Source organism: Pseudoalteromonas sp. Isolate3, from assembly GCF_022398505.1.
GTDB lineage: Bacteria > Pseudomonadota > Gammaproteobacteria > Enterobacterales > Alteromonadaceae > Pseudoalteromonas > Pseudoalteromonas apostichopi.
Window position 1 is genome coordinate 1 of the sequence record NZ_JAKEVN010000020.1, and the last position, 47,169, is coordinate 47,169.

General features: G+C 41.1%; 45 protein-coding genes and 1 tRNA gene. 36 read left to right on the forward strand and 10 right to left on the reverse strand.

The genetic code is table 11. The annotated features are described in order from the left end of the window. Window positions 1–38 precede the first annotated feature (38 nt). Both ompR and envZ read left to right on the forward strand, forming a co-directional pair. Window positions 39–758, forward strand: a complete 720-nt coding sequence (ompR, locus tag L1D46_RS06470) for a two-component system response regulator OmpR (RefSeq protein ID WP_130050343.1) — start codon at window positions 39–41, stop codon at window positions 756–758. A gap of 5 nt (window positions 759–763) precedes the next feature. Further along, entirely contained in the window at window positions 764–2,059 is a 1,296-nt protein-coding gene (gene envZ / locus L1D46_RS06475; RefSeq protein WP_054562852.1) for a two-component system sensor histidine kinase EnvZ, read from the forward strand. A gap of 321 nt (window positions 2,060–2,380) precedes the next feature. Here the strand turns inward: envZ and L1D46_RS06480 are convergent, their stop codons facing one another. Beyond that, a complete protein-coding gene (locus L1D46_RS06480) occupies window positions 2,381–3,085 on the reverse strand; it encodes a 2OG-Fe(II) oxygenase (RefSeq protein ID WP_054563475.1) in 705 nt (234 codons plus the stop codon). 36 nt (window positions 3,086–3,121) lie between these two features. Between L1D46_RS06480 and L1D46_RS06485 the strand changes: the two genes are divergently transcribed. From L1D46_RS06485 to L1D46_RS06530, 10 genes are all read left to right on the forward strand, one after another. Further along, window positions 3,122–3,520 carry a thioesterase family protein gene (locus L1D46_RS06485; RefSeq protein WP_130050344.1) on the forward strand — a complete coding sequence of 133 codons (399 nt, stop codon included), beginning with the start codon at window positions 3,122–3,124 and terminating at the stop codon, window positions 3,518–3,520. A gap of 82 nt (window positions 3,521–3,602) precedes the next feature. Beyond that, complete coding sequence (locus tag L1D46_RS06490) at window positions 3,603–4,181, forward strand: aminodeoxychorismate/anthranilate synthase component II (protein WP_239977120.1); 579 nt, start codon at window positions 3,603–3,605, stop codon at window positions 4,179–4,181. A 48-nt stretch (window positions 4,182–4,229) separates the two neighbouring features. Further along, window positions 4,230–5,390 (forward strand): HDOD domain-containing protein, encoded by a 1,161-nt coding sequence (locus tag L1D46_RS06495; RefSeq protein WP_130052232.1) that lies wholly within the window; start codon window positions 4,230–4,232, stop codon window positions 5,388–5,390. A gap of 368 nt (window positions 5,391–5,758) precedes the next feature. Continuing rightward, complete coding sequence (locus L1D46_RS06500) at window positions 5,759–6,964, forward strand: aspartate aminotransferase family protein (protein ID WP_058583979.1); 1,206 nt, start codon at window positions 5,759–5,761, stop codon at window positions 6,962–6,964. 80 nt (window positions 6,965–7,044) lie between these two features. Continuing rightward, complete coding sequence (gene astA / locus L1D46_RS06505) at window positions 7,045–8,061, forward strand: arginine N-succinyltransferase (RefSeq protein WP_130050346.1); 1,017 nt, start codon at window positions 7,045–7,047, stop codon at window positions 8,059–8,061. 18 nt (window positions 8,062–8,079) lie between these two features. Continuing rightward, window positions 8,080–9,549 carry a succinylglutamate-semialdehyde dehydrogenase gene (astD, locus tag L1D46_RS06510; RefSeq protein ID WP_239977122.1) on the forward strand — a complete coding sequence of 490 codons (1,470 nt, stop codon included), beginning with the start codon at window positions 8,080–8,082 and terminating at the stop codon, window positions 9,547–9,549. Between the two features lie 128 nt (window positions 9,550–9,677). Further along, window positions 9,678–10,025, forward strand: a complete 348-nt coding sequence (locus tag L1D46_RS06515; RefSeq protein ID WP_054563480.1) for a DUF3802 family protein — start codon at window positions 9,678–9,680, stop codon at window positions 10,023–10,025. 142 nt (window positions 10,026–10,167) lie between these two features. Beyond that, window positions 10,168–10,581 (forward strand): OsmC family protein, encoded by a 414-nt coding sequence (locus L1D46_RS06520; protein ID WP_130050348.1) that lies wholly within the window; start codon window positions 10,168–10,170, stop codon window positions 10,579–10,581. Window positions 10,582–10,668: 87 nt separating this feature from the next. Then, window positions 10,669–11,481: an adenosylmethionine decarboxylase gene (gene speD / locus L1D46_RS06525; protein ID WP_130050349.1), complete on the forward strand. Its 813-nt coding sequence runs from the start codon at window positions 10,669–10,671 to the stop codon at window positions 11,479–11,481. A 128-nt stretch (window positions 11,482–11,609) separates the two neighbouring features. Continuing rightward, the gene (locus L1D46_RS06530; protein ID WP_239977124.1) at window positions 11,610–13,118 is read left to right on the forward strand and encodes an NAD(P)H-hydrate dehydratase; all 1,509 of its coding nucleotides are present in this window, start codon (window positions 11,610–11,612) and stop codon (window positions 13,116–13,118) included. A 16-nt stretch (window positions 13,119–13,134) separates the two neighbouring features. Here the strand turns inward: L1D46_RS06530 and L1D46_RS06535 are convergent, their stop codons facing one another. Further along, window positions 13,135–13,584 (reverse strand): response regulator, encoded by a 450-nt coding sequence (locus tag L1D46_RS06535; protein WP_130050351.1) that lies wholly within the window; start codon window positions 13,582–13,584, stop codon window positions 13,135–13,137. A gap of 158 nt (window positions 13,585–13,742) precedes the next feature. Here L1D46_RS06535 and L1D46_RS06540 point away from each other — a divergent pair, with 158 nt between their 5' ends. After that, window positions 13,743–14,501 carry a LexA family transcriptional regulator gene (locus L1D46_RS06540; protein WP_130050352.1) on the forward strand — a complete coding sequence of 253 codons (759 nt, stop codon included), beginning with the start codon at window positions 13,743–13,745 and terminating at the stop codon, window positions 14,499–14,501. Between the two features lie 10 nt (window positions 14,502–14,511). Here L1D46_RS06540 and L1D46_RS06545 read toward each other — a convergent pair whose 3' ends face one another. The 5 genes from L1D46_RS06545 to L1D46_RS06565 form a co-directional block, all read right to left on the reverse strand. After that, window positions 14,512–16,854, reverse strand: coding sequence for an ATP-binding protein (locus L1D46_RS06545; protein WP_239977126.1), 2,343 nt, complete (start codon window positions 16,852–16,854; stop codon window positions 14,512–14,514). After that, the gene (locus tag L1D46_RS06550; protein WP_167658414.1) at window positions 16,851–17,483 is read right to left on the reverse strand and encodes a biliverdin-producing heme oxygenase; all 633 of its coding nucleotides are present in this window, start codon (window positions 17,481–17,483) and stop codon (window positions 16,851–16,853) included. Before L1D46_RS06550 ends, L1D46_RS06545 begins: the two co-directional genes overlap by 4 nt. Window positions 17,484–17,713: 230 nt before the next feature. Next, window positions 17,714–19,360 (reverse strand): chaperonin GroEL, encoded by a 1,647-nt coding sequence (gene groL / locus L1D46_RS06555; protein ID WP_130050370.1) that lies wholly within the window; start codon window positions 19,358–19,360, stop codon window positions 17,714–17,716. A 51-nt stretch (window positions 19,361–19,411) separates the two neighbouring features. Next, a complete protein-coding gene (locus L1D46_RS06560; RefSeq protein ID WP_063701599.1) occupies window positions 19,412–19,699 on the reverse strand; it encodes a co-chaperone GroES in 288 nt (95 codons plus the stop codon). A 143-nt stretch (window positions 19,700–19,842) separates the two neighbouring features. Further along, a complete protein-coding gene (locus tag L1D46_RS06565; protein WP_130050371.1) occupies window positions 19,843–20,319 on the reverse strand; it encodes an FxsA family protein in 477 nt (158 codons plus the stop codon). Window positions 20,320–20,481: 162 nt separating this feature from the next. Between L1D46_RS06565 and cutA the strand changes: the two genes are divergently transcribed. The 15 genes from cutA (at window position 20,482) to L1D46_RS06640 (ending at window position 36,125) form a co-directional block, all read left to right on the forward strand. Then, entirely contained in the window at window positions 20,482–20,802 is a 321-nt protein-coding gene (gene cutA, locus L1D46_RS06570) for a divalent-cation tolerance protein CutA (RefSeq protein ID WP_130050372.1), read from the forward strand. Continuing rightward, complete coding sequence (locus tag L1D46_RS06575; protein ID WP_239977128.1) at window positions 20,802–22,628, forward strand: protein-disulfide reductase DsbD; 1,827 nt, start codon at window positions 20,802–20,804, stop codon at window positions 22,626–22,628. Before cutA ends, L1D46_RS06575 begins: the two co-directional genes overlap by 1 nt. A 347-nt stretch (window positions 22,629–22,975) precedes the next feature. Continuing rightward, a complete protein-coding gene (aroQ, locus tag L1D46_RS06580) occupies window positions 22,976–23,428 on the forward strand; it encodes a type II 3-dehydroquinate dehydratase (RefSeq protein ID WP_178926330.1) in 453 nt (150 codons plus the stop codon). Between the two features lie 30 nt (window positions 23,429–23,458). Beyond that, on the forward strand, window positions 23,459–23,923 hold the full coding sequence (gene accB, locus L1D46_RS06585; protein ID WP_130050375.1) for an acetyl-CoA carboxylase biotin carboxyl carrier protein: 465 nt from the start codon (window positions 23,459–23,461) through the stop codon (window positions 23,921–23,923). 23 nt (window positions 23,924–23,946) lie between these two features. Further along, window positions 23,947–25,287 (forward strand): acetyl-CoA carboxylase biotin carboxylase subunit, encoded by a 1,341-nt coding sequence (gene accC, locus L1D46_RS06590; RefSeq protein ID WP_130050376.1) that lies wholly within the window; start codon window positions 23,947–23,949, stop codon window positions 25,285–25,287. Between the two features lie 142 nt (window positions 25,288–25,429). Further along, on the forward strand, window positions 25,430–25,897 hold the full coding sequence (gene tsaE, locus L1D46_RS06595) for a tRNA (adenosine(37)-N6)-threonylcarbamoyltransferase complex ATPase subunit type 1 TsaE (protein WP_130050377.1): 468 nt from the start codon (window positions 25,430–25,432) through the stop codon (window positions 25,895–25,897). Between the two features lie 72 nt (window positions 25,898–25,969). Further along, complete coding sequence (locus L1D46_RS06600; protein WP_233786811.1) at window positions 25,970–27,277, forward strand: N-acetylmuramoyl-L-alanine amidase; 1,308 nt, start codon at window positions 25,970–25,972, stop codon at window positions 27,275–27,277. A gap of 23 nt (window positions 27,278–27,300) precedes the next feature. Beyond that, window positions 27,301–29,139, forward strand: coding sequence for a DNA mismatch repair endonuclease MutL (gene mutL / locus L1D46_RS06605; protein WP_239977130.1), 1,839 nt, complete (start codon window positions 27,301–27,303; stop codon window positions 29,137–29,139). A 15-nt stretch (window positions 29,140–29,154) separates the two neighbouring features. Then, window positions 29,155–30,072: a tRNA (adenosine(37)-N6)-dimethylallyltransferase MiaA gene (miaA, locus tag L1D46_RS06610; protein WP_167658409.1), complete on the forward strand. Its 918-nt coding sequence runs from the start codon at window positions 29,155–29,157 to the stop codon at window positions 30,070–30,072. 80 nt (window positions 30,073–30,152) lie between these two features. Beyond that, window positions 30,153–30,416 carry an RNA chaperone Hfq gene (hfq, locus tag L1D46_RS06615; RefSeq protein ID WP_130050381.1) on the forward strand — a complete coding sequence of 88 codons (264 nt, stop codon included), beginning with the start codon at window positions 30,153–30,155 and terminating at the stop codon, window positions 30,414–30,416. A gap of 17 nt (window positions 30,417–30,433) precedes the next feature. Further along, on the forward strand, window positions 30,434–31,723 hold the full coding sequence (gene hflX / locus L1D46_RS06620) for a ribosome rescue GTPase HflX (RefSeq protein WP_130050382.1): 1,290 nt from the start codon (window positions 30,434–30,436) through the stop codon (window positions 31,721–31,723). A 91-nt stretch (window positions 31,724–31,814) separates the two neighbouring features. Beyond that, window positions 31,815–32,981: an FtsH protease activity modulator HflK gene (gene hflK, locus L1D46_RS06625; protein WP_130050383.1), complete on the forward strand. Its 1,167-nt coding sequence runs from the start codon at window positions 31,815–31,817 to the stop codon at window positions 32,979–32,981. A 5-nt stretch (window positions 32,982–32,986) separates the two neighbouring features. Next, entirely contained in the window at window positions 32,987–33,865 is an 879-nt protein-coding gene (gene hflC / locus L1D46_RS06630; RefSeq protein ID WP_130050384.1) for a protease modulator HflC, read from the forward strand. Window positions 33,866–34,090: 225 nt separating this feature from the next. After that, window positions 34,091–35,404 carry an adenylosuccinate synthase gene (locus tag L1D46_RS06635; protein ID WP_130050385.1) on the forward strand — a complete coding sequence of 438 codons (1,314 nt, stop codon included), beginning with the start codon at window positions 34,091–34,093 and terminating at the stop codon, window positions 35,402–35,404. Window positions 35,405–35,516: 112 nt separating this feature from the next. Then, window positions 35,517–36,125, forward strand: coding sequence for a tetratricopeptide repeat protein (locus tag L1D46_RS06640; protein WP_239977132.1), 609 nt, complete (start codon window positions 35,517–35,519; stop codon window positions 36,123–36,125). Window positions 36,126–36,328: 203 nt separating this feature from the next. On the opposite strand, the gene L1D46_RS06645 is transcribed toward L1D46_RS06640, so the two are convergent. After that, a complete protein-coding gene (locus L1D46_RS06645) occupies window positions 36,329–38,188 on the reverse strand; it encodes a sodium:proton antiporter (protein WP_167658408.1) in 1,860 nt (619 codons plus the stop codon). A gap of 918 nt (window positions 38,189–39,106) precedes the next feature. Between L1D46_RS06645 and proB the strand changes: the two genes are divergently transcribed. Beyond that, a complete protein-coding gene (gene proB, locus L1D46_RS06650; protein ID WP_167658407.1) occupies window positions 39,107–40,213 on the forward strand; it encodes a glutamate 5-kinase in 1,107 nt (368 codons plus the stop codon). After that, entirely contained in the window at window positions 40,210–41,457 is a 1,248-nt protein-coding gene (locus L1D46_RS06655; protein ID WP_130050389.1) for a glutamate-5-semialdehyde dehydrogenase, read from the forward strand. Before proB ends, L1D46_RS06655 begins: the two co-directional genes overlap by 4 nt. 171 nt (window positions 41,458–41,628) lie before the next feature. On the opposite strand, the gene L1D46_RS06660 is transcribed toward L1D46_RS06655, so the two are convergent. Next, a tRNA-Ala gene (locus L1D46_RS06660) sits at window positions 41,629–41,704 on the reverse strand. A 166-nt stretch (window positions 41,705–41,870) separates the two neighbouring features. Between L1D46_RS06660 and L1D46_RS06665 the strand changes: the two genes are divergently transcribed. Continuing rightward, window positions 41,871–42,257, forward strand: a complete 387-nt coding sequence (locus L1D46_RS06665; RefSeq protein WP_130050390.1) for a hypothetical protein — start codon at window positions 41,871–41,873, stop codon at window positions 42,255–42,257. After that, window positions 42,258–42,758: a prolyl-tRNA synthetase associated domain-containing protein gene (locus tag L1D46_RS06670; RefSeq protein ID WP_130050391.1), complete on the forward strand. Its 501-nt coding sequence runs from the start codon at window positions 42,258–42,260 to the stop codon at window positions 42,756–42,758. Here L1D46_RS06670 and L1D46_RS06675 read toward each other — a convergent pair. Then, the gene (locus L1D46_RS06675; RefSeq protein WP_130050392.1) at window positions 42,725–43,861 is read right to left on the reverse strand and encodes an MFS transporter; all 1,137 of its coding nucleotides are present in this window, start codon (window positions 43,859–43,861) and stop codon (window positions 42,725–42,727) included. The genes L1D46_RS06670 and L1D46_RS06675 overlap by 34 nt on opposite strands. Before the next feature lie 232 nt (window positions 43,862–44,093). Between L1D46_RS06675 and L1D46_RS06680 the strand changes: the two genes are divergently transcribed. From L1D46_RS06680 to L1D46_RS06695, 4 genes are all read left to right on the forward strand, one after another. Continuing rightward, window positions 44,094–44,633, forward strand: coding sequence for a DUF2058 domain-containing protein (locus L1D46_RS06680; protein ID WP_239977134.1), 540 nt, complete (start codon window positions 44,094–44,096; stop codon window positions 44,631–44,633). A 103-nt stretch (window positions 44,634–44,736) separates the two neighbouring features. Continuing rightward, window positions 44,737–45,060: a c-type cytochrome gene (locus tag L1D46_RS06685; RefSeq protein ID WP_130050394.1), complete on the forward strand. Its 324-nt coding sequence runs from the start codon at window positions 44,737–44,739 to the stop codon at window positions 45,058–45,060. Window positions 45,061–45,188: 128 nt separating this feature from the next. Further along, entirely contained in the window at window positions 45,189–45,956 is a 768-nt protein-coding gene (locus L1D46_RS06690; RefSeq protein WP_130050395.1) for a class II aldolase/adducin family protein, read from the forward strand. Window positions 45,957–45,965: 9 nt separating this feature from the next. Beyond that, window positions 45,966–47,141, forward strand: a complete 1,176-nt coding sequence (locus L1D46_RS06695; protein ID WP_167658405.1) for a mandelate racemase/muconate lactonizing enzyme family protein — start codon at window positions 45,966–45,968, stop codon at window positions 47,139–47,141. Window positions 47,142–47,169: the final 28 nt, after the last annotated feature.

Below are 47,169 nucleotides of genomic sequence, written 5' to 3' on the forward strand. Positions count from 1 at the left end.
ATATTAATAAGTAACATATTACAAAAAGAATGAAAGTTATGGGACACGAAACGACAAAAGTATTGGTTGTTGATGACGATATGCGCTTACGCAGTTTGCTAGAGCGTTATCTTGTAGAACAAGGCTTTATTGTTCGCACAGCAGCAAATTCAGAGCAGATGGATCGCTTGCTGGAGCGTGAAAATTTCCACTTGATTGTATTAGATTTAATGTTACCAGGTGAAGATGGGTTATCAATTTGCCGTCGTTTACGTCAAAAAGAAAATGACATTCCAATTGTAATGCTTACAGCCAAAGGCGATGAAGTTGACCGCATAATCGGTTTAGAGCTAGGTGCTGATGATTACATTCCTAAACCATTCAACCCGCGTGAACTGTTAGCGCGCATTAAAGCAATTTTACGTCGTCGCGCTAAAGAAGTGCCGGGGGCTCCTGCTGCTGAAGAAAACGAAATTAGCTTTGGCGACTTCACGCTAAACCTTGCGACCCGCGAAATGAGCCATGGTGACAAAACAATGTCGTTAACCAGTGGTGAGTTTGCAGTATTAAAAGCATTGGTAACTCATCCTCGTGAACCACTTAGTCGCGATAAACTGATGAACTTAGCGCGTGGTCGTGATTATAGTGCGCTTGAGCGCAGTATCGATGTTCAGGTTTCACGATTACGCCGTATGATTGAAGTCGATGCGGCTAATCCGCGTTATATACAAACAGTATGGGGCTTAGGCTACGTATTTGTGCCAGACGGTGAAAAATAATAGTAATGGGCATGTTTCCACGTAGTGCGTTTGGACAAACAGTATTTTTGGTTGCGGCCTTGCTGTTAATCAATCAAATTGTCTCTTATATCACGGTCAGTTTTTATGTTGTTAAACCAACTATAGAACAAGTAAACCTGATCCTATCTAAACAGGTGAAAACCGTGTTTATTGAATGGGAAGAGGGGGTTGAGGTAAGTAAGGAAGCCTCTGACAAGTTTTTTGAGATCACTGGCATTGAAGTCATGACCCAGCGCCAAGCAATGAGTGAAGGCTTGGCTGAAACTCGTGAATACTCGATGCTATCGCGAAGCATGTCGAAAGAGCTTAACGGCTCTGCACGGGTGCGTATTAGCCAAACAGATCCTCTTGTTTATTGGGTTGAAGCACCGCAAGCACCAGGCTACTGGGTGCGTGTGCCGCTCACTGGGTTGCAAGAAAACAACCTAAAGTTCTTAACCTTTTATCTATCAAGTATTGGTTTTTTAAGTGTTCTCGGTGGCTGGTTGTTTGCCCGCCATCTAAATAGACCTTTAAAAGCGCTGCAACAAGCGGCTGTTAAAGTGGGAGTGGGCGACTTTTCTACCAAATTAGAAGAGCAAGGCTCTACTGAAGTCATTGAAGTAACCCGTGCATTTAACCAAATGTCACGGGGTATTGCTGCGCTTGAGAATGACCGTCGATTATTAATGGCAGGCGTTTCTCATGATTTGCGTACGCCGCTTACACGGATTCGTTTAGCGACTGAAATGATGTCGGATGATGAAGATTACCTTCGTGAAGGGATCATTCATGATATTGAAGATATGAACGCCATTATCGACCAATTCATTGAATATTTACGTCACCACAAGCGCGAAGAACTTGAGCTAGAAGACTTAAATGCGATCGTTTCTGAAGTCGTTGAGGCTGAGCAAAAACATCACCGTACTATTACCTTTAAAGAGAATCCAAGCTTAAGCGAAGTGCCAGTAAGTATGGTGGCGATAAAGCGTGTTGTTACTAATATGATTGAAAATGCAATTCGCTATTCAGATGGTGATATAGAGGTCGAAACCCGCGTGAGCAGTAATAAAAAGTTTGCCATGGTAGTAGTTAATGATCACGGCCCGGGGATCCCCGAAAGTGAACTTGAAACTGTATTTGAACCGTTTAAACAAGGTGATGCCGCTCGCGGTAGTGAAGGCAGTGGCTTAGGTCTTGCGATAATTAAACGTATTGTCGATATGCACGGCGGTCGAGTGCAGCTACTTAATCGCCCAGAAGGTGGCCTCAGCGCACAAATCTATTTGCCGTTTTAAAAGTATTTAGCTGTAAGCCTTGAAAGGTGCTGAAGCAATGATGAAATTTAAAGAAAGTAACAAGATAACTATTAAGATAGTTAGCCAGTTTAAAGCCATTTGAATGAGAACAGCTAGTTCATAAAGTGCAAAATGCATGAAATCGGCAATTAAAATTTTATTTTCATAAATTTAGTAGTTACAGAAATTTCCAAGTGAACATAGCCATTACTTGTGCTCTCATTTATCAAAGCAAACAAAAAGCGCGGCATCAAATGCCGCGCTCTTTTAATTTAAAGCTTAAAACTTACAGCTTTTAGCTTAGATTATTATTGCTTACCGTCAGGATTGTGGTTGTCCATAAATTTGTTCTGCGCGGTTGAATAAAACCCACGACGTTAAAATATACTTATCATTTGAAATAGGCTTATTACCACGGTGAGTGTGGGTAAAGTAGCCCGGTGCTACGACCATAGAGCCCTGTTTGGGTGATATTTTTCGTTGTTGATAGTAAAATTCAGTTTCCCCACCTTCCTCTACATCATTTAAATAAAACATAAATAACAGCACGCGATGTAGGGCCTCGTTATGGCCAGCTTGCGGGTATACCTCGCTATGCCAATAAGGGTAGCCACCTTTATTGATATCGTATTTTTGTGCTTGAATTGGACCCATGCGGAAAATTTGCTGCACTAATAGTGGCAACTGTGGTTTACCGACTTCTTCAAAATTGTCTTGTGTTAGGTCAACAGGTTTGCCCGTTTGCGGATGGTAAACCTTTAAACCAAAGGCACCAATCATCATAAAAATATGCTCTTCAAGGTATTTGAAGACGTAACCCGCGGTCGTTTGTTGAATATGCTTTAGTTGCTCAGCGTATTCAGGGTGGTTATTAAGGTATAAATCGCGACTGTCTTTTTTCGCTAGATCGACACCACCTGAGGTAATGCCTTGTTTTAAATGCGGGCTTTGTTCAAATACCGTGATAAAGTTGTCGCAAAATTCTTTGCTGAGGGCGTTTTCGTATACGCGAATAAAGTCCGTCATGAGCTACCTTTAGTTTATATTTTTTATAGGGTTACTATGTTTACTGAAACTATCACACCACGCTTTAGCGAAACAGATGTGCTAGGGCACATCAACAATACCGTACTCCCTGTATGGTTTGAAGCCGCCCGAGCGCCTATTTTCAGGTTTTTTACGCCCGATTTAAACCCTTATGAGTGGAAACTGATCATTGCCAAGGTTGAAGTAAGCTTTGTGGGTGAGTTGTTTTATGGTCACGATGTTACAGTGAAAACCAGTGTTGAGCATGTCGGTTCTAGTTCATTTGTACTTCGCCAAGAAGCTTGGCAGCAAGATAATTGCTGTGCAGTTGGTAAAACGGTATTAGTTCGTTATGACTTTGCAAATAAATGCTCGAAAAAACTTGATGAGCAAGAAAGAGCTGCCCTTACAGCGCATTTAATCGCTGAGAAATAAACCATTTTTTGCCGACATTTATGAGTGCTTGGGGTAAAATGCGCCTTCATTATTTTGACTGAGTAATTTTGGGTTACACGCAATGCTGTTAATGATCGACAATTATGATTCGTTTACATACAACCTAGTGCAATATTTTCAGCGCTTAGACCAAGATGTATTAGTTAAACGAAACGATGAGATTAGCATTGCTGAAATTAAACAGCTTAACCCAGAGCATATCGTACTTTCACCCGGGCCATGTTCACCAAATGAAGCAGGTATTTCTCTGCAAGTGGTTGAACAATTAAAAGGGCAGTTGCCAATTCTTGGTATTTGCTTAGGGCACCAAACTATTGCTCAGGCTCTAGGTGCTGATGTTATTCGTGCCAAGCAAGTGATGCATGGGAAAACCTCGTTAGTTAAGCATACCAATAAAGGTGTGTTTAGCGGTTTGGCCAACCCGCTGACGGTATGCCGATACCACTCTTTAGTGGTGGATAAACAAAGCCTGCCTAGTGACTTCACTATTACCGCATGGACAGAACAAAATTCTGATTTTGATGAAATTATGGGGATCATGCATAATGATTTAGCACTTGAAGGAGTACAATTTCATCCCGAAGCAATTTTGACCCAACAAGGGCTTGAATTACTTGCTAACTTTTTAACTCGCTTCTAACCTTAGGCTAGTGAATTAACAAATATGAACGACAATACGCCTGTGCAAATGACCGAAGAAACCCGACAACAAAGGACTGCGATGGTGCTTAATGAGCGCGCACACGATCTTTTGCTTGGTCACAGTTTTGCACAGCGTCAAATTGGCTTTATTCATACCTTAGAAATTGATTATGGCGAGTCAATGGAGCAGCGTACTCTATTAGAAGTAGAGGTCGCTGCCGAGAAAAAGCGTCAAAAGAGCAGTACAGCTCACCATAAATACCGTGCTCAGGCGAGTAAACAGTTACACCAAGTAATTGAAGCCGCCATGCAAAAGCAGCTTGAAGATATTGATTCAGTTATCCACGAAACTATCGGTATCCAAGACAGTGTACCTGCTATTCTAGATATTCTAGCTGTGCGTTCAGCCTCAGTGGGTCGACTAGAGCCATTAGTTAAAGACTTAAGTTGGTTAGGTCGTGAGCTCGTTGCGTTTGTGAATTTACCTTTTTATCGAAAACAACGTAATAAACACACTTCAGTTCAAGTTGATAATCCATTATTAGCGCTGCGTTACATAGGCTTAGACAATTTAAAGTTTGTGGTGCCAACCTTTGCGGTACGCCATTGGATGCCACACAGCACAGAGCCATTTCCACTACTAAAACGTCGACTTCGTGATAACTCAATGGCATGTGCCATTGCAGCTCAAGAGCTTGCTAAGCTAAATGGTGTAAATGAGGTGCACGCCTTTACCTTAGGTATGCTACTCGATGTGGGTAAAATAGCGCTAGTACGTATATACCTTCGTATTTTCGAATTAGTTTGGCAGCGTCAAGTAACGAAAGCCCGTGATGAGCAAAAGAAAGACTTACACACTGCTTTATTAGAACTAAAACCTGATCCATTATTTTTAAGCACCTTGCTAAATAAGCAGTCGATGAAGGTAACAGCGACCGTGATTGAGCAAATGGACTTTAGATATTTGCCATTTAATGCGGTAATGCAGCAATTAACTACACCCTTAGCTAAAAACGATGAATATTTGCCACTTACTAAGGTGATTTTAAAAGCTCGTTGTTACGCGCAGTATTTAAGTTTAAATGAGCATCAATTGGTCGAAAATGACGAAACTGAACGTTGGTTTACGCACTTCGATTTCACCAAGGAAGAGCTTAATCAGCTAGCAAAATGCAATTTTGATCGCTTTCATATTCAAATTAATTAAAAAAATTGTTAATTTTTTTGCGACTATTCATTCATTGTTTATCAATCTGCAGCGACAAATTTTTTGTCATTAGCCTGTGCTTGGCTCACTAGCCGTACGCCTTTTTATAGTAATTAGACCAAAAAACAGCCTTCAAATAGTTATTCACTATCCATGAAAAAATATCTCAAGCCCTTTATTTTAAGGGCTACATGAAAGTTTTCTAAGAGACAGGACGAAAATTTTCTGGAATAATGGATGAATGAAAATTGAACCAAAGAGTTATTTTGGTGATTTTGCGCTAAGCTCAATCGGCTAAGTAAAATGGCTTGGTTTGGCTTTAGAGCGCCACCTTGCTCTGTGTGTGCTTACAATTAAGAGGATATAAAATGACAGTCAATCGCGAATTATTTGATCAAGTAATGGTTCCTAACTATGCACCATCAAGTGTTATTCCAGTTCGAGGCGAAGGGTCTCGCGTATGGGACCAAGAAGGTCGCGAATTTATCGATTTTGCTGGTGGTATTGCTGTTAACTGTCTTGGTCATTGTCACCCAGCTCTTGTAAGTGCATTAAAAGAACAAGGCGAAAAAATTTGGCACTTATCAAATGTAATGACTAATGAGCCAGCTCTTCGCTTAGCTAAAAAGCTAACTGACGCAACATTCGCAGAAAAAGTGTATTTTGCTAACTCTGGTGCAGAAGCAAACGAAGCAGCACTTAAACTAGCACGCCGTTTTGCACTTGATAACTTTGGTGAGCAAAAGTCACAAATTATCTCATTTAACAAAGGTTTCCACGGCCGTACATTCTTTACTGTAACGGTAGGCGGTCAAGCTGCATACTCTGATGGTTTCGGTCCTAAACCGGGTGATATCGTTCACTGTGACTACAACGATTTAGCGGCATTTGAAGCGCTTATCTCAGACAGCACGTGTGCGGTAATGATGGAGCCTCTGCAAGGTGAAGGCGGTATCATTTCTCCAACAGCTGAGTTTGTTGAAGGTGTTCGTGAGTTATGTACTAAGCATAATGCACTACTAATCTTTGATGAAGTACAAACAGGTGTTGGTCGTACGGGTGAGCTTTATGCTTATCAAGGTCTAAATGTAACGCCAGATATCTTAACGACTGCAAAAGCGTTAGGTGGTGGTTTCCCTATCGGTGCGATGATCACCACAACTGATATTGCTAAGCACTTAAAAGTAGGTACTCATGGCTCTACTTACGGTGGTAACCCACTAGCATGTGCAGTAGCAGAAGCAGCATTCGACACTGTTAATACGCCAGAAGTACTTAATGGCGTTAAAGAAAAATCAGCGTTATTCCGTGAGTTACTAACTGCGATTAACGAAAAGTACAATGTATTCACTGAAATCCGTGGCGAAGGCCTATTAATTGGTGCTGTAGTAACAGAGCAGTTCAAAGGTCGTGCAAAAGAGTTTTTAGTGGCTGGTACTGCAGAAGGCGTTATGTCTTTAGTTGCTGGCGCTGATGTTGTTCGTTTCACTCCATCACTTGTAATTCCAGAAGCTGATATCCGCGAAGGTATGGCACGTTTCGAAAAAGCAGTTGCAAAAGTTGTTAACGGCTAAGCGAAACTGTCATTTCAGGGCAAGCTAGGCTTGCCCACATTTCTTAATTTACCGTTATTTATAAGGGAGCAAGCGGACTTATGATGATCCTTCGCCCAATCCAGCAAAGCGATTACCAAGCGTTAGTAAAGATTGCTGATGAGTCAGGCCATGGCTTTACGTCTTTGCCTAATAATGAAGAGTTATTACAAAAGAAAATTGATCATTCTGTCAGCTCATTTGCTAAAGCAGCCCAGCAGCCAGGTGATGAAGGTTACTTGTTTGTTCTTGAAGATAGCGAAACGGGAGAAGTCGTAGGGACTTCGGGTATTGAAGCCGCCGTTGGTTTAGATGATGCTTTTTATCATTATCATTTAAGCAAAGTGATTCATTCATCTCGGACGCTAGACGTGTATAAAGCCGTTGATATTTTAACCCTGTGTAATGATTACACCGGTGCAACAGAGCTGTGCACATTATTCTTAAAAGATGGCTACCGTAAAAACAATAACGGTAAATTGCTTTCAAAAGCGCGCTTTATGTTTATTAATCAACATAGAGAGCGTTTTGCAGACACCGTAATTGCTGAAATGCGTGGTGTGTCAGACGAAAGCGGCGAAAGCCCATTTTGGCAATGGCTAGAAGAGCACTTTTTCTCAATGGACTTTCCAACGGCAGATTACTTGACGGGTATTGGCCAGAAAGTATTCATTGCTGAGTTAATGCCTAAATACCCAATTTACGTTAACTTACTGAGCAAAGATGCACAAGCTGTGATTGGTCAAGTACATGACAACACACGCCCTGCGATTGAACTATTAAAGAGCGAAGGTTTTACCTTTAATGGTTATGTAGACATTTTTGATGCAGGCCCAACTGTTGAAGCAAAAGTAGATAACATTGCTACAGTAAGAAATGCCCACACGGTTAAAGTTGAAATAGGTGAAAGCCAAGGCGACACCACGGTATTGTTAGCAAATGATAAAATTGCTGATTTTAGAGCAACCGTGACTCAAGTTAGCCTATCATGCGATGCCGAGAGCATCACAATCTCAAGTGAATTAGCAAAAGCACTTCACTTAGAAGCGGGTGATTCAGTATCACTAGCAGAACTATAGAATTCAGGAGACATATTAATGACTCATGCAGCGCAATTTATTAATGGTCAATGGCAAGCAGGCCTTGGTCATACTTTTCAATCTGTAAACCCAGCAAATAATGATGTTATCTGGCAAGCAAATACTGCCACAGCTGAACAAGTAGACGGCGCAATCGCTGCTGCACGCGAAGCGTTTTACAGCTGGGCTGATAAAACATTTGCAGAGCGCTTAGCGATTGTAAAAACATTCGCAGAAACACTTAAAGAGCACAGTGAAGAATTAGCGATTGCTATCGCACAAGAAACGGGTAAACCACTTTGGGAAACACGCACTGAGGCAGGTGCTATGGTGGGTAAAATTGCTATCTCTGAAAAAGCATTTTTAGAGCGTACAGGTGATGTTGAAAACCCAATGCCACAAGGTCGTGCGATGATCCGCCATAAGCCTCATGGTGTTGTAGCTGTGTTTGGCCCTTACAACTTCCCTGGTCACTTACCAAATGGTCACATTGTGCCAGCATTATTAGCAGGCAACACTGTGGTATTTAAACCATCAGAGTTAACGCCAGCGGTTGCTGAATTAACTTTAAAGTTATGGGAAAAAGCTGGTCTTCCTGCGGGTGTAATTAACCTTGTGCAAGGTGAAGTTGAAACCGGTAAAGCGCTTGCTGCGCATAAAGGTATCGACGGGTTATTCTTTACTGGCTCTTCGCGTACTGGCCATATTTTACATGAACAGTTTGCTGGTCAGCCGGGTAAAATCCTCGCGTTAGAAATGGGTGGTAATAACCCGCTTATCGTTACTGATGTTGCTGACACTAAAGCGGCTATCCACGATATTATTCAATCAGCGTTTATCTCTACAGGTCAACGTTGTACCTGTGCGCGTAAGTTATTCTTACCTGCAGGCGAGCAAGGTAATGCAATCTTAGCGGGTCTTATTAAAGCAACTAAAGCAATCAAAGTAGGTGACTACGACGCTGAAGAGCAGCCTTTCATGGGCTCAATGATTTCTGCTGCGGCAGCATCTGGTATGGTTAAAGCGCAACAGCAGCTTGTTGAGCTTGGCGCAGAAGTGCTTGTTGAGCTTACGCACAAAGAAAATACCGGTTTTGTAACACCAGGTATTTTAGAGTGTACAAATGTAGCTAACTTCCCAGACGAAGAGCACTTTGGACCCCTCCTTAAAGTATTCCGTTTTACCGATTTTGATGCCGCTATTGATAAAGCTAATGATACTAGCTTTGGCTTATCAGCTGGTTTGTTAAGTGACAGCGCAGCAGATTACGACCATTTCTTACGTCGTATTCGTGCGGGTATCGTAAACTGGAACAGGCCTATCACAGGTGCATCAAGTGCAGCTCCATTTGGTGGTATTGGAGCATCGGGTAACCACAGAGCAAGCGCATATTATGCCGCTGACTATTGTGCATACCCCGTAGCTTCGGTTGAGCTTGAAAAAGTAGCGATGCCAGCGACATTAAGTCCAGGCTTAAAATTCGATTAGTAATCGTAAATAACTATAAAAAGCAGCTTTGGCTGCTTTTTTTGTATGAGATGCGTGGCAAAGGTAGCAATTAAAAGCGCTTTCTGCTTAAATCTAAAGAGGTAGTTTTTTATTAGGTGTGAAGTCGTATGGTTTTAGATAGGCAAGGGTATGATGATCTTGTCATGTATCTCACTCAAAATTTAGCGCTTTTTGAGAAGCCGGGTCAAATTAAACCAGGAGCTCCAACAGTGTTAGAGCTGATTGAAGACGTGATAGCAGAAAACGTCATGTTACTTTGCGAACAACACACAGAGCTTAATACCGAACAACGCAGCCAAATTGTCCGTGAAGTCGACGGTATCGTATACGACTTACAAGAAGTGCTAAGTAGCGTTACAAATCACACAGTAACCGTTGAACAACATGCCTTTATTGACGAATTTGCCGGATTAGTGAAAAACTTATTCGATAGCGCTGTTGTAGAAAGCGCCTAATTTATAAATAACTACAAAATTCTAGTCTTTCAGCGAGTAGCTTGAAATAAGCTACTCGCTTTCATATAGCTTACCTTTTATCCCTTGCATCTGTGAGTGACTTGCTTACAATCAAACAAAATAACTTTAAGAGATAAAACACATGCAAGCGAATGTAAAATGGGTAGATGGCGATACGTTTATTGGCCTTTCAAATTCAGGTCATAATGTAGTTTTTGATGCAGGTAGTGATAGCGCAGCGCCAAGCCCAATGGAAATGGTCTTAATGTCAGCTGGGTGCTGCTCATCTGTTGATGTTGTTAGTATTTTAAAAAAAGCAAAACAATCATTTTCTGATGTGCAAGTTAAGCTAACAGCAGAGCGTGCTGAGTCAGCTCCTCGCGTGTTTACCAAGATTAATCTACACTTTGTGGTCACTGGTGATAATGTTTCAGAAAAGCACCTTGCTCGTGCCGTTCAATTATCTGCTGAAAAGTATTGCTCTGTAGCCTTAATGCTTGATAAGACAGTAGAAATTACGCATAGTCATGAAGTTGTGCAAGAACAGGTAAAATAACGCTTTTTCCGAGCAGAAAATTCGTATAAAATCCGCGAACTTTTATTTCTGCTGGTGCAGGTTCACTCGTTTTAAGGTTGGTTTAGCATGAATAAACCCTTCGATAAAATTAAGCTTCATGGCTTTAATAACTTAACTAAGAGCTTAAGCTTTAGTATTTACGATATTTGTTACGCAAAGACTGAACAACAGCGTAAGGAATATATCGAATATATCGACGAACAGTACAGTGCTGATCGCCTGACCGATATTTTAGGTGAAGTTGTGGATATTATTGGCGCAAACATTCTAAATGTTTCTCGCCAAGATTATGATCCGCAAGGCGCTAGCGTGACAATCTTGATCTCAGAAGAGCCAATTGAACAGCAAACGACGTATGAAGTTGATGAAGCGCCGGGCCCTCTTCCTGAAACAGTTGTAGCGCACTTAGATAAGAGCCACATCTGTGTTCATACATATCCAGAAGCACACCCTGATGATGGTATTTGTACGTTCCGTGCTGATATCGAAGTATCAACATGTGGCATAATTTCGCCATTAAAAGCGTTAAACTTCTTAATTCACAGCCTTGAGTCTGATGTTGTAACCATTGACTACCGTGTACGTGGTTTTACGCGTGACGTAGATGGTGTTAAACACTATATCGATCACGCGATTAACTCAATTCAGAACTACATGACTGAAGATACTAAAGAAGCGTACCAAATGATGGACGTGAATGTGTATCAAGAGAACTTGTTCCATACTAAGATGATGTTAAAAGAAACTGACCTGAATACTTATTTATTCGGTGTTTCTACAGCGGATTTATCTGAAGAAGAAGAAGAAGTTATCTACTCAAAGCTGACTCGCGAGATGCAAGAAATCTTCTACGGCCGTAACTTGCCAGATACAGAGTAAGTAACTACGAGTTTTAAAGAAACGGCGCGTAATGTAAGTTACGCGCCGTTTTTTATTCCTTAAAGCTGCTCATTGACTACATTAGCCTGTACTTATATGCTGGTTAAAAGGCCAATTTAAGGATAGACATGTCAGTTGTGCTCTCGCAGTCTGTATTTTTAGCAGAACAAGTTCGTGAAAATGAAGGCCCAGCAGCTAAGCGCTCTGGTGTAACTTTATATGAGCTTATGGAGCGAGCAGGGCTGGCTACTTATCAGCAAGCTATCAGCTATTTTCCTAAAGCAAGTACATTCGTTGTATTAGCTGGCGTTGGTAACAATGCGGGTGATGGCTATGTTGTTGCCCGCTTAGCTAAACAAGCGGGTAAGCAGGTTACAGTTATTGCTGGCTTACAAGATAAACCTCTCAAAGGTGATGCGCTGAGTGCTCAGCAAGCTTGGCTCAATGCTGGGGGAGCAATAACAACGGATGTTAGCGCTATTGAACAAGCAGATATCATCATTGATGGTTTGCTCGGTACAGGTATTCAAAGCGAGGTGCGCGAACCTTTCTCAGAGTTGATTAAAGCCGCTAATGAAAGTCAAAAGCCGATTGTTGCCATTGATTTACCATCAGGCATTCATGCAGACACAGGTGTAATACAGGGGATCGCAATAAAAGCGGCACTCACTGTTACCTTTGTGGGTATTAAACAAGGTTTAGTGACAGGGCAAGGACGAGCACATGCAGGTAATCTTGAGTTTACTGACTTAGGTATTGGAGATACCTTTTTAAAACTGACAGCACCCACTGCTGAGCTTATCAATTATCAAAGTCAATCACCGCTCTCTCGACGTGATAATAACAGTCATAAAACTAACCATGGTAAGTTGCTATGTATTGGTGGTAACGCAGGGACAGCGGGTGCAATTCGTTTGACCGCCGAAGCCGCTCTTCGGACTGGCGCAGGTATGGTGAAGGTTTATACTCACAGCAGTTCTATTTTGCCAGTCAGTATTGGCCGACCAGAATTAATGGTGACTGATACAAACTTAATTAGTGCATTAGAATGGGCAAGTTGTATCACCATCGGCCCTGGGCTTGGACAAGACACTTGGTCAGAAACAACATTTGAAACTGTCATGCAGTATTGTTTCACTAATAATAAACCTCTGGTGATTGATGCTGATGCACTTAACTTAATGGCTCAGCATGCTTCGTCATTCCCATTAGTTAATACAGTTATAACACCACACCCCGGTGAGGCTGCAAGGTTACTCAATTGTCACGCAAGCGATATTGAAGAAAATCGCTTTCATGCGGTAAAGCAGCTCGCACATAGCTATACCACTACTTGTGTACTAAAAGGTGCTGGTAGTTTAATTGCTGACACTAACCAAACATGGGTGTGTACAGATGGAAATCCTGCACTTGCGGTTGGCGGCAGTGGCGATGTTTTAACAGGCATCATAGCGGCCCTGATCGCACAGGGGCTTACTCCTCAGCAAGCAGCTTGCTTAGGCGTAACCTTACATGCAAAAGCTGGTGATATTGCCGCAGAGTGTGAAGGCGAAAGAGGCATGTTACCGAGTGATTTGTTTGTCGTTGTAAGGAAGCTGATAAAAGAATTGGCAAGCAGTGCTGACTTGAGCAGGTAAGGCTAAATATTTCGCCTTAGTCTAAGACTATCCTAGCTTGAACAAGCCAATATTGAGTTAGCATTTTCATTGAATCAACTAAATCATAATAGCTAGAAGGCTTGGTCATAAAGGCGTTAGTACCTAAGCTATAACATTGCTTAATATCAACTTCTGAATCAGAAGTCGTAAAAATTATGATGGGAATATGGCGGTAACGCTCCGATTTTTTTAGTTCGACTAACGCTTCTTTTCCACCCTTTCGTGGCATGTTTAGGTCTAATAAAATAAGGCTTGGTAGAATTTTATTTTTATCGAGTGACTCAAGTAATTGCATGCCGTCATCAACAAATTGAATTTTATTTTCATCGACATTATTTTCAACCAGGGCATCACGGATGAGTTCTTGATCATCGAGGTCATCATCCGCAACTAAAATATAGCTCACAGAGCGTAACTTTTTGATAAATAATTTGTCGTTAAACATTAGCAACTCCTGATTAGCTTATCTTTTTCACGTAGATACTTATAAATAAAACAACAAATTAAATAATTAGTTAATCGAATAGTATATACTTTAGTTAAGTAGGTGTTATATTAACTTGCTTATACCCATAATACAAACATAAGTTTATTAATAACCCAATGACAGTAAATCTTACTAGTACTAATAGAGTGGTAGCTCTTCGCGAAAGTTTGAACCTTTCTCAACAAGAGTTTGCCGATAAAATAGGTATAACTCAGGGGGCTCTATCACAACTGGAGGCTGGCAAGTCGACCCTATCTCTCAGTACTATTATTAAAATCAGCAAAGTGTTTAATGTAGATTGTAACTGGCTTATTTTTGGTATAGAAGGATTTGATGACTCGAGTTTCCAGAGTTATCAAAAAGCCTTAGAGACTTCATTTATTCCACTTGTCAATGAAGAAGCTCAAGCTGGTTATATAGAACAGTGTAGTGATGAAGACTATATTAAAACTCTGGATGTTTATAAAATTCCGGGGTTTGAAAATGGCAATTATCGACTATTCGAAGTTGAAGGCGATAGCATGATGCCAACTATCCGCCCCAGAGAAACGCTGATCACTGAGCAAGTCAAGGATATTAATCAGTTAGAGAATGGTTCAGTTTGTGTTGCTGTCACTAAAGATGGCATTGTCGCAAAACGCCTCTTTAGCCACAAGACAGACCCCGTCAGTTACTTATTTAAGAGTGATAACCCTGAGTACAAAACATATTCAATTCAGGGAAGTGATATCTTAGAAATCTGGCATGTAAAAGCAAAAATAAGTTCTATAACCGATCAAGACTCACATATGCAAAGTCAGCGTTTTGAGTCTATTGAAAATGAAATTAGACAACTTAAAGAGCATATTAATAGAGTTTTACCGCCACAATCGTAGCGGTAAAATACTAAAGCTGACTTAGTTTTATTTCTCTTAGTGGTAAGGTGACGTAAAACTGAGAGCCTTCATTGATATTTGCTTCTGCTGTAATTGTCCCATGGTGTCGTTCGACTATTTTCTTACAAATAGCTAAGCCTAACCCTGTTCCTTCGTATGCTTGTTTAGAGTGAACCCGTTCAAAAAGGTTAAATATTCTGTCTTTAAACTCGCTATTAAAACCTATTCCGTTATCAATGACAGCGATAACAAGATGCTCGTCTGTTCGCTCAACTGACTTAATCCCTATAATGGGTGCTTGATGTGGGTGACTAAATTTAAGCGCATTGAGAATTAAGTTTTGAAACAAACGCTGGATTTGTCGTTTGTCGCCATAGATTTCACCAATGTCTTCTATGTGAAACACCGCGTCCTTGTCAGCGATAATTAACTCAAGATCATCAAGAATATCATGAAAAACATCTGATGCTGAAAAGTGACGAAACTCTTCGCCTTTTCGATTGATTCTAGAAAAACTCAATACTCCTTTGATAAGTTTTTGCATTCTTTCGGCAGAATCCATCATACGAGAGATATAAGAAGCGTTTCTTTCTCCAATCTGTTCTTTAGAGTTTTGCAGGCGATCGCCGAACATTTGTATTTTTCGTAAGGGTTCTTGTAAATCATGAGACGCAACAAAAGCAAACCGTTCTAACTCTTGGTTAGACTCTTCAGATTTTCTAAGTGCGATTTCAAGGTCAAGCTCGGCTTGTTGTCGAGTGAGTATTTCCGCTTTTAAAGCGACAGTTCGCTCATTAACTTTAGTTTCTAATAAGTTGTTTAACTTTTTAAGGCGCTCAGATTTTTCAATAACATGATTAACCAAATGATTGCGAAACTTTATAGCGCAAGATATTTCGTTTGCCTTCCAAGGTGAGCATTTATTACGTACATTCTCTTGCCATAAACGAAATGAGCTACGAGGCATAAGGCGGTGACTACCGTCGTCAAGAAATTCGATTATCTTTTCAGGTTTCCCACCCCAATTTTTTGTTTCAATCACCTCTTTACGAAACCACATAATAAATAGGTTTTCATTAGTAGAAACAGGCATAGCAAGTACGCCGCTTGCAATATTAGCAAACTTACTAAATTCAGCATTTTCATTAGACAAGTGATGGTTATGATACAGCAGTTCATCTTCTAAGTGGTTGCTTTTCAACCACTCAAATAAATGATAAATATCATCATTTGCGGGTACATCCCCGAAACTTTCAATATCTTTTTCTAGCCGCCATGCAACACCATCAGCACTTAGCATGCTAAGTAAAGCAGGAACTTGTTTGCGTAAGCCATCAATGAAAAAGACTTCTTCAGACATATGCTCTGCTATCTCTGCACTGATGGCGGTGGCTTTAGCTTCTTGAATCGCTTCGATTGATTGTGTTTTGAGGGAAATTATATATGAGAGCATCAACCCCATATACTGTGCAACTTGTCGTGCCTCAAAAGGGACGACATGGCTTGAATAGTGGTGACAAGCAATTAACCCCCATAATTTACCAGCAATAATAATACTGATAGACATTGATGCTTTAACACCCATATTGCGTAAATATTGGCAATGAATGGGGGAGACACTTCTGGTTATACACGTGCTTAAATCTACAGGCTTGTCTTGTGGGTAGATAGGTGATACTTCAGCATCCACATCTGCAAGTAACCTTATAGGATTACGCAAATATAAAGCGCGTGCTTGCTTTGGAATATCTGACTCAGGAAAATGCTGGTGTAGAAATGAGTTTAACTCATCTTTTTTGGCTTCTGCTACGACTTGACCATTATATTCATGGTCAAACTGATAGAGCATAACGCGATCAAAACCTGTTAAGTTCCGAACTTCTTCTACTGCTGTGTCGAATGATGAGTTTAGCTCTTTTTTGTCAGCTATTAGGTGAAGAGATTGCTTCATCAAGTAATTCATGGGGTCAATACTTGAGTGCTCTTTCTTTATATCAAACTCAAGTTCAATGAGTAAGTATTCATCGTTACGAGAAATAACACCTTTAATAGAGGTCTCAGGCGATTTACCTTTTAACTCAATCTTGAGTGGGTTAATGGCATGAAAGTCCTTTTGGGCTTTATTTTCCTCTATGATATTAGATGTATTCGCTTCAAAGAAATTAGTTATATGTGAGCCTACTAAGCGATCCTTTTGTGTATTTAAAAGCAATAAAATATTTTCGCTGAAATAGCATATTTTGAGTGTTTCAGGGTCAACAACTAGTAAGTACCCATGCGGTTGTATAGAGCCTGGAATATGAATAGGTTCTTTATGGCAATTGTCTAATGAGACTTTAAATGTATTGCTCAATTTATATCTCCAAGCGCTTGAGAGATTAAGCTAAATGCCTTATTTGCTCCCAATAAAATGTCATCTGCTGAGTTTGGGTTGTCGTTATGATACTGCTTTAGTGCGTGGATAAATTGAGCCCACTTTTGATTCCTAAGTTCACCATAACTATAAAAAAAACGGATCCCTTCAAGCTCATTTATCCAATTATGCTTTTTAAGCGCTTTAAATATGTGACCTCCACCCATGGTGGCTCCCTCCATTACATACATCATTCCAAATGCATGTGATACGTTGCAGATATTTTTTAAATCATCGTGTTTATATAATTTAACAGGTGGAGCGTGTTGAGATGTTTGCAAATAAGCAATATCTTGATTTAACCAGCTTAGCTTGCTGCGGCCAACAAGTAGATGTTTTGTGGCACCATAGGTTGATATAGCATCCTCCATAATAGAATAGCTACTATGCATTGCGATTAAAATTTCTAAATACGATTGTTGGGTCATATTTTTATCGAATAATACTGCACCTAGTTGTTTTTCCACACGAGAGTGAAGGAAGTCGGTACTATTTTTTATAAAAGTATGAATATTATTTTGATCGCTATTGCAAGTTATTACAGTGGCGTTTGATAAAGCTGAACCCATTGTTATCCTGAACGTATTTGGAGCATTCTAGTAGTATTCGCACCAGTATATACTTAGGTACAAGTATGTAAAATACAAAATTAAGGGTGATTAGGAAAAGGCAACTATTTATTGCGGGTTCAAATGACTTGTAAAGTTAGAAGGTCTTTGTTTATTTACAGAGCAAGTAAATGAATGCAAAAAACCCAGCCGGAGCTGGGTTTTTTAAGCAAAGTGCTTGGGAGGGATGATTACATCATTCCGCCCATACCACCCATGCCGCCCATGCCGCCCATATCTGGAGCAGCTGGCTCATCTTTCGGGATTTCAGCAACCATTGCTTCAGTTGTGATCATTAGACCTGCGATTGAAGCTGCGTACTGAAGTGCAGAACGCGTTACTTTCGTTGGGTCTAAGATACCCATTTCGATCATGTCGTTGTACTCGCCTGATGCTGCGTTGTAACCGTAGTTACCTTCACCGCCTTTTACTGAGTTAACAACAACTGATGCTTCGTCACCAGCGTTCGTTACGATTTGACGAAGTGGTGCTTCCATTGCACGTAGTGCAACTTTAATACCGTGGCTTTGGTCTTCGTTGTCGCCAGCAAGTTCAACAAGTTTGCTTGCTACGCGAACTAGTGCAACACCACCACCTGGTACAACACCTTCTTCAACCGCTGCGCGAGTTGCGTGTAGTGCATCTTCAACGCGGTCTTTTTTCTCTTTCATTTCGATTTCAGTTGCTGCGCCAACTTTGATTACTGCAACACCGCCAGCTAGTTTAGCCATACGCTCTTGTAGTTTCTCTTTATCGTAGTCAGACGTCGCTTCTTCGATTTGTGCTTTGATTTGTGCAACACGACCATTGATGCCGTCTTCTTCGCCTGCACCGTCGATGATTGTTGTATCATCTTTAGTGATTACAACGCGCTTCGCTGTACCCAGGTCTTCGATAGTTGCTTTTTCTAGCTCTAAACCGATTTCTTCAGAAATTACTGTACCACCTGTTAATACAGCGATGTCTTGAAGCATTGCTTTACGACGGTCGCCAAAACCAGGGGCTTTAACTGCAGACACTTTAACGATGCCGCGCATGTTGTTCACTACTAGTGTTGCAAGTGCTTCACCTTCAAGGTCTTCAGCAATGATAAGTAGTGGCTTGCTTGCTTTAGCAACTGCTTCTAGTGTAGGTAGTAGCTCACGGATGTTAGATACTTTTTTGTCTACAAGTAGAATGAATGGGTTGTCTAGCTCTACAGCGCCTTTTTCAGCGTTGTTGATGAAGTATGGAGAAAGGTAACCGCGGTCAAACTGCATACCTTCAACTACGTCTAGCTCGTTTTCTAATGACTGACCTTCTTCAACAGTGATAACGCCTGAGTCACGGCCTACTTTTTCCATTGCTTGTGCAATGATGTCACCGATTTCTTTATCAGAGTTAGCAGAAATAGTACCTACTTGTGCAATTGCTTTAGTGTCTGCACATGGAACAGAAAGTGCTTTAAGCTCTTCAACTGCTGCAGTAACTGCTTTGTCGATACCGCGCTTAAGGTCCATTGGGTTCATACCCGCTGCAACTGCTTTTAAGCCTTCGTTTACGATAGATTGCGCTAATACTGTTGCAGTTGTTGTACCGTCACCTGCAGCGTCATTCGCTTTAGACGCTACTTCTTTAACCATTTGTGCGCCCATGTTTTCGAACTTGTCTTCAAGCTCGATCTCTTTAGCTACAGATACACCGTCTTTAGTGATCACTGGAGCGCCGAATGATTTGTCTAATACAACGTTACGGCCTTTAGGACCTAAAGTTACTTTTACTGCGTTTGCTAAAATGTTTACGCCAGTTAGCATTTTGCCACGTGCGTCACCTGCAAAAAGTACTTCTTTTGCTGCCATGATTTAATTCCTCTTAAATTCTGTAAACGGGTTGCTAAACGAAAAGTAGGATTAGCCTACAATGCCTAGAATGTTATCTTCACGCATGATCAGGTACTCTTGACCTTCGATCTTTTCAACTTTTTCAACATAAGAGCCGAACAGCACAGTGTCACCGGCTTTAACTTCTAACGCTCTTACTTCACCGTTGTCTAAAACACGGCCATTACCAACAGCGATAACTTCTCCGCGAGTTGATTTTTCAGCTGCAGAGCCAGTTAATACAATACCGCCAGCAGACTTAGTTTCTTCTTCTAGACGCTTAACGATGACGCGATCATGTAAAGGACGAATGTTCATTTATTTAGTTCTCCTAACAGTTTCTGAACAGTACAGAAAAAATCTTGTGTTATTGCAGGGGAGTGCTTAGCCACCCGCTGCGTTTCATTGCATTCATTAATGGGGGTGGCTTAAAAAAATCCAAGTACAAAAATTAAAAAATTTTAATCTTTTCGCTCAAATTCACCATCAATAGTTGTCGGTTGGTGGTTTGGCTCTTCGTGAGTTGTTGTTTTACTGTGATATTGGAAGTGTGCAGAGCCTTGATTTGTCTGCGAACTCATGCGCACAGTGGCTTGACTGGCAAGGCCTGCAGCTAGCTTGTTTCGTATTGCTGGGGTGAGTAATAAAAAGCCAAAAAAGTCAGTCATAATCCCCGGAGTCATCAATAAAACACCGGCGATAATCACACATAAACCCGTAAACAATTCTTTGGCAGGCATTTGCCCTTGTGCCATTTGTAACTGCACGTTTTGAATCGCACCTATACCTTGTTGCTTAACTAATTTTGCACCGACAATCGCGGTTACAATCACAAGCGCTATGGTGGCAAAGCCACCGATCACTTCACTCACTTGAATGAGTAATGCAATCTCCACAATCGGCACTAAAATAAATAACAAAAACAAAAATCTAAACATAAGGCTCTCTAAAAAATGTCATTCTCTTTCGAGTCAGTGAAATATAAATAGGGGTGAGCAGGTCATTTTTCAAGGTGGAACCTAGGATCGCCTTGCTCGCTACACATTATAGTTACTATCGGCTACTATGGTGCGACTCACGTAATCAAACAAAGGTTCCTTATGACTACGCATTTTCGACTTATTTTTACTACTTGTGCAAATGAGGATGAAGCCCGTCAGTTGGCACAACATCTAGTTAAAGAAAAGCTAGCGGCTTGTGTGAACATTATGCCTACAATTGAATCTATCTACATGTGGGAAGGCGAGATAACTCAAGCTATAGAAAGTAAGTTACTGATCAAAACTAAGTCAGAAAAAATGAATGAAGTGATCCAAACTATCAAGAAATTGCATAGTTATGAGATACCAGAAATTCAGGTCGTTGATGTTGCTACAGGCAATTTAGCCTATTTTAATTGGATGGATGAGGTACTTAATTAATGCGATCGTTCCTTTTATTACTTTGTGCACTGTGGCTTGTGCCGGCAAGTGCAAGTAATAACAATTTACTTGGAAATCTACTGCAGCCCGCAGAGCAAACATTTCTGCCGGTTGAACAGGCCTTTGTTTTTGATTTTGACCAGCAAGGCAAAACCTTATTTATTGGCTGGGATATTGCGCCTGATTATTACCTTTATAAAAAGAAAGTCGAAATAATCGCTAAAGGCGCTGATATTGAAATACCTGATCTTGGTAAAGGGCAAATTATAGAAGATGAGTTTTTTGGTAAGACAGAGGTCTTCTTTGACTCGTTAAGTGTGGTTACTAAGGTCAGTAATGTCACTGAAGGGGCGGTTGTTAAAATTCGTTTTCAAGGCTGTGCCGAGGCGGGGTTATGTTATCCGCCAGAAGTTAGGACCATTCCGTTATCTGTGATTGCAGGTGAGCGAGTATCAGAGACTGCAGATGCGGGGAACGCATTAGCAGCATTAACACAAGCAGCTGATACAAATGAAGCGTCATCAGCGCCTTCTCAAGAAGCATCAAAACCAGCTGGTGAGCAGTCATATACCGATAAACTGGCATCGCAAGGCTTATTGACGAATCTTGTTATTTTCTTTTTAGTCGGTGTTGGTCTTGCTTTTACACCTTGTGTATTTCCAATGTTTCCAATTTTATCGAGTCTTATCGCGGGACAGCAGAATTTATCGACCAAAAAAGCGTTTTCGCTGTCGTTCGTTTACGTACAAGGTATGGCCGTTACGTATGCAGCACTGGGCTTAGTGGTTGCATCATTAGGTGGTCAAGTCCAAGGATATTTGCAGCATCCAACGGTGCTAATCAGCTTTAGTATTTTGTTTGTATTGCTGGCAATGTCGATGTTTGGCTGGTATGAAATCAAATTACCTAGTGGCATGATGAATAAGCTCACTCAGGTTAGTAACCAGCAAAAAGGCGGCAACTATGTTGGCGTATTTATGATGGGTGTACTGTCTGGTTTGATAGCTTCACCTTGTACAACCGCGCCGTTGTCTGCTGCTTTACTCTACGTGGCGCAAAGTGGTGACTACCTAGTGGGTGGTTTAACACTCTATGTACTAAGTTTAGGCATGGGCTTACCACTGTTATTATTGGGTACTTCTGGTGGTAAATTACTGCCAAAAGCCGGTGGTTGGATGGAGCAAGTAAAAACCTTATTCGGTTTTATCATGCTGGTTGTGCCACTTATTCTGCTTGAACGTATTGTTGATATCGAATTCATCTGGTTGATGGCTGGTTTATTAGCACTTGCAACAGCGCTGTATTTACACCACTGGCAAAGTGCGCAATCGCAGGGCAAGCTAAAAACAGCATTGTGGTTTGCTGCAACATTACTTGTTGTGACAGGGGCTAGTTTAACGAAAAATTATTTCTGGCCTAGTAAAGCGGTGGTTGCTGAAGCTGCCGTACAAACACATCGTTTTAAACACGTTGCTAATTTAAGTGAATTGAAAGAAGAAATTGCTGCCGCAAGTAGCGAAGGGCGTTTAGTGATGGTCGATTTATACGCTGATTGGTGTGTTGCGTGTAAAGAGTTTGAACACTACACCTTTCCTGACGCTAAGGTGCAAGAGCAGTTTGCTCACTTTGAGTTAATCCAAATTGATTTAACCGAAAGTGATGCAAAAACTATTGAATTAATGGAAGAGTACACGGTATTCGGTTTACCGAGTATTTTGTTCTTTGATACCCAAGGTAATGAGCTTTTAGATCAACGTGTAACTGGGTTTTTAAACGCGAAAGACTTTACTGAACATTTAGCAAAAGTAAGAAATACTGCCAAATAAACGCAAACGTGCAGGAAAATAGCAAAACGCCACTCATTAGAGTGGCGTTTTTGTTTCTAGCTAAGAAAAATGCTTTTATTAGCTAAAAATCAGCGCTTTTTCTTGTAAATGTTCAATTACACAACAAGCAAAGACAGTGATTAACTTACTTGAGTGCCTTGTCATGCCTGCATTTGCCGTAAGTAGGTAGTGATTAGACCAGTATTTTGCTGCTATTTACGTCGAAATATCTATAATAGGTGGTTAACGTGAGAAATAGTTGCTATTTTACATCAGCACGCTTAGGTTAAGCGTGGGTTTATGATGAATATGGTTAAACTGCTTACTTATAGGATATATCGCGTATTATGGCTGCAAAATTCAAACTTTTAGTTCTAAATGGGCCAAATTTAAACATGCTTGGCAAGCGTGAACCAGAAAAGTACGGCACTCAATCTCTTGATGAGATTATAGCTGAACTTAGTCAGGTTGCTGCAGGTCTCAATGTTGATTTAACGCATTTCCAAAGTAACAGTGAAGCTGCATTAATAGAGCGCATTCACGATGCATGGCAAGAGGTTGATGCAATTATTATTAACCCTGCTGCATTTACGCATACAAGCGTAGCCTTACGGGATGCATTACTCAGTGTAAACATTCCCTTTTACGAGGTGCATTTAACTAATGTGCATGCTCGCGAAGCATTCCGTCATCATTCGTATTTTTCGGATGTGGCACAAGGCGTCATTATTGGATTAGGAGCAATGGGTTATAAGGTGGCACTAGAAGCTGCAGTTAACCAATTGCAAAACACACATTAATTTTTAAATAACTAACAGGCGGGTCGTTCAATGGATATTCGCAAGATCAAAAAACTTATCGAACTAGTAGAAGAATCTGGTATTGCTGAATTAGAAATCACTGAAGGTGAAGAGTCAGTACGCATCAATCGTAACAACATGGCTGCAGCACCTGCAATGCAATATGCTCCACAACAGTTTGCAGCACCTGCGCCTGCAGCGGCGCCAGCTCCAGTAGCAGATGCTCCAGCAGCAGAAGCGGCTGCTCCAGCTGCACCGACTGGTCACCAAGTTAAATCACCTATGGTTGGTTCATTCTACTCAGCGGCTTCTCCAGAAGCAGCACCTTATGTAGAAGTAGGTTCTAAAGTAAATGTTGGCGACACGTTATGTATCGTTGAAGCAATGAAAATGATGAACCAAATCGAATCTGATAAAGCAGGCACAGTAAAAGCTATCTTAGTTGAAAATGGCGAGCCAGTAGAATTCGATCAACCTTTATTCATCATTGAATAATAGCGCAACAAAAGGCCAACTCTATGTTAGATAAAGTAGTCATTGCAAACCGAGGTGAAATTGCACTTCGCGTACTGCGCGCCTGCAAAGAGCTTGGGATCAAAACTGTTGCTGTGCATTCAACGGCAGACCGTGATCTTAAGCACGTGTTACTGGCAGATGAAACAATTTGTATTGGTAAACCATCAGCGACTGAAAGTTACTTAGATATTCCGCGCATTATTGCAGCGGCAGAAGTAACAGACGCAGTTGCTATCCACCCAGGTTATGGTTTCCTTTCTGAAAATGCAGACTTTGCTGATCAAGTTGAGCAAAGTGGCTTTGTGTTTATCGGTCCTAAAGGCGACACGATTCGCTTAATGGGTGATAAAGTTTCTGCAATCGAAGCGATGCGTAAAGCAGGTGTACCTTGTGTACCTGGTTCAGATGGTCCATTAACGGCAGACAGCGAACGCAACATTCAAATCGCAAAACGTATTGGTTACCCTGTAATTATTAAAGCAGCAGGCGGCGGCGGCGGTCGTGGTATGCGTGTTGTTCGCAGCGAAAAAGAACTAATCGATTCAATCGCTCTTACTCAGCAAGAAGCAAAGCAGTTCTTCGGTAATGGTATGGTTTACATGGAAAAATTCCTTGAAAACCCACGTCATATCGAAGTTCAAGTACTTGCTGACGGTCAAGGCAATGCAGTTCACTTAGGTGAGCGTGATTGTTCAATGCAACGTCGTCACCAAAAAGTTGTTGAAGAAGCGCCAGCGCCAGGTATCACAGCTGAAATGCGTAAGTTCATCGGTGACCGTTGTACTCGTGCATGTATCGAAATTGGTTATCGTGGTGCAGGTACGTTCGAGTTCTTATACGAAAACGGCGAGTTCTATTTCATCGAAATGAATACTCGTATTCAGGTTGAGCACCCAGTAACAGAAATGGTAACTGGCGTTGACTTAATCAAAGAACAGCTAAAAATTGCAGCTGGCCAGCCATTATCATTCACACAAGAAGATGTGGTTATTCGTGGTCATGCAATTGAGTGCCGTATTAATGCTGAAGACCCAGAAACCTTTATTCCATCACCAGGTAAAATCACGCGATTCCACCCTGCTGGCGGTTTAGGTATTCGTTGGGACAGTCATATCTATGCAGATTACACCGTACCACCTCATTACGATTCAATGATTGGTAAGCTGATCTGTTATGGTGAAAACCGTGATGTAGCCATTGCTCGTTCACGCAATGCGTTAAACGAATTAGTGATTGACGGTATCAAGACCAACACACCACTACACAAGAAAATCTTGGCAGATGAGAACTTCCAAAACGGTGGTACAAACATCCACTACCTTGAGAAGAAGCTAGGTCTGTAAACAAAATTCTGTTTAAGCTAAAAAGCCGGCAACTTTGCCGGCTTTTTTTTGTCAAATTAGGCATAAGAGCGGCTCTCGCCTTACAAAAATATTCTGGTATGATTAATAAAGTAATGTGTTTTTAGTTTTTCATGAGGTAATAATGACCGACAGTGTTGGTTTTCCACTCGCTGATGAAGCGGCAACGGTTAATATGGGTAAGCAACTTGCAGCCTTAATGGAGCAAGGAGCAGTCATCTATTTACATGGTGACTTAGGTGCCGGTAAAACGACATTAACCCGTGGTATCGTGCAAGGTTTCGGTCATCAAGGTAAGGTTAAGAGTCCAACTTATACACTGGTCGAGCCTTACCAATTAACTAAAGCTGATGTCTATCACTTTGATTTATATCGCTTAGGTGATCCTGAAGAACTTGAATATATGGGTATTCGTGACTATTTTTCACCACAGGCTATTTGTGTTGTGGAATGGCCCGAAAAAGGCGGCGAATTTATTCCAACACCGGATCTTGATATCACCCTGCGCTATGAAGGCGAGGCGCGTGCTATTTTAATTAACAGCTTAACCGACCGTGGTCAGGCAATTGTTCAGCAACTTAAGAGCGCGTAAGAATAAACATATAAAAATAAAGGTGTATTAGTAAAAATGGCTCGTTGTACATTTAAACTATTAACTATATTGATGTTTTTGTTTGTGAGCCAAGTTGCGCTTGCACAAAATACGATTAATAGCGTACGTGTGTGGCCCTCACCTGACAGCACTCGTGTGGTCTTTGACTTAAACGATAAGCCAGATTTTAGCTACTTCATGTTGAAGAACCCAGCTCGTTTAGTGATTGACTTAAAAAATACCGACAAACTAGATAGCTTGCCTGCTATTCCTAAAAAGCATCAGATTGTTTCAAAACTGCGTTATTCAAAACCAAAAGATAGCAAGAGTGTGCGTTTTGTTTTTGAACTAGCTCGTGCCAGTAAACCAGTTGTGTTTGCTTTATTACCGACCGATCCATATAAACACCGTTTAGTGGTTGACCTTGTGGATAAAACGCCGAAGGCAGAACCAGTTGCTTCAACCAATACCAGTGTTAAAAAGCGTGAGCTTCATCAAGAACGCGATATCGTCATTGCGATTGACGCAGGCCATGGTGGTGAAGACCCGGGCTCAATTGGTCCGTCGGGCACGTATGAAAAAGATATCACGCTGCAAATAGCGAAGCGCCTGGAGCGAATGATAGATGCTGAAAAAGGCATGATTTCGCGCATGGTTCGCCGTAGTGACTACTTTGTCAATTTAAACACCCGTACTAGCATTGCTCGAAAGAAAAAAGCAGACTTCTTTGTGTCGATTCATGCTGACGCATTTACCAGCCCGCAGCCAAACGGCGCTTCTGTCTGGGTGCTATCACTGCGCCGCGCTAATTCTGAAATTGGTAAATGGATTGAGGATAAAGAAAAACACTCAGAGCTTTTAGGTGGTGCTGCTGGGGTGTTAAAAGATACTGCTAGCGAAAAATATTTAGCACAAGCACTGCTAGATATGTCAATGGATCACTCAATGAAAACAGGTTTTAGTGTTGCGGAAGAAGTGGTTAGCGAATTAAGAAAAGTTGCTAAAATGCATAAGAAGCGTCCACAAGCGGCGAGTCTTGCAGTATTAAAATCACCGGATATTCCGTCTATTTTGGTAGAAACAGGGTTTATTTCGAACCCGCGCGAAGAGCGAATGCTAAAAACGGCGCAGCATCAGGAGCGTTTAGCAAAAGCAATTTTCACTTCGATTAAAAATTACTATATGCAAAACCCGCCAGATGACTCGTTATTTGCTAAGTTAAAAGCGCAGTTTCCGACTAAACATAAAGTACGTCCCGGTGAGTCGTTAAGTATTTTGGCAAGCAGATACAACACCTCTGTTAGTAAGCTAAAAACGGCCAACAAGTTAAAATCGAATACCTTGTTTATTGGTCAAGAGCTTGATATTCCTCAAAGCTAGTCAATTTTCGTGTTAGGAACACTATGAGCATAGAAATACTACCCGCGCGATTGGCTAACCAAATTGCTGCGGGTGAGGTGGTTGAACGCCCCGCATCTGTTGTTAAAGAGCTAGTCGAAAACAGTTTAGATGCCGGCGCAACGCGCATTCAAATCGATATTGAGCGCGGTGGTCATAAGCTGATTCGCATTCGCGATAATGGTTCGGGCATTAATAAAGATGAGCTGACATTAGCTTTGTCGCGCCATGCTACAAGTAAACTTAAGTCACTTGATGATTTAGAGAACATCTGTTCACTGGGTTTTCGTGGTGAAGCACTCGCTTCTATTAGCTCAGTATCACGGCTAACTTTGAGTTCAAAACCAAAACAACAAGAAGCCGCATGGCAAGCGTTTGCTGAAGGACGGGATATGGCGGTGCAAATCAAGCCAACTGCACATCCCGATGGCACCACCATTGAGGTAAAAGACTTATTTTTTAATACCCCTGCGCGGCGAAAGTTTCTTCGCACCGAGAAAACTGAGTTTTCACATATCGATGAGCTAATAAAGCGTATCGCGTTGAGTCGCTTTGATGTATCTATTACTCTTACACACAACGGCAAAGTTGTGCGTCAATACCGTGCAAAGCCAAACCCTGAGCACGCAATAACACGTGTAGCGCAAGTTGCTGGTAAGGCGTTCAGTGAGCAGGGTTTGCATATTCAATCAGGTGAAGCAGGCTTGATGCTACGAGGCTGGGTATTACCAGTGGGTTCAGCAAATAGCACTCAATATACCTATGTCAATAATCGCATGATGCGCGATAAACTCATTTTGCATGCGATTCGCCAAGCTTTTGAAGAAGTTGCTGGATCAGAAGAGCTTCCAGGATTTGTAATTTATATTGATATTGATCCACGCCAGGTCGATGTTAATGTGCACCCGGCTAAACATGAAGTACGGTTTCATCAAGGTCGCTTAGTACATGATTTTATTCTGCAGGCAATAAAACAAGTTGTAGTGCCGCTTCAGCATGAAGCCGGTTTTACCGAACATAATGACACTGCTTTTCAAAATGCTTCGTTTGATGAGACAAACCTAAGCAGCACGCAGCCAAGTTTGAATCAATCAGTGCCAGCAGAGCAGTATGATTACCCCAAATCTGAATTACAACCGACACGTTTAACAAGTTATTCTGGTACAACAGGTCGTTCTGGAGGTGGTTTTGGTAGCGACAGCCAAGGGCGCAGTAAAACATCGCATCAAGATGTGAATGCTTTTTATCAAGGGATCAGTGAGCAACATGCCGCGCATTTTGACCAAGTACGCCCTGAACCAAGCATTGCAGCACCGGTTGCTGAGCAAGCTAAGCTTGCCAAACTCATTCACGTACGAGAAGGCGAATGCGTATTTAGTGAAGATAACCAGCTATTTGCTGCGCACTTTAAGTATGCTTTAGCACTCGACTGGCAAGTGCAAGTAGAACAAGCTGGCAGTCTTGATGGCAAAGCTTTGTTGTTGCCTGTGCGAGTGAATGCAAGTGCTGATGACATTAGCGCCTTAAATGCTCAGCAGTCGTGGTTTACCTTACTCGGTTTTGATTTGGTTATTGAAAAGCAATTTGTGATGGTTAAAAGGCTCCCGCCTTGTGTGTATTTACTTGATGTGAGTCATGCTATTGAGTGCCTGATTAGCGGCTGCAAATCATCGCTAAGTTCACTGGATAAATGGCTAGAATGGTTAACACAGCAAATTCCAAAACGCTATTACGCAAGTCAAGCCTTTATGGAGCAAGTGACTCGGTTAGAAAATAATCCACAAACTATGCAACGTTTACGTCAAAAAGCAGTTAAAATAGATCTATCTCAGTTTTTAAACTAAGCAAGGTATTTAGGCTTGAATAACTTACCCGTCATTTTTTTAATGGGACCAACCGCTGCAGGGAAAACAGACTTAGCAATTTCGCTGTGTGGGCATTTAAACACAGAAGTAATCAGTGTTGATTCAGCATTAGTCTATAAAGATATGGATATCGGCACTGCAAAACCAAATGCAGAAGAGCTAGCTCGTGCGCCGCATCATTTGATCGATATTATTGACCCAGCAGATAGTTATTCAGTAGCAGATTTTCGCCGTGATGCCATTGAAAAGATTGATCTATTTCATAAGCAAGGTAAAGTACCTGTATTGGTTGGCGGTACAATGATGTATTTTAAGTCGCTTATTGATGGCTTATCACCGCTACCAGAGGCATCACCTGAAGTACGTGCCGAGCTTGAAAAAGAAGCAAAGCAGTTAGGCTGGCCACATTTGCATAAAGAGCTTGTGAAAATTGATCCTGATGCAGCACAAAAAATAAGCGAAAATGATTCGCAACGAATTAATCGCGCATTGGAAGTGTATCGTATAACAGGTAAAACAATGACTGAGCTGCAAAAACAAAAACAGCCTGAGCTTCCTTATACTTTCCATCAATTTGCCATTGCGCCTGATGATCGCAGTGAATTACATCAGCGAATTGAGAAAAGGTTCAAAATAATGCTCGATCAGGGGTTTGAAAATGAAGTTTCATCCCTATATAAACGTAAGGATTTACACCCAGACCTACCTTCGATTCGTTGTGTGGGTTATAGACAAATGTGGGATTACATTGCTGGCGAAATTGACTATGATGAAATGGTCTTTCGCGGTATTGCAGCCACACGGCAGTTAGCCAAGAGACAACTGACTTGGTTAAGAGGTTGGCCTGATGTAACTTGGTTGACTTCGGGTGATGAAGAAAACTTGCAACGTGTAGTAAGTTCGCTAAGCTAGTAGTAGCTGAAAGTTTTTTAGCTTTGTTAAATTAGTTCAGCTACTTAATTATAATAACACCTAGAACGAAGGAAAATAACATGGCAAAAGGCCAGTCGTTACAAGACCCATTTTTAAATGCGTTACGTCGTGAGCGCATTCCAGTATCAATCTTTTTGGTTAATGGCATTAAATTGCAGGGTAAAATCCAGTCATTTGACCAATTTGTTATTTTACTTGAAAACACCGTTAATCAAATGGTGTATAAACACGCTATTTCAACTGTTGTTCCAGCGCGTTCTGTTAACTTCCAAGGTGTTCAAGGAAGTGATGATTCAGAAGAGCAAGAACCTGGAAATTTTTAAACTTAGGAGCGTAATGCTTGTTTGACCGTTATGAAGCCGGCGAACAGGCAGTTTTAGTTCATATCGACTTACCTAAAGAGGGGGATCGTGAAGATCTCCACGAATTAGAGTTGTTGGTATCTTCTGCTGGTGTTAGTAGTTTGGCGATTGTGCAAGGCAGTCGTCAAGCACCACATCCGAAACTTTTCGTCGGGACCGGAAAAGCAGAAGAAATCGCTGAAACTGTCAAAATCCACAATGCAGATGTCATCATTTTCAACCATCAACTTAGCCCGTCACAGGAGCGCAACTTAGAACGCGTTTGCCAGTGTCGTGTTCTTGATCGTACGAGTTTGATCCTAGATATTTTTGCGCAGCGAGCGCGTACTCACGAAGGTAAACTTCAGGTTGAGTTAGCTCAGTTACGCCATATTTCTACTCGATTGATCCGTGGTTGGACCCACCTTGAAAGACAAAAAGGGGGGATAGGTTTACGTGGTCCGGGTGAAACCCAGCTCGAAACCGATAGACGATTATTGCGCGCAAGAATTAAAAATATTCGTGCCCGTTTAGATAAAGTCGCTGTTCAACGTGAGCAGGGTAGGCGTGCACGAACGCGAAATGAAATTCCAACGGTTTCACTAGTTGGTTATACCAATGCTGGTAAATCAACGTTATTTAACCGCATTACAGATTCTGATGTGTATGCAGCCGACCAGTTATTCGCAACCCTAGATCCAACCTTACGTAAGTTGGATATTGGTGATATAGGTCCGGTTATTTTAGCTGATACGGTAGGTTTTATACGTCACTTACCGCATGACCTTGTTGCAGCGTTTAAAGCAACCTTAACAGAAACCCGTGAAGCTGATTTGCAGCTACATGTTATTGATGTGGCAGACCCTCGTCGAAAAGAAAATATTGAGCAAGTACAGTCTGTTTTAAAAGAAATTGAAGCAGATGAAGTGCCTCAGTTATTGGTTTATAACAAAATAGATGCACTAGATGACGTTGCGCCACGTATAGATAGAAACGATGAAGGTCAACCAGTACGAGTTTGGTTATCTGCGCGAACAGGCGTAGGCTGTGAGCTACTGTCTGAGGCAATTAATGAGTTACTTGCCAAGAAGATGTTTGCTGATGAACTAAAATTAGCACCACAATATGGTCGTATTCGTGCAGCATTATTTAACTTAAACGCAGTTCATCAAGAGAGTTTCGATGAACAAGGAAACTGGTTACTATCGGTACGCTTACCAATGGCAGACTGGAATCGCTTGAAAAAAGAGATGGGACAAGAGCTCGACTCTTTCGTAGTGACTAATTAAAAATCACCGGCATTTGTCTTTTTTAGTATGAGAAACGCTGTAGATTTGATAGATTTAACCTAATTCATTTAGATAACAATGGAGTATAGCTATGGCCTGGAATGAACCGGGTAATAATGGCAATGATAAAGATCCGTGGAATAATAAAGGCGGAAAAGATCAAGGCCCACCTGATTTAGACGAGGTAATGCGTAAGTTCGGCAACAAGTTTGGCGGTTTATTTGGTGGTAATAAACCAGGTAAAAGCGGCGGCGGACTTGGCGGCGCAGGCATTTCTTTCATCCTCATTATTGCCATCATCGTATGGGCATTAAGTGGTATTTACACGGTAAAAGAAGCTGAGCGCGGTATTGTTTTACAGTTTGGACAATATGACCGTATTGCAGAGCCTGGCTTACGTTGGAAAATGACTTTCATTGAACGTGTGATTCCGGTTGATATAGAAGCGGTTCGCTCTCTATCTGCAAAAGGCTTCATGCTAACCGAAGACGAAAACGTGGTTAATGTTGAGTTTGAAGTACAGTACCGTGTTATCGATCCACACCTTTACAAGTTCAGTGTTACTGATGCTGACCACAGCTTACAACAAGCGCTTGATAGTGCACTACGTTATGTTATTGGCCATGTAAAAATGGACCAAGTGTTAACGACTGGTCGTGAGTTAGTGCGTCAACAAACGTGGGATGAGCTTAACAAAATCATCGAGCCTTACAATCTAGGTATTATTGTGAGCGATGTGAACTTTAAAGATTCACGTCCGCCGGGTGAAGTAAAAGATGCCTTTGATGACGCTATCGCTGCACAAGAAGATGAAGAGCGTTTCATCCGTGAAGCCGAAGCGTACGCTCGTGAAATTGAACCTCGTGCTCGTGGTCAAGTAACACGTATGACACAAGAAGCCGAAGCATACCGTGAACGTATTACACTTGAAGCACAAGGTGAAGTGGCTCGATTTGAAAAGCTATTACCAGAGTATCAAGCGGCAAAAGAAGTTACACGTAATCGCTTATATATTGATGCAATGGAAGAAGTGCTAAGTAACAGCTCTAAAGTGTTAGTTGATGTGAAAGGTGGTAACAATATGCTGTATTTACCACTTGATAAAATCATGGAAAAACAAGGTACAGCGACACGTGTTGCATTACCAAGCTCAAGTGATATTAAAGATCTTCGCAACAAAATAAACACTTCACGTAACAGTACGGTAAATTCAAGTAATGACCGTTTCGCAACTGACCGTTTCAATGAGGGGAGATAAGCAAGATGAAAAATTTTAGTTTAGTAATACTTGCCCTTGCAGTTGTGCTGTCTTTTTCTTCGATTTTTGTTGTACAAGAAGGCGAGAAGGCAATCGTTCTGTTATTCAGCAAAGTTGAAAAAGATAGTAATGACAACGCGGTGGTATATGGTCCAGGATTACACTTAAAAGTGCCTTTCTTTAGCCAAGTACGTCGTTTAGATGCACGTATTCAAACGCTAGATGGTGCACCAGATCGCTTTGTAACAAGTGAGAAAAAAGATTTAATCGTTGATTCATATGTAAAATGGCGAATTAATGACTTTAGTGCTTTTTATCTTCGTGCTCGTGGTGATAAGCAATATGCAGAAACACTACTAAAGCAAAAAGTGAATAATGGCCTGCGTACTAACTTTGGTTCTCGTACTATCAGAGAAATTGTCTCAGGTGAGCGTAGTGAACTGATGGAAGAAGCATTAGTACAAGCTTCTGAAAGTGCACAAGAGCTAGGCATTGAAGTACTTGATGTGCGTGTAAAGCAAATTAACTTACCGCAAGAAGTGAGTAGCTCAATCTTCCAACGTATGCGAGCTGAGCGTACTGCGGTAGCTAAAGAGCACCGTTCTGAAGGTCAAGAAAAAGCTGAAACGATTCGTGCCGAAGTGGACCGTCGAGTCACAGTTATGCTTGCAGATGCTGAGCGTAATGCGCGTACTGTTCGTGGTCAAGGTGATGCAGATGCCGCTGCTATTTACGCGAATGCCTATAGCAAAGATGCAGAATTCTTTGGTTTTGTGCGTAGCTTAGAAGCGTATAAGAAGACTTTCAAAGATAAACAAGACGTGATGGTGCTTTCACCAGATAGCGACTTCTTTAATTATATGAAAGGTACAAAAGCACAGTAACTAAAATTTGTGTGATGAAAAGCCCTGCATTTTGTAGGGCTTTTTTGTTTCTGTGAATGATTAATTTTCATCCTCAACTTTTTTATAAACCTCTGTTCTGCCTGTAGTTGTTGAATTATTAAAGAAGGTAAAAATTCAGGCGCAGAAAAAATAAGCTAAACGGGGTGATCTTTCACCTCGTTTTCTGATAAAATCTCGTCCTAATTTTTTCTAAGTGAATTTGCAATGGGTAAAAACGTTGTTGTACTAGGCACCCAATGGGGTGACGAAGGTAAGGGTAAGGTAGTTGACCTCCTTACAGACAAAGCATCTTTAGTAGTTCGTTATCAAGGTGGTCATAACGCAGGCCATACTCTGGTAATCAACGGTGAAAAGACGGTTTTACACCTTATTCCATCGGGTGTATTACGTGACAATGTTAAGTGTGTGATCGGTAATGGTGTTGTTTTATCACCAGAAGCATTAATGAAAGAAATCGGCATGCTAGAAGAGCGTGGCGTACCAGTACGTGAGCGCTTATTAATCAGCGAAGCATGTCCATTAATTTTACCTTTCCACATTGCATTAGATTTAGCCCGTGAAAAAGCACGTGGCGATAAGCCAATTGGTACTACAGGTCGTGGTATCGGTCCAGCTTATGAAGATAAAGTAGCACGTCGTGGTTTACGTGTAGGTGACTTATTCAACCCTGAACAGTTTGCTAGCAAGCTTAAAGAAGTATTGGAATACCATAACTTCACATTAGAGCATTACTACAAAGCTGAACCAGTTGATTTCCAAAAGACATTTGACGATGCAATGGCTATCGCAGATATCTTAAAAGCAATGGTTGTTGATGTTACTGAGCTTCTTGATCAAACTCGTTTAGCTGGTGATAACATCTTATTTGAAGGTGCACAAGGTACATTACTTGATATCGACCATGGTACATACCCGTACGTAACATCATCAAATACGACTGCTGGTGGTGTAGCAACTGGTGCTGGTTTTGGTCCACTACACCTTGATTACGTATTAGGTATTATCAAAGCATACACGACACGTGTAGGTTCAGGTCCTTTCCCTACAGAGCTTTATGACGGTCTTGATAAACAAGATCCAGTTGGTAAGCACTTAGGTGATAAAGGCCATGAGTTCGGTGCAACGACAGGTCGTTTACGCCGTACAGGTTGGTTAGATGCAGTAGCAATGCGCCGTGCAGTTCAAATCAACAGCATCTCAGGCTTCTGTTTAACTAAACTAGATGTATTAGACGGTTTAGAAACATTAAAAATCTGTACTGGTTACCAGTTAGAAGATGGCACTGTAACGAACGTTACACCATTAGCTGCTGAAGGTTACGAAAAAGTAACGCCAGTATACGAAGAAATGCCTGGCTGGTCTGAAAACACAGTAGGTGTAACGTCAGTTGATCAATTACCACAAGCGGCACTTGATTACATCAAACGTATTGAAGAAATCACTGGTGTTCCAGTTGATATTATCTCTACAGGTCCTGACCGTGTAGAGACGATGGTATTACGCAACCCGTTTGCATAATTGCCATAGTGACTAAAAAAGCTGCTTCGGCAGCTTTTTTTGTGCCTAAAATTCACTCTGGAATGATAATTGTATATTATTTGCTAAGACCGACTTTTTTTAAGTGATTTTGATGCGTGTTTTATTGCCTTTAACATTACTCTTTTCCAGCCTGAGCATGGCTGAAGAGCCCATTGCAGCAGTACCTCTGTACTCAGAGAGCGAGTTAATTGGCTTGATCAATAAAAATGCACACCTAGCACGTGTAAAGGCAGATGATTGCCAGTTAGTACGAGATATCGAAGCACGAGCCAATAAAATGGCACTACCATCGTATCAGTTCTTGTATGGTGATATGTTAGCTTATGCGGTGTGTGTAGACCGCAATGTAGAATTAGGGGTTTATTATATGCGTCAGGCCGCTCAACAAGGGCTAAGCGCTGCATTAGAGCAACTTGGCCGCTACTATGATACAGGACGGCTCGTACAGCAAGATAAAGCCATGGCGGTAACCTATCTGCGTGAAGCGTCTGCGCAAGGCAACTTAAAAGCGCAAATGCGTTTAGTAAATCTGTTTAACCAAGGTTATGGCAGTCCACGTGATTATGAAGATGCCTACCGTTGGTTATTTCATTCAATGGTTGCTGATAAAGCTACTCACAAAAAAATCGAAAACTTACTAGCGAAGCTTGCCGAAAAGATGCCAGATAGCGTCGTTGAGCGCGCGCGTTTACCTATGTAGAAACATACAAATAAAAAGGCCAACTGATGCTGGCCTCTTGTTATACCAATCCGCAATAATACTTAATCATTTTGAGGGATTAAACCTGTCGCTACCTGCGTTAAAAATTTCTCATTTAGAACAACTRAATAACGAAATTTTTGCCTTGTTATCAACAAGATTTTCTTGCCTCAAAATAGACTAYTTAATTAAGCGAATTGGTATTATTTCTCTTCTTTACTTTCTTTTGGTTTGCCGTTGTTTGGGTCTTTTAACACCGACAACTTAGGTGGTTGTAGCGCAACGATACGCTCACCTACTTGTGGTGTCTTTTCCATACTTGTCGTAAATGGGCGAATTTTAATTGGTGAATCGTCATCATCATTTTTTTCACCACTTAAAATGAACAGTGGTATTGCTTCGCTATTGATCTCTTTGTATTGCTCCCAACTAAATTCCTCAGAAATGCGAGTTGCACTGACTTTGCCGCCTTTGGCTATTAAGCTACTTAAGCGAGCGTACGCACCATTGTCTCCAAACAAAATCTGACGTGATAAGAACGTCGCACTGTCTTTGTTTGCTTTAGCATGGTTAGTTGAAGAGCGCAGTGAAAACACGTCTTTTTCGTCGAGTAAATGCGAGAAATATTGCACGCCCAATGCGTTGTGATGACGGTTAGGCGATAGCGCTAATACGCTACGAATCGTCGTTAATGGTAAATAACGCTCTGCATGTTCTGATTGCGGGTTACCATAGTAACAAGGTAAGCCGTCCATGCGCGCCATTTTACAGTTTTCCCATGCAGGATCAGACAAGTGCACCGGAATGTTTTGATCTTTTAAGCCACAAGCAATAGCACGTGCTACATGGTTTGCACCAATAATTAATATGGTATTTGGAGCAGGCTGGCGTACTTTTAATAGTTTAGCTAATGGCGTTGCTGTCAGGCTTTGTAGTACCACTGTTACTATGATCACAGTGAATATGAGTGGCACTATTTTTTCGGCGTCGGCAATGCCTGCTTCTACCATACTCAAAGCGAATACAGAGCCTACCGCTGCTGCAACAATGCCTCGTGGCGCAATCCACGATAGCACTAAGCGAGACTTTAGCGGTAAATCGGTTTTAAAGGTTGATATTGCAATACATGCTGGACGTGCCACGAAGAGCACGATAGCTAAGAAAATAAATACATCGCTATGTAGCATCATTAAATCAGATAACTGTAGGCGGGCTGCAAGTAAGATGAATAGCGATGAAATTAAGATCATCGAAAGGTCTTCTTTAAACTCAAGTACTGAGTCAATTTCGAGCTCATCTTGATTAGCAAGCCAAATACCAAATACGGTTACAGCCAATAGACCAGATTCATGACTTAAGTGGTTAGACACAGTAAAACTAATTAAGACTAAAGCTAAAATACCAAATTTATGTAATTCGAAAGGGAGCCATTCGCGGCGTATCAGTAATGTAGTAAGCCAACCTGCAACCACACCAATTGTTAAACCCACCCCTAAAGTTTTAAATAGGGCGATAATGGTATGGCTTAGTACTTCGCCTTGACCTACAAGCATTACAGCTTCGAATACGAGTACAGCGAATAATGCGCCAATTGGGTCTATTACTATGCCTTCCCAGCGTAAAATACGATCGATATCTTGAGTAGGTCTCATAGAGTTTAACAGCGGTGCGATAACCGTAGGACCAGTAACGACAAGAACTGCACCAAGTACAGCGGCAACCCGCCAATTCAGCTCTAAAATCCAATAAGCACTTAGGCTTACCACCAAGCATGTTGTGATCATCCCGATGGAGCAGAGGTTGCGAACAACCTTGCCGATACCTTTGAGCTCTCTAAAGTGCAGGGTAAGTGAACCCTCGAATAAGATCACCGCTACGCTTAAAGAAACCACAGGAAATAATAAATCCCCTAACAGTGCGTCAGGTTCAAGCACACCACTAAATGGTCCAAGTATTAAACCTGTTAGTAGTAAAAATAAAATAGCCGGTACACGAAACGCCCATGCTACCCACTGTGCTAATACAGAGCACAAGGCGATCCCTGCTATATAAATTGCTGACATAGAATGAATTATCCTTTAGTTACTACTATTTAAAAAATACCAACACCTTAGATAATCGTGTTTGAAGACGATAAACAGCCGCTGAACTTTTAAAAAATACTTATCTATTAAAGCCTACTCACCGTCATGGATACAAGCAAACTTGTTGCTTCAAATACGATTTTAGTCGTTATTACTACTTTTTGGGCTATTTTGAAAACAAAAATCTGATTTGTTAATGAAAAATCATCAGGTCGAAGATGTTGCGTCCTAAGTTGCTGTTAAAAAAAGTCTATTTTTACCATTTATGGTAAGTATAAAAGCCATGATTACTTTTTACACTTGATCTTTGACCCTGATTTCCCGTATTATATTTCGTGTTCAAACAATTTGATATCTAAATATTTATAAGCGTTGTCTTATACTTTCAGAGTTCTACCTCTAAATAATCAATTGTTTGTAACAGTTTTAGTGTTTTATACACTTTGTTTTCTAATTAAATAGAAATGAGCTTGTTAGTGTTCAGTGTGTATTTATTACGTGTTGAATAGAATTAAAGTTCATTATCTGGTCAATGTTTAGCTCCCATCGTGGCAGCTAAATCTCGGTCATACAATCTACACCCTATCTGTTGGTGTACCAGATTGTATAGGCTCTATGTATGTTGTTATTAATAAAAGCCGCACACAGCTTTTTACAGCGATACATAAACAACACTTATCTTTTTTTATCAACTTATGGTTTATAACCGTTTGGTCTACTGACTGAATAAAAGTTGTGCTATATCTAATCGCAGTATTTGCGTGGCGTAGTCGTGTGCATAGATAAGTCGTTTGGCAAAGTGATAATAGTCAGTGCGTTTAGTTGTGCTAAACGCGAGTCTTTTAATCAGTGGCAAATTGGCACTGAACAGATAGTAAAATGGAAAGTTGAACAGTTATGCAAAAGTTAAATTGGCGACGTATAGTACTAAAAGTAGGTAGCGCATTAATCGCACCCGAACAAGACGGGTGTCGCTCACGTTATTTACTGACCATTGCACAGTTCATCGTTCGCTGTCGAGCGCAAGGTATCGAAGTGATTTTAGTATCATCAGGTTCGGTAGCTGCTGGTTCGCATTTATTCCCAGAACAAGAAAAACGTTCAGTGACGATGAAAAAAGCAATGGCTGCTGCCGGTCAAACAGAAATGATGGCAATGTGGGATCGATTTTTTGATTTTCCTTCGGCACAGATTTTATTAACCCACGGTGACTTACGTGACCGTGAGCGTTACACCAGTATTCGTGAAACAGTTTTCACCTTACTTGAACATGGTGTATTACCTATCATTAATGAGAATGACACGGTAACGACCGATGATTTAAAAGTTGGCGACAATGATAACCTGTCGGCAATGGTCGCCGCAGCTGCGGATGCAGATGCATTGATGATTTTTTCGGATGTTGATGGTCTTTATGACAAAAATCCGAATTTACATGAAGATGCTGTGTTGCTTCCTAAAATTGAAAATATTGATGAATCAATTTATGCCATGGCCGGTTGTGCAACCAGTGCCGTTGGTACAGGTGGTATGAAAACGAAAATCGAAGCGGCTGAAAAAGCCACTTCACATGGTATTACAACTTTTATCTTAAATGGTTTTAAAGAAGAGACGTTTAATCGACTACTAGCGGGTGACAACCCAGGTACTATCTTCACACCATATGAAAAACCAATGCAAGAGGCTGTGCATTGGATGACTCACACAGCGAATGAGCAAGGTGAGGTTGTAGTTGAAGGTTCATTTGATGAATCATTAAAAGATGAAGACGGCTGTATTCGTAGCGACGAGATCGTTGCGGTGCACGGAGAATTTGGCGTAGGCGATACTATACTAGTTCGTAGTGATGATGGTACGCGTCTAGCAAAAGCAACAGCGAATTACAGTAGCTGTTTATTGAATTTTATTGCTGACAACGAGCAAAGTGAATTTAGCGAAAAAATGCAAGATTCAATCGGCCCAGTTGTTTCAGAGAAAGATATCGCATTATTGGAGAAGTCATGAGTTTAATTACGGATATTTCGAGTCAAGCTGCCAAAGCTGCAACCCAGTTAGCTTTACTTGATACTGCTACTAAGAATCAAGTTTTAGCTGAGATGGCACAGGCATTACGTGAAAGCAAAGCCTTTATCATCAAAGAAAACGAAAGCGATTTAGCGGCAGCACGTGATAATAACCTTGCTGCATCTATGATTGACCGATTAACGCTTAACGATGAGCGTATTGAAGCGATGGCTGAAGGTATTGAAGTCATTGTTAGTCTCGATGATCCTGTGGGTCAATTACGCGAAATTTCAGAGCGCCCGAATGGTATCAAGATCAGCAAGATGCGCGTACCACTTGGTGTTGTGTGCATGATTTATGAAGCACGTCCAAATGTGACGGCTGATGCTGGTGCATTATGCTTTAAATCAGGTAATGGTGTTATTTTACGTGGTGGTAAAGAAGCACTACGTAGTTCACAAGCGATCGCTAGTGTGATGCACAAAGTACTTGAGAAGCATGGTTTACCAGCAGCGTTGATTTCAGTGATCCCAGATCCAGACCGTGGTCTACTAATGGAACTGATGCAACAACGTGACACTATTGATTTAATCATCCCGCGTGGTGGTGAGGGTTTAATTAATTTTGTAACAGAAAACAGTACCATTCCAGTAATTCAGCACTTTAAAGGTGTTTGTCACCTTTATGTCGATAAAGACGCTGATCTGAATGTCGCTATCAACTTATTATTAAATGGTAAAACTCAGCGTACCGGTGTGTGCAATGCCCTAGAAGGTTTAGTGGTACACCAAGATATTGCAGATGAGTTTTTAAATCTATGTGCAGTGGTACTTCGTCAAGAAGGCGTAAAAGTAAACGCAGATGCTAAAGCTGCTGAATATTTTGATAATGCTACTGTGCTTGCTGATGATGAATTTGGTGAAGAGTATTTAGATTTAGAAATCGCAATCAAAGTTGTGCCAGATTTTGCTGGTGCAATTGATCATATTGCTAAGTTTGGTTCAAACCACACTGAAGTGATTTGTACTAAAGACCAAGCTGCGGCTGAGCTATTCCAACGCAGCGTTGATGCCTCTGTTGTGATGGTTAATGCGTCATCGCGTTTTTCTGATGGTTCACAGCTAGGTCTAGGTGCTGAGATTGGTATTGCGACAACTAAGCTACATGCTTACGGTCCAATGGGTCTTGAGTCACTTACGACTGAAAAATACTTAGTGAATGGCGAAGGTCAAATTCGTGAGTAACCGATAACAAGTGATCATTTTAAAAGCCGGGCTCTGCTCGGTTTTTTTATGTCTAAAACAAGTTTACTTTAATAAAGTAAAACGTATAAACGACTAGAAATATAAAAATTGGTTAGATAACTTAGCTTTGATTATTAAATTCGGCAGGTTGCCTAAAGAAAGGTAGGAAAGTGGTGGAGCTAAGCAGGATCGAACTGCTGACCTCCTGCGTGCAAGGCAGGCGCTCTCCCAGCTGAGCTATAGCCCCACATTCCTAAAATACAGGATGCTTAAGTCTTGCGTCTCAAGCGGGGTGAACTTTAAATATTTTTACATATTTGGTCAAGTATTTTTTTTAAAATGTTCGAATTTTTACTCTATTGTTTTATTTTTGGTAGACTAAAGCGCATTCACTGTACAAGGCTTATCCAATAATGAAAAAAATAGCATGGCTTTTGGTTGTTTTACTTACCGGTTGCGCAAGCCAAGGAGAAGCACCTCCATTTGAAATTAATAATAAGCAGTTTTATGAAAAAAATGACGACCAAGGCAATAAAATTTTTGCCTATGTGGTGTCAGTTAAAGCACAAGGAAGACAGCCAATTAACCTTGATAAGCCAATGACACGCAGGCAGTTTAAAGACTTTGCCGAGCAAGAAGTATTTGAAGAATCGAGCAACTTAAAACTTATGCTCGAAGATCAAGCGGTCGAATTATTAAATAAAGAACTTAAAGAACGGAAGTACTGCGACGATAAACACGTTATTGACGAAGTATTATGGCGTGATTTAAGTGTGCAATTACGAGGACGTTGTTTGTAAATGTATGCAGATAAAAATAAGTTAGCTGCTACGCTAGCTCAATTAGATATTAACTATGATGTGATTGAGCATCCACCGTTACATGGTAGTTTAGATGCCGATAAATTTATGCTCGATAGACCGGGCACACGATTAAAAAACCTGTTTTTACGAGATAACGAAGGCAAGCGGCATTTTTTAGTGATCACTGCCCATGACAAGCAGCTTGACTTAAAAGCCATTGCTCAGCAGCAAGGGTTATCTCGTTTAGGATTTGCATCTGATGAGCGGTTAGCGCGTTATCTGAAAGTGCCACCGGGCTGTGTTTCTATGCTGGCACTTTTAAACGACAAACAAAATAATGTTACCCTTTGGCTAGACCAAGAAATTTGGTTCAACGAGCTTTTTCATTGTCACCCTTTTGAAAATACCGCGACATGGTTGATGAAAAAAGATGACTTAGAGCTATTTTTTGCAAGTACCGGGCATCAGCCTCGTATCGTATTTCTTCCAGCCAAATAAACTAAGCTTAAACCCACTAAGCAAACTAAAAGTAGCACGGTCATAAAGGCAACTTGGCCGTGTTGCTGATATACCAGTCCAGGCAATAACGAACCGAGTGCGCCACCGCTGTAATAAAACGATACATAACCCCCATTGGTGACACTTGCAGGTGCACTGCTGATTTTATTTACTAATGGCGCCGCACTTGAGTGGATCACGAACATTGCGCCACAAAAGCCGGTAAAAGCAATAACAAAAAGTATTAACTGCTGACTCATCAGTAGCACCATGGTCAGACTATAGAATACAAATACCCAAGTTAATAAACGCCAAGGTGTTGATGACTTTCGTAACAGCCAAGGTGTAGCTATGGATGCGAGTGCACCAAGCAAGTAACCGCTGTAAACCAGCCCGATATCTCGGGTATTAGTGATAGCAAAACTGTCTTGTAGGATGAAAGGTAAATAATTCAATAGCGCTGCAAAGCAAAAGAACATACAAAAAATCGCTCCATATAGCTTTAATACCTGCGGATCTTTTAATTGTTTTAGATACAACAGAGGCGATTTGGCTGCATGAATGCTCGCACCTTTGCTTGATTTTGGAATGGTGATTGCAAACAATACTAACCCTAACGCAATCACATAATAAAAGCTTTGCCAGCTCAAAAAGTCAGTAAATAAGGCCGCGAGTATACGTCCAAAGTAACCGCCGACGATGGTGCTGCCAATGTATAGGGTCATATTACGCTGTAATTGGTCGGCCTGATAAGTTACACCAATATAACTGGTCATGGCTGTGAGAGCCGCTGGGAGAGTGAGCCCTTGAATAAAGCGAACCAGTAATAGCAATTCAAAACTAGGTGCTAAGGTAAAAGCGACACAGCTTATTGCTAGCACAAACATAGCAATCTTTAAAATTGTTAACGGATTTCGTTTTGCTAAAAATAAGCCATACACTAAAGGGGCGATAGCCAATGGCAGCATGGTCGCTGTCATTAAGCTACCTGCAGTGGCTGGCAATACAGAAAAATAGTTGGCAAATAATCCAAGCAAGGGTTGTGGGGCGTATAAAACAAAGAAAATAAATACAGAGCAAAGTAACAAATGTCGCAGCTGCATTTTAAGCTCCCGAGAGGAAAAGCCCTAGCTTATCGGGTACAGGGTTTTTTACAAGTTCAAAGGCGACTAAAATTATAAATCTTGCGTTAAATCAATATGTCATGATTTCATCGCGTGTTAATCTCACTGCAATATACTCGATTGCTGTGAATCAAGTGGGCTCAGTACTGTTATTTGTTGGCAGAGCTGATTAAAATAACCCTAATACGCATTAATAAATTGGAATTTCGTCATGGGTTCATTACAAGAGCAATTACTTAAGGCTGGCCTTACTACGTCACACAAAGCTAAAGTAGCCAAAACAGAGAAGCGCAAGCAGCAAAAGAAGAAAAAGAAAGGCGCAACGAGTAATCCTAGCGATCTACAAAAACATATAGAGCAAACTAAGCTAGAGCAACAGAAAAAAGCTGATGAGCTTAATCAAGCGCGTTTAGAAGAGCAGAAACAACGTGAGCAAGTGGCTCGCGTTAAGCAGATTTTAGAGCATCACAATCAAGAAGAGATCCGTGGAGATCGTACATTTAACTTCACTTATCAAAATAAAGTGAAAGAGCTCGAAGTAAACGAAAAAACACAGAAGGCCCTAGCTGGTGGCCGTTTAGCAATTTGTGTTTTAGAAGGCCAATTTTTTGTACTGGAAGACGAACCAGCACGAAAAGTCGCTGAAGTCAGCGAAGATTATATAGTGTTCCATGTTGAGCCTGAAGATAAGCAAAAGGATGAAGATGATCCGTATGCTGATTTTGAAGTGCCTGATGATTTAATTTGGTAGTTATTGTTTCGATTGCCATTACAATTTTCGGGTGCAATATTGTTAAATCATGGTCTACACTAAAGAAAATGTTTAATAACCCGTCAAAAAAGAGAAGATACAAATGAGCAAGATCACGAAAATTTTATGTGGGGCTGGCATTGCAATGGCTGCAAGCCTATCTTTTAATACTATGGCTGCCGATGGTGCAACACTTTACACAGCTAAGCTTTGTCAAACTTGTCATGGTGCAGAAGGTAAAGCACCTATCATGCCTCAGTACCCTAAGTTAAACGGTCAAAATAAAGAGTACTTACTAGCCCAAATGAAAGATATCAAATCAGGTGCGCGTAGTAACGGTATGACTGCTGCAATGAAAGCGATGGTTGCAAATGTATCTGAAGAAGAAATGTCTGCAATTGCTGATTACTTATCGCAAGTAAAATAAGCGCTAATTGAGTGAAAAAGGCCACATCAATTGATGTGGCCTTTTTGTATCAACTATTGATCATCCATTAATAGTAATTTAGACTTCTATACATCTATTTGTGCAGTGTCACATATACAAGGTTTTCCATGTTTGACTTACCAAAACTCGATTTAAAAAATAAAGTATCTGAACAAGAATGGCAGCTACGTGTTGATCTAGCTGCATGCTACCGTTTAGTTGATCATTTTCGATGGGGTGATTTAATTTACACCCACCTATCGGCGCGTTTACCAGGCACAGATCACTATTTAGTTAATGCATTTGGTTTAAGTTTTGACGAAGTGACTGCATCAAATCTTGTGAAGGTAGATTTAGCTGGCAATATTCTTGATGACACGCCGTTTAAAATTAATCCGGCAGGTTTTACCATTCACAGTGCTATTCATGAAGTACGTGATGACGCTCACTGTGTAATTCATTTACATACAAAAGAGACCATTGCCGTTGCAACGCAAGAAAAAGGCCTGTTACCACTAAGCCAATACTCAATGTTCTCATTACCATCATTGTCTTATCATGGCTACGAAGGGTTAGCGGTAAACAGTGACGAGAAAAAGCGTTTACAGGATGACTTAGGCACCACTAATCACATGCTATTGGTTAACCATGGTGGCTTAACCGTGGGACCAACAGTAGGTGATGCCTTTATGCGCTTTTATGATTTGCAGCGCGCCTGTGAAATTCAATTGGCTATTCAAGCCAGTGGCCAAACGGCAATCCCAGTACCACAACCTATTATCGATAATATTTATAATCAAGCGAATGTCGTGCATAGCGGCAGCACCGGTGGCCAGTTAGCTTGGCCAGCAATGCTACGTAAAGCTTATCGTCTTGATCCTAGTTTTGCTCAGTAAGGAGTAGCCATGAAAGTTAATCGCGTCGAAGTGTTCGATATTCATTGTCCAGAAAGACCAGCTTGGACACCTGTTTTTGTGCGTATTCACACTGATGAAGGTATTAGCGGTGTGGGGGAAGCGGGTCTTGCTTATGATTTAGGTCATAGCGCAGCAGCGGCAATGATCAAAGAAATGGCTGATGCCTTTTTAATTGGTCATGACCCATTTCAAACAGAAAAACTGTGGTCACGAATGCTACGCGAAAGCTTTTGGGGTTTAGGTGGTGGTCCTGTTGTGTATGCAGCAATGAGCGCCATTGATACTGCGCTTTGGGATATAAAAGGTAAAGCATTAGGTTTACCTGTTTATCAGCTATTAGGCGGTAAAGTTAACGATAAGCTACGTACTTACGCATCACAATTACAGTTTGACTGGGACAGCGAATTTAAAGCGCTTGTTCACCCAGAAGAATACGCAGAAGCAGCGCTTAAGGCGATGGCTGAAGGTTATGATGCGGTAAAAGTTGATCCAATTCAGTACGATAAAAACGGCAATACTTATTATGATCGTACTAACATTATTTCTCGTGCAGAAATGAAGTTATATCGTGCGCGTATGCAAGCTATTCGTGAAGCGGTCGGTGACGAAGTTGATATTATTTTTGAATGTCACAGCTTACCAGGTGCGACATCAGCAATTCAAATAGGTGAGATTGCTGAAGAGTTCGATTGTATGTATTACGAAGAGCCAGTGAACTACTTAAATCATTCATTACATGCAAAAGTTGCCGACAAAGTTGCCGTGCCAATTGCGGGCGGTGAACGTTTGTATAATCGCTGGGGTGTGCGTCCATACCTAGAAGATCAAAGTATTGATGTACTACAGCCAGACTTAGGTCTATGTGGTGGTTTCACAGAAACTAAAAAAGTGTGTGATTATGCAGATATTTTCGATGTGCGCATTCAAGCTCACGTGTGTGGTGGACCAGTAGCAACCGCAGCTTCGTTACACCTAGAAACCGCAATTCCTAACTTCTTAATTCATGAACATCACACCTATGCGATTAAAAAGTGGAACCGTGAGTTATGTATTCAAGATCCACAGCCTAAAAATGGTTTCTTCCAAGTATCAGAAGAGCCAGGGATCGGTATTGAGCTGAATGACGAAGTTGTTATGCGCTCACAGCGTGTTGAGATTAAGTAACAATCGATAATACTATTAAGTTAAATAT

Excerpts from the sequence above, each read along its gene's own strand:
- ompR (WP_130050343.1), top strand. The coding sequence starts at position 39 with ATGGGACACGAAACGACAAAAGTATTGGTTGTTGATGACGATATGCGC.
- envZ (WP_054562852.1), top strand. The coding sequence starts at position 764 with ATGGGCATGTTTCCACGTAGTGCGTTTGGACAAACAGTATTTTTGGTT.
- L1D46_RS06480 (WP_054563475.1), bottom strand. The coding sequence starts at position 3,085 with ATGACGGACTTTATTCGCGTATACGAAAACGCCCTCAGCAAAGAATTT.
- L1D46_RS06485 (WP_130050344.1), top strand. The coding sequence starts at position 3,122 with ATGTTTACTGAAACTATCACACCACGCTTTAGCGAAACAGATGTGCTA.
- L1D46_RS06490 (WP_239977120.1), top strand. The coding sequence starts at position 3,603 with ATGCTGTTAATGATCGACAATTATGATTCGTTTACATACAACCTAGTG.
- L1D46_RS06495 (WP_130052232.1), top strand. The coding sequence starts at position 4,230 with ATGACCGAAGAAACCCGACAACAAAGGACTGCGATGGTGCTTAATGAG.
- L1D46_RS06500 (WP_058583979.1), top strand. The coding sequence starts at position 5,759 with ATGACAGTCAATCGCGAATTATTTGATCAAGTAATGGTTCCTAACTAT.
- astA (WP_130050346.1), top strand. The coding sequence starts at position 7,045 with ATGATGATCCTTCGCCCAATCCAGCAAAGCGATTACCAAGCGTTAGTA.
- astD (WP_239977122.1), top strand. The coding sequence starts at position 8,080 with ATGACTCATGCAGCGCAATTTATTAATGGTCAATGGCAAGCAGGCCTT.
- L1D46_RS06515 (WP_054563480.1), top strand. The coding sequence starts at position 9,678 with ATGGTTTTAGATAGGCAAGGGTATGATGATCTTGTCATGTATCTCACT.
- L1D46_RS06520 (WP_130050348.1), top strand. The coding sequence starts at position 10,168 with ATGCAAGCGAATGTAAAATGGGTAGATGGCGATACGTTTATTGGCCTT.
- speD (WP_130050349.1), top strand. The coding sequence starts at position 10,669 with ATGAATAAACCCTTCGATAAAATTAAGCTTCATGGCTTTAATAACTTA.
- L1D46_RS06530 (WP_239977124.1), top strand. The coding sequence starts at position 11,610 with ATGTCAGTTGTGCTCTCGCAGTCTGTATTTTTAGCAGAACAAGTTCGT.
- L1D46_RS06535 (WP_130050351.1), bottom strand. The coding sequence starts at position 13,584 with ATGTTTAACGACAAATTATTTATCAAAAAGTTACGCTCTGTGAGCTAT.
- L1D46_RS06540 (WP_130050352.1), top strand. The coding sequence starts at position 13,743 with ATGACAGTAAATCTTACTAGTACTAATAGAGTGGTAGCTCTTCGCGAA.
- L1D46_RS06550 (WP_167658414.1), bottom strand. The coding sequence starts at position 17,483 with ATGGGTTCAGCTTTATCAAACGCCACTGTAATAACTTGCAATAGCGAT.
- groL (WP_130050370.1), bottom strand. The coding sequence starts at position 19,360 with ATGGCAGCAAAAGAAGTACTTTTTGCAGGTGACGCACGTGGCAAAATG.
- L1D46_RS06560 (WP_063701599.1), bottom strand. The coding sequence starts at position 19,699 with ATGAACATTCGTCCTTTACATGATCGCGTCATCGTTAAGCGTCTAGAA.
- L1D46_RS06565 (WP_130050371.1), bottom strand. The coding sequence starts at position 20,319 with ATGTTTAGATTTTTGTTTTTGTTATTTATTTTAGTGCCGATTGTGGAG.
- cutA (WP_130050372.1), top strand. The coding sequence starts at position 20,482 with ATGACTACGCATTTTCGACTTATTTTTACTACTTGTGCAAATGAGGAT.
- L1D46_RS06575 (WP_239977128.1), top strand. The coding sequence starts at position 20,802 with ATGCGATCGTTCCTTTTATTACTTTGTGCACTGTGGCTTGTGCCGGCA.
- aroQ (WP_178926330.1), top strand. The coding sequence starts at position 22,976 with ATGGCTGCAAAATTCAAACTTTTAGTTCTAAATGGGCCAAATTTAAAC.
- accB (WP_130050375.1), top strand. The coding sequence starts at position 23,459 with ATGGATATTCGCAAGATCAAAAAACTTATCGAACTAGTAGAAGAATCT.
- accC (WP_130050376.1), top strand. The coding sequence starts at position 23,947 with ATGTTAGATAAAGTAGTCATTGCAAACCGAGGTGAAATTGCACTTCGC.
- tsaE (WP_130050377.1), top strand. The coding sequence starts at position 25,430 with ATGACCGACAGTGTTGGTTTTCCACTCGCTGATGAAGCGGCAACGGTT.
- L1D46_RS06600 (WP_233786811.1), top strand. The coding sequence starts at position 25,970 with ATGTTTTTGTTTGTGAGCCAAGTTGCGCTTGCACAAAATACGATTAAT.
- mutL (WP_239977130.1), top strand. The coding sequence starts at position 27,301 with ATGAGCATAGAAATACTACCCGCGCGATTGGCTAACCAAATTGCTGCG.
- hfq (WP_130050381.1), top strand. The coding sequence starts at position 30,153 with ATGGCAAAAGGCCAGTCGTTACAAGACCCATTTTTAAATGCGTTACGT.
- hflK (WP_130050383.1), top strand. The coding sequence starts at position 31,815 with ATGGCCTGGAATGAACCGGGTAATAATGGCAATGATAAAGATCCGTGG.
- hflC (WP_130050384.1), top strand. The coding sequence starts at position 32,987 with ATGAAAAATTTTAGTTTAGTAATACTTGCCCTTGCAGTTGTGCTGTCT.
- L1D46_RS06635 (WP_130050385.1), top strand. The coding sequence starts at position 34,091 with ATGGGTAAAAACGTTGTTGTACTAGGCACCCAATGGGGTGACGAAGGT.
- L1D46_RS06640 (WP_239977132.1), top strand. The coding sequence starts at position 35,517 with ATGCGTGTTTTATTGCCTTTAACATTACTCTTTTCCAGCCTGAGCATG.
- L1D46_RS06645 (WP_167658408.1), bottom strand. The coding sequence starts at position 38,188 with ATGTCAGCAATTTATATAGCAGGGATCGCCTTGTGCTCTGTATTAGCA.
- proB (WP_167658407.1), top strand. The coding sequence starts at position 39,107 with ATGCAAAAGTTAAATTGGCGACGTATAGTACTAAAAGTAGGTAGCGCA.
- L1D46_RS06655 (WP_130050389.1), top strand. The coding sequence starts at position 40,210 with ATGAGTTTAATTACGGATATTTCGAGTCAAGCTGCCAAAGCTGCAACC.
- L1D46_RS06665 (WP_130050390.1), top strand. The coding sequence starts at position 41,871 with ATGAAAAAAATAGCATGGCTTTTGGTTGTTTTACTTACCGGTTGCGCA.
- L1D46_RS06670 (WP_130050391.1), top strand. The coding sequence starts at position 42,258 with ATGTATGCAGATAAAAATAAGTTAGCTGCTACGCTAGCTCAATTAGAT.
- L1D46_RS06675 (WP_130050392.1), bottom strand. The coding sequence starts at position 43,861 with ATGCAGCTGCGACATTTGTTACTTTGCTCTGTATTTATTTTCTTTGTT.
- L1D46_RS06680 (WP_239977134.1), top strand. The coding sequence starts at position 44,094 with ATGGGTTCATTACAAGAGCAATTACTTAAGGCTGGCCTTACTACGTCA.
- L1D46_RS06685 (WP_130050394.1), top strand. The coding sequence starts at position 44,737 with ATGAGCAAGATCACGAAAATTTTATGTGGGGCTGGCATTGCAATGGCT.
- L1D46_RS06690 (WP_130050395.1), top strand. The coding sequence starts at position 45,189 with ATGTTTGACTTACCAAAACTCGATTTAAAAAATAAAGTATCTGAACAA.
- L1D46_RS06695 (WP_167658405.1), top strand. The coding sequence starts at position 45,966 with ATGAAAGTTAATCGCGTCGAAGTGTTCGATATTCATTGTCCAGAAAGA.